This window comes from Pseudomonas sp. DW-iso3 (assembly GCF_058725305.1).
On the sequence record NZ_JBZXDZ010000006.1, the window covers coordinates 461,075 to 517,726 of the forward strand.

51 protein-coding genes (2 of these 51 only partly in view) are annotated in these 56,652 nt (G+C 60.9%); 25 read left to right on the forward strand and 26 right to left on the reverse strand.

What is annotated here, in order from left to right:
- The 6 genes from AC4PS7_RS19970 to AC4PS7_RS19995 all read left to right on the forward strand — a co-directional run.
- A protein-coding gene (locus AC4PS7_RS19970; protein ID WP_010213596.1) for a YgiQ family radical SAM protein crosses the window boundary here: on the forward strand, positions 1 to 2,174 show its 3' portion. Its footprint begins 130 nt before the window's first position; the window shows 2,174 of its 2,304 coding nt (coding positions 131-2,304); the start codon falls outside the window, past its left edge; it ends in the stop codon at positions 2,172 to 2,174.
- Between the two features lie 118 nt (positions 2,175 to 2,292).
- On the forward strand, positions 2,293 to 3,225 hold the full coding sequence (gene ssp4, locus AC4PS7_RS19975; RefSeq protein WP_021493241.1) for an Ssp4 family T6SS effector: 933 nt from the start codon (positions 2,293 to 2,295) through the stop codon (positions 3,223 to 3,225).
- Entirely contained in the window at positions 3,222 to 3,671 is a 450-nt protein-coding gene (locus AC4PS7_RS19980) for a hypothetical protein (RefSeq protein WP_010213594.1), read from the forward strand. Before ssp4 ends, AC4PS7_RS19980 begins: the two co-directional genes overlap by 4 nt.
- A gap of 187 nt (positions 3,672 to 3,858) precedes the next feature.
- Positions 3,859 to 7,149 carry a transglutaminase family protein gene (locus AC4PS7_RS19985; protein ID WP_492179709.1) on the forward strand — a complete coding sequence of 1,097 codons (3,291 nt, stop codon included), beginning with the start codon at positions 3,859 to 3,861 and terminating at the stop codon, positions 7,147 to 7,149.
- Between the two features lie 157 nt (positions 7,150 to 7,306).
- On the forward strand, positions 7,307 to 9,793 hold the full coding sequence (locus AC4PS7_RS19990; protein WP_010213590.1) for a circularly permuted type 2 ATP-grasp protein: 2,487 nt from the start codon (positions 7,307 to 7,309) through the stop codon (positions 9,791 to 9,793).
- Positions 9,793 to 10,683, forward strand: a complete 891-nt coding sequence (locus AC4PS7_RS19995) for a transglutaminase family protein (protein ID WP_010213588.1) — start codon at positions 9,793 to 9,795, stop codon at positions 10,681 to 10,683. Before AC4PS7_RS19990 ends, AC4PS7_RS19995 begins: the two co-directional genes overlap by 1 nt.
- A 46-nt stretch (positions 10,684 to 10,729) precedes the next feature.
- Here AC4PS7_RS19995 and AC4PS7_RS20000 read toward each other — a convergent pair whose 3' ends face one another.
- Positions 10,730 to 10,912, reverse strand: coding sequence for a hypothetical protein (locus AC4PS7_RS20000; protein ID WP_010213587.1), 183 nt, complete (start codon positions 10,910 to 10,912; stop codon positions 10,730 to 10,732).
- Positions 10,913 to 11,244: 332 nt separating this feature from the next.
- Between AC4PS7_RS20000 and azu the strand changes: the two genes are divergently transcribed.
- Positions 11,245 to 11,691, forward strand: coding sequence for an azurin (gene azu / locus AC4PS7_RS20005; RefSeq protein WP_010213586.1), 447 nt, complete (start codon positions 11,245 to 11,247; stop codon positions 11,689 to 11,691).
- Positions 11,692 to 11,827: 136 nt separating this feature from the next.
- Here the strand turns inward: azu and nadE are convergent, their stop codons facing one another.
- The 3 genes from nadE to AC4PS7_RS20020 form a co-directional block, all read right to left on the reverse strand.
- A complete protein-coding gene (nadE, locus tag AC4PS7_RS20010; protein WP_010213585.1) occupies positions 11,828 to 12,655 on the reverse strand; it encodes an NAD(+) synthase in 828 nt (275 codons plus the stop codon).
- Positions 12,656 to 12,658: 3 nt separating this feature from the next.
- The gene (gene pncB, locus AC4PS7_RS20015; RefSeq protein ID WP_010213584.1) at positions 12,659 to 13,873 is read right to left on the reverse strand and encodes a nicotinate phosphoribosyltransferase; all 1,215 of its coding nucleotides are present in this window, start codon (positions 13,871 to 13,873) and stop codon (positions 12,659 to 12,661) included.
- Positions 13,874 to 14,079: 206 nt separating this feature from the next.
- Entirely contained in the window at positions 14,080 to 14,970 is an 891-nt protein-coding gene (locus AC4PS7_RS20020; RefSeq protein WP_044286560.1) for a LysR family transcriptional regulator, read from the reverse strand.
- Positions 14,971 to 15,124: 154 nt separating this feature from the next.
- Here AC4PS7_RS20020 and amaB point away from each other — a divergent pair, with 154 nt between their 5' ends.
- The 9 genes from amaB to AC4PS7_RS20065 all read left to right on the forward strand — a co-directional run bounded on the left by amaB (position 15,125) and on the right by AC4PS7_RS20065 (position 26,235).
- A complete protein-coding gene (gene amaB / locus AC4PS7_RS20025; RefSeq protein ID WP_010213580.1) occupies positions 15,125 to 16,615 on the forward strand; it encodes an L-piperidine-6-carboxylate dehydrogenase in 1,491 nt (496 codons plus the stop codon).
- A gap of 179 nt (positions 16,616 to 16,794) precedes the next feature.
- On the forward strand, positions 16,795 to 18,078 hold the full coding sequence (gene amaA, locus AC4PS7_RS20030; RefSeq protein WP_010213579.1) for an L-pipecolate oxidase: 1,284 nt from the start codon (positions 16,795 to 16,797) through the stop codon (positions 18,076 to 18,078).
- A 374-nt stretch (positions 18,079 to 18,452) separates the two neighbouring features.
- Entirely contained in the window at positions 18,453 to 19,589 is a 1,137-nt protein-coding gene (locus tag AC4PS7_RS20035) for a branched-chain amino acid ABC transporter substrate-binding protein (RefSeq protein WP_010213577.1), read from the forward strand.
- 227 nt (positions 19,590 to 19,816) lie between these two features.
- Positions 19,817 to 20,731 carry an ABC transporter permease subunit gene (locus AC4PS7_RS20040; protein ID WP_010213575.1) on the forward strand — a complete coding sequence of 305 codons (915 nt, stop codon included), beginning with the start codon at positions 19,817 to 19,819 and terminating at the stop codon, positions 20,729 to 20,731.
- Between the two features lie 2 nt (positions 20,732 to 20,733).
- Positions 20,734 to 22,011, forward strand: a complete 1,278-nt coding sequence (livM, locus tag AC4PS7_RS20045; protein ID WP_010213574.1) for a high-affinity branched-chain amino acid ABC transporter permease LivM — start codon at positions 20,734 to 20,736, stop codon at positions 22,009 to 22,011.
- The gene (locus AC4PS7_RS20050; protein ID WP_010213571.1) at positions 22,008 to 22,883 is read left to right on the forward strand and encodes an ABC transporter ATP-binding protein; all 876 of its coding nucleotides are present in this window, start codon (positions 22,008 to 22,010) and stop codon (positions 22,881 to 22,883) included. The genes livM and AC4PS7_RS20050 overlap by 4 nt, the downstream gene beginning before the upstream one ends.
- Positions 22,880 to 23,596, forward strand: coding sequence for an ABC transporter ATP-binding protein (locus AC4PS7_RS20055; protein ID WP_010213569.1), 717 nt, complete (start codon positions 22,880 to 22,882; stop codon positions 23,594 to 23,596). Before AC4PS7_RS20050 ends, AC4PS7_RS20055 begins: the two co-directional genes overlap by 4 nt.
- A gap of 786 nt (positions 23,597 to 24,382) precedes the next feature.
- Complete coding sequence (locus AC4PS7_RS20060; RefSeq protein WP_010213568.1) at positions 24,383 to 25,150, forward strand: SDR family oxidoreductase; 768 nt, start codon at positions 24,383 to 24,385, stop codon at positions 25,148 to 25,150.
- 179 nt (positions 25,151 to 25,329) lie between these two features.
- Positions 25,330 to 26,235 (forward strand): cation diffusion facilitator family transporter, encoded by a 906-nt coding sequence (locus AC4PS7_RS20065; protein WP_010213567.1) that lies wholly within the window; start codon positions 25,330 to 25,332, stop codon positions 26,233 to 26,235.
- Here AC4PS7_RS20065 and AC4PS7_RS20070 read toward each other — a convergent pair.
- The 5 genes from AC4PS7_RS20070 to ureE form a co-directional block, all read right to left on the reverse strand.
- The gene (locus tag AC4PS7_RS20070; protein WP_010213565.1) at positions 26,207 to 27,325 is read right to left on the reverse strand and encodes an AGE family epimerase/isomerase; all 1,119 of its coding nucleotides are present in this window, start codon (positions 27,323 to 27,325) and stop codon (positions 26,207 to 26,209) included. The two genes, AC4PS7_RS20065 and AC4PS7_RS20070, sit on opposite strands and share 29 nt — an antisense overlap.
- 181 nt (positions 27,326 to 27,506) lie before the next feature.
- Positions 27,507 to 28,079 carry a HupE/UreJ family protein gene (locus AC4PS7_RS20075; RefSeq protein WP_021493235.1) on the reverse strand — a complete coding sequence of 191 codons (573 nt, stop codon included), beginning with the start codon at positions 28,077 to 28,079 and terminating at the stop codon, positions 27,507 to 27,509.
- Between the two features lie 22 nt (positions 28,080 to 28,101).
- Entirely contained in the window at positions 28,102 to 28,716 is a 615-nt protein-coding gene (gene ureG, locus AC4PS7_RS20080; protein ID WP_010213562.1) for an urease accessory protein UreG, read from the reverse strand.
- 13 nt (positions 28,717 to 28,729) lie between these two features.
- Positions 28,730 to 29,404 carry an urease accessory protein UreF gene (locus tag AC4PS7_RS20085; protein ID WP_042570867.1) on the reverse strand — a complete coding sequence of 225 codons (675 nt, stop codon included), beginning with the start codon at positions 29,402 to 29,404 and terminating at the stop codon, positions 28,730 to 28,732.
- Positions 29,401 to 29,901, reverse strand: coding sequence for an urease accessory protein UreE (gene ureE, locus AC4PS7_RS20090; RefSeq protein ID WP_010213559.1), 501 nt, complete (start codon positions 29,899 to 29,901; stop codon positions 29,401 to 29,403). The genes AC4PS7_RS20085 and ureE overlap by 4 nt, the downstream gene beginning before the upstream one ends.
- Before the next feature lie 276 nt (positions 29,902 to 30,177).
- Here ureE and AC4PS7_RS20095 point away from each other — a divergent pair, with 276 nt between their 5' ends.
- Positions 30,178 to 30,675, forward strand: coding sequence for a C40 family peptidase (locus AC4PS7_RS20095; protein ID WP_021493234.1), 498 nt, complete (start codon positions 30,178 to 30,180; stop codon positions 30,673 to 30,675).
- Between the two features lie 5 nt (positions 30,676 to 30,680).
- Here the strand turns inward: AC4PS7_RS20095 and AC4PS7_RS20100 are convergent, their stop codons facing one another.
- Positions 30,681 to 31,313, reverse strand: a complete 633-nt coding sequence (locus tag AC4PS7_RS20100; RefSeq protein ID WP_010213557.1) for a TetR family transcriptional regulator — start codon at positions 31,311 to 31,313, stop codon at positions 30,681 to 30,683.
- A gap of 150 nt (positions 31,314 to 31,463) precedes the next feature.
- Complete coding sequence (locus tag AC4PS7_RS20105) at positions 31,464 to 31,916, reverse strand: hypothetical protein (RefSeq protein WP_010213556.1); 453 nt, start codon at positions 31,914 to 31,916, stop codon at positions 31,464 to 31,466.
- 359 nt (positions 31,917 to 32,275) lie between these two features.
- Between AC4PS7_RS20105 and AC4PS7_RS20110 the strand changes: the two genes are divergently transcribed.
- A complete protein-coding gene (locus AC4PS7_RS20110) occupies positions 32,276 to 34,345 on the forward strand; it encodes an AsmA family protein (protein WP_154974295.1) in 2,070 nt (689 codons plus the stop codon).
- 201 nt (positions 34,346 to 34,546) lie between these two features.
- On the opposite strand, the gene AC4PS7_RS20115 is transcribed toward AC4PS7_RS20110, so the two are convergent.
- Both AC4PS7_RS20115 and AC4PS7_RS20120 read right to left on the reverse strand, forming a co-directional pair.
- A complete protein-coding gene (locus AC4PS7_RS20115; RefSeq protein ID WP_010213553.1) occupies positions 34,547 to 35,077 on the reverse strand; it encodes a ferritin-like domain-containing protein in 531 nt (176 codons plus the stop codon).
- A gap of 98 nt (positions 35,078 to 35,175) precedes the next feature.
- The gene (locus AC4PS7_RS20120) at positions 35,176 to 36,075 is read right to left on the reverse strand and encodes a LysR substrate-binding domain-containing protein (RefSeq protein ID WP_021493232.1); all 900 of its coding nucleotides are present in this window, start codon (positions 36,073 to 36,075) and stop codon (positions 35,176 to 35,178) included.
- Positions 36,076 to 36,211: 136 nt separating this feature from the next.
- On the opposite strand from AC4PS7_RS20120, the gene AC4PS7_RS20125 reads away from it, so the two are divergent.
- Together AC4PS7_RS20125 and AC4PS7_RS20130 are read left to right on the forward strand one after the other, a co-directional pair.
- Positions 36,212 to 36,853 (forward strand): FMN-dependent NADH-azoreductase, encoded by a 642-nt coding sequence (locus tag AC4PS7_RS20125; RefSeq protein WP_021493231.1) that lies wholly within the window; start codon positions 36,212 to 36,214, stop codon positions 36,851 to 36,853.
- Between the two features lie 80 nt (positions 36,854 to 36,933).
- Positions 36,934 to 37,824 carry an esterase/lipase family protein gene (locus AC4PS7_RS20130; protein WP_492179710.1) on the forward strand — a complete coding sequence of 297 codons (891 nt, stop codon included), beginning with the start codon at positions 36,934 to 36,936 and terminating at the stop codon, positions 37,822 to 37,824.
- Here AC4PS7_RS20130 and AC4PS7_RS20135 read toward each other — a convergent pair.
- Positions 37,821 to 38,690 (reverse strand): DMT family transporter, encoded by an 870-nt coding sequence (locus AC4PS7_RS20135; protein ID WP_010213549.1) that lies wholly within the window; start codon positions 38,688 to 38,690, stop codon positions 37,821 to 37,823. The two genes, AC4PS7_RS20130 and AC4PS7_RS20135, sit on opposite strands and share 4 nt — an antisense overlap.
- A 97-nt stretch (positions 38,691 to 38,787) precedes the next feature.
- Here AC4PS7_RS20135 and AC4PS7_RS20140 point away from each other — a divergent pair, with 97 nt between their 5' ends.
- The 3 genes from AC4PS7_RS20140 (at position 38,788) to AC4PS7_RS20150 (ending at position 41,157) form a co-directional block, all read left to right on the forward strand.
- Positions 38,788 to 39,576: an AraC family transcriptional regulator gene (locus AC4PS7_RS20140; RefSeq protein ID WP_010213548.1), complete on the forward strand. Its 789-nt coding sequence runs from the start codon at positions 38,788 to 38,790 to the stop codon at positions 39,574 to 39,576.
- 71 nt (positions 39,577 to 39,647) lie between these two features.
- Entirely contained in the window at positions 39,648 to 39,950 is a 303-nt protein-coding gene (locus tag AC4PS7_RS20145) for a PsiF family protein (RefSeq protein WP_010213547.1), read from the forward strand.
- A gap of 193 nt (positions 39,951 to 40,143) precedes the next feature.
- Positions 40,144 to 41,157: an AI-2E family transporter gene (locus AC4PS7_RS20150; RefSeq protein ID WP_010213545.1), complete on the forward strand. Its 1,014-nt coding sequence runs from the start codon at positions 40,144 to 40,146 to the stop codon at positions 41,155 to 41,157.
- A 135-nt stretch (positions 41,158 to 41,292) separates the two neighbouring features.
- On the opposite strand, the gene AC4PS7_RS20155 is transcribed toward AC4PS7_RS20150, so the two are convergent.
- Complete coding sequence (locus AC4PS7_RS20155) at positions 41,293 to 42,561, reverse strand: Hsp70 family protein (protein WP_010213544.1); 1,269 nt, start codon at positions 42,559 to 42,561, stop codon at positions 41,293 to 41,295.
- Positions 42,562 to 42,799: 238 nt separating this feature from the next.
- On the opposite strand from AC4PS7_RS20155, the gene AC4PS7_RS20160 reads away from it, so the two are divergent.
- Positions 42,800 to 43,738, forward strand: a complete 939-nt coding sequence (locus AC4PS7_RS20160; protein ID WP_137205744.1) for a DnaJ C-terminal domain-containing protein — start codon at positions 42,800 to 42,802, stop codon at positions 43,736 to 43,738.
- Positions 43,739 to 43,811: 73 nt separating this feature from the next.
- On the opposite strand, the gene ureC is transcribed toward AC4PS7_RS20160, so the two are convergent.
- The 11 genes from ureC to urtA form a co-directional block, all read right to left on the reverse strand.
- Positions 43,812 to 45,512 carry an urease subunit alpha gene (ureC, locus tag AC4PS7_RS20165; protein WP_010213540.1) on the reverse strand — a complete coding sequence of 567 codons (1,701 nt, stop codon included), beginning with the start codon at positions 45,510 to 45,512 and terminating at the stop codon, positions 43,812 to 43,814.
- Between the two features lie 113 nt (positions 45,513 to 45,625).
- A complete protein-coding gene (locus AC4PS7_RS20170; protein ID WP_042570874.1) occupies positions 45,626 to 45,931 on the reverse strand; it encodes an urease subunit beta in 306 nt (101 codons plus the stop codon).
- On the reverse strand, positions 45,928 to 46,461 hold the full coding sequence (locus tag AC4PS7_RS20175; protein ID WP_010213537.1) for a GNAT family N-acetyltransferase: 534 nt from the start codon (positions 46,459 to 46,461) through the stop codon (positions 45,928 to 45,930). The genes AC4PS7_RS20170 and AC4PS7_RS20175 overlap by 4 nt, the downstream gene beginning before the upstream one ends.
- Before the next feature lie 5 nt (positions 46,462 to 46,466).
- On the reverse strand, positions 46,467 to 46,979 hold the full coding sequence (locus AC4PS7_RS20180; protein ID WP_031291419.1) for a GNAT family N-acetyltransferase: 513 nt from the start codon (positions 46,977 to 46,979) through the stop codon (positions 46,467 to 46,469).
- A gap of 9 nt (positions 46,980 to 46,988) precedes the next feature.
- Complete coding sequence (locus AC4PS7_RS20185; RefSeq protein WP_010213535.1) at positions 46,989 to 47,291, reverse strand: urease subunit gamma; 303 nt, start codon at positions 47,289 to 47,291, stop codon at positions 46,989 to 46,991.
- 161 nt (positions 47,292 to 47,452) lie between these two features.
- On the reverse strand, positions 47,453 to 48,292 hold the full coding sequence (locus AC4PS7_RS20190; RefSeq protein ID WP_045791352.1) for an urease accessory protein UreD: 840 nt from the start codon (positions 48,290 to 48,292) through the stop codon (positions 47,453 to 47,455).
- Between the two features lie 31 nt (positions 48,293 to 48,323).
- The gene (urtE, locus tag AC4PS7_RS20195) at positions 48,324 to 49,022 is read right to left on the reverse strand and encodes an urea ABC transporter ATP-binding subunit UrtE (RefSeq protein WP_010213533.1); all 699 of its coding nucleotides are present in this window, start codon (positions 49,020 to 49,022) and stop codon (positions 48,324 to 48,326) included.
- A gap of 12 nt (positions 49,023 to 49,034) precedes the next feature.
- Positions 49,035 to 49,868, reverse strand: coding sequence for an urea ABC transporter ATP-binding protein UrtD (urtD, locus tag AC4PS7_RS20200; protein WP_029529256.1), 834 nt, complete (start codon positions 49,866 to 49,868; stop codon positions 49,035 to 49,037).
- Positions 49,865 to 50,932 (reverse strand): urea ABC transporter permease subunit UrtC, encoded by a 1,068-nt coding sequence (urtC, locus tag AC4PS7_RS20205; RefSeq protein ID WP_010213530.1) that lies wholly within the window; start codon positions 50,930 to 50,932, stop codon positions 49,865 to 49,867. Before urtC ends, urtD begins: the two co-directional genes overlap by 4 nt.
- A complete protein-coding gene (urtB, locus tag AC4PS7_RS20210) occupies positions 50,932 to 52,434 on the reverse strand; it encodes an urea ABC transporter permease subunit UrtB (RefSeq protein ID WP_042570876.1) in 1,503 nt (500 codons plus the stop codon). Before urtB ends, urtC begins: the two co-directional genes overlap by 1 nt.
- Before the next feature lie 166 nt (positions 52,435 to 52,600).
- A complete protein-coding gene (gene urtA, locus AC4PS7_RS20215; RefSeq protein ID WP_010213527.1) occupies positions 52,601 to 53,866 on the reverse strand; it encodes an urea ABC transporter substrate-binding protein in 1,266 nt (421 codons plus the stop codon).
- Positions 53,867 to 54,187: 321 nt separating this feature from the next.
- On the opposite strand from urtA, the gene AC4PS7_RS20220 reads away from it, so the two are divergent.
- On the forward strand, positions 54,188 to 56,652 hold the 5' portion of the coding sequence (locus tag AC4PS7_RS20220; RefSeq protein ID WP_492179712.1) for a DUF4329 domain-containing protein. Its footprint extends 3,430 nt past the window's final position; only the first 2,465 of its 5,895 coding nucleotides appear in the window; the start codon lies at positions 54,188 to 54,190; its stop codon lies beyond the right edge, outside the window.

Sequence of the window (56,652 nt, forward strand, 5' to 3'; positions counted from 1 at the left end):
TCACCGGTGATGCCTACGTTGACCATCCGTCGTTCGGCATGGCGATCATTGGCCGGTTGCTGGAGTCCCAGGGCTTCCGCGTCGGGATCATTGCCCAGCCGAACTGGCAGTCCAAAGACGACTTCATGAAGCTCGGCGAGCCGAACCTGTTCTTCGGCGTCGCGGCCGGCAACATGGACTCGATGATCAACCGCTACACCGCCGACAAGAAAATCCGCTCCGACGACGCCTACACCCCTGGCGGCATGGCCGGCAAACGCCCGGACCGCGCCAGCCTGGTGTACAGCCAGCGTTGCAAGGAAGCCTACAAGAACGTGCCGATCGTACTCGGCGGCATCGAAGCCTCCCTGCGCCGCATCGCTCACTACGACTACTGGCAGGACCGTGTGCGCAACTCGATCCTGATCGATGCCACCGCCGATATCCTGCTGTACGGCAACGCCGAGCGTGCGATTGTCGAAGTTGCCCAGCGCCTGTCGTGGGGTCACAAGATCGAAGACATCACCGACGTGCGTGGCACCGCGTTCATTCGTCGTGATACGCCGGTGGGTTGGTACGAAGTCGACTCCACGCGGATCGACCGTCCGGGCAAGATCGACAAGATCATCAACCCGTACGTCAACACCCAGGACACCCAGGCCTGCGCCATCGAGCAGGAAAAGGGGCCGCAGGATGATCCGGAAGAAGCCAAGGTCGTACAGATCCTGGCCAGCCCGCGCATGACCCGCGACAAGACCGTGATCCGCCTGCCATCGGTGGAAAAAGTGCGCAATGACGCGGTGCTCTACGCCCACGCCAACCGCGTGTTGCACCTGGAAACCAACCCAGGCAACGCGCGCGCCCTGGTGCAGAAGCACGGTGAAGTGGACGTGTGGTTCAACCCGCCGCCCATCCCGATGACTACCGAAGAAATGGACTACGTGTTCGGCATGCCTTACGCACGTGTTCCGCACCCGGCGTATGGCAAGGAAAAGATCCCGGCCTACGACATGATTCGTTTCTCGGTGAACATCATGCGTGGCTGCTTTGGCGGCTGCACCTTCTGCTCCATTACCGAGCACGAAGGTCGCATCATCCAGAACCGTTCCGAAGAGTCGATCATCCGCGAGATCGAAGAGATCCGCGACAAGGTCCCAGGCTTCACCGGCGTGATCTCCGACCTCGGTGGCCCGACCGCGAACATGTACCGCATCGCCTGCAAGAGCCCGGAAATCGAATCCGCGTGCCGCAAGCCGTCGTGTGTGTTCCCGGGTATCTGCCCGAACCTGAACACCGATCACTCGTCGTTGATCCAGCTCTACCGCAGCGCTCGTGCATTGCCGGGTGTGAAGAAGATCCTGATCGCCTCCGGCCTGCGCTATGACTTGGCTGTTGAGTCGCCGGAATATGTGAAAGAGCTGGTTACCCACCACGTGGGTGGCTACCTCAAGATCGCCCCGGAACACACCGAGGAAGGTCCGCTCAACCAGATGATGAAGCCGGGCATTGGCAGCTATGACAAGTTCAAGCGCATGTTCGAGAAGTACACCAAGGAAGCGGGCAAGGAGCAGTACCTGATTCCTTACTTCATCGCCGCCCACCCCGGCACCACCGATGAGGACATGATGAACCTCGCCCTGTGGCTCAAGGGCAACGGCTTCCGTGCGGATCAGGTGCAGGCGTTCTATCCGTCGCCAATGGCCACTGCCACCGCGATGTACCACTCAGGCAAGAACCCGTTGCGCAAGGTCACCTACAAGAGTGACGCGGTGACCATCGTCAAGAGCGAGGAACAGCGCCGCTTGCACAAGGCCTTCCTGCGTTACCACGATCCGAAAGGCTGGCCGATGCTGCGTGAAGCGTTGACCCGCATGGGCCGCGCCGACCTGATCGGGCCGGGCAAGGACCAACTGATCCCGCTGCACCAGCCGGCTACCGACAGCTACCAGAGCGCGCGTCGCAAGAACTCGACGCCAGCCGGCAGCCATAAGGTCGCCAAGGAAACCACCACCAAGATCCTCACCCAGCACACCGGGCTGCCGCCACGTGGTAGCGACGGCAGCAACCCGTGGGACAAGCGTGAGCAAGCCAAGGCCGCGGCCCAGGCGCGCAACAAGCAGGCCGCCAAGGAGCGCGCCGATGCGGCCAAGGGCAAGGGCGGCAAGCCTGCGCGCAAGCCGGTCGTGCCGCGTTGATCGCAGCCTGAACATGCAAAACGCCAGCCTTGTGCTGGCGTTTTGCTTTCTAGCCGGTGGGTAGGCCGTTTGTTAAGGTGGCGCGCACGGCCACCACCCCTTTCAAGGAAGAACACTTATGAGCAACCCCCTGCTCAATATCGGCATGGATTCCAACCGCTCCCAATTCATGGCGCGCCAGCGCATCGAAAGCCAGATCAACCTGCCGCGCCTGTTCGCGGCCATCGACGCCGACCCCGGCATTGTCGGCGCGGGTGTCGTGTATATCGATGCCGATTTCAACGTGATCACCCTGCGCGAGTTCAAGCCTATCTGCAGCATCAGGCCCAAGCGCATTATTTTGCGCGAGGCGCAGAAGTACATTTCGCCTGCGCAGTTTGTGGAACAAGTGAAGACCGATCCTCGGGAAGGACGCCTTCAAAAAGAGGCGTTTGATATGGGCCTTTCCTGTGGTGCGGCGGTAATCGGTTGGATTGTGGTGTTCAGCGGCAGTGTCGCCGTACCGTTCACGGCCGGTGCCAGTGCATTCGTGGTTGGCATTGGTATCACGGCGGCGCTGGCCAGCAGCGCGCAATGTGGATTTGGTGTGGCGCGTACGTATAACGAAGTGCTTGATCCTGATGCCAATGACCGTATGGACGACGCTGAATGGTACGGCGCCGTTTCACCTATCCTCGATGCGGCCTCTTTGGTGGGCATTGGCACGGGTGCGTTGACTACCGTCAGGCTGCTCAAGGCCAACAAGGCCGCAGCATTGGGCAAGAGTTGGTACGAACTGCTCAAGGGCCTGAGCCGCCAGGAACGCAAGAAGTTGACCAGGGAACTGCTTAGCCTCAGGGACCCAAGCCTGACGCCCAAGCTACTCAAATTGCAGCAGCGCGCCGGCAAGATGACAAAGAGCTACAGTTCCACGGAGATCCGTCATGCCACCCTGACCCAACTCAAGGATGCCCTGGGCGGGCTCTTGGGTATCTGGGGCAGCCATAGAACGGGCCACGTAGGCACTGCCGAGACCATCGCCATTGGCCTGTACGAGGACTTGACGGAATGAACGGCTTCCCCGAGATGGGCAGTTTCCTCGCGCGCTATTTCCCCGTATTCATGGGGACGATTTTCATGGCGATCTTCTCCGGCTCCGCTGCGGTTTCCATGGCTGGCGTGACCTATTTGCGCGGCCTTGATCCCGCGCTCAAGGCCAACTATTCAATAGGCGCAATATTGGTACTGGTGGCGGTGCTGGTCTTTGGCAACGTCATGATCGCCCGCGGCTATCCCTGGGCTACGCGGCTGGTGGCGGCTTATTTGGGCGTTTGTCTGTTGTTCGTACTGCCAATGATGCAATACGATCTCAACATGCTGGTCTATGGCTCGGCTGTACTCTTTCCGCTGTTGGGGTTACTGCTGCTCAACAGCAAACGCCACCGCGAAATGCGCAAAAAACTGTTCGAGATACGCCACCTGCGCCAAGCTGCAATCGCAAGGCGCAAAACCCGTTGATTGAGTAGATTCACCACCCATCCTCATACTGGCGCCACAAATGTGTGCGGCTCTTGCACCGTGGCCCGTACGTTGGCGCCGTTTTGGTGCTGTACTGCACCGGGTCTTACGATAAAGCGCAATGACCGCCGCTCTGGCATAAGTCTTGCGCGCTTTGTTCCCATGCCCTGGCTCGCAGGAGGCCGCCGTGTCGATTCATGTCGCGTTGCACCACGTTACGCATTACCGCTACGACCGCGCGGTCGAACTCGGCCCGCAGATTGTGCGTTTGCGCCCGGCGGCCCATAGCCGCACGCGGATTTTGTCCTACGCGCTGAAAGTGCTGCCCGAGCAGCATTTCATCAACTGGCAGCAAGACCCCCAGGGCAATTACCTGGCGCGGTTGGTGTTTCCGGAAAAGACCGACGAGCTACGCATCGAAGTCGACCTGGTCGCCGAGATGGCGGTATTCAACCCGTTCGACTTTTTCCTCGAACCCTACGCCGAAAACATCCCCTTCAGCTACGCCGCCGATGAGCAGCGCGAACTGGCGCCGTACCTGGAAACCTTGCCGCTGACGCCGAGGTTTGCCGCCTACCTGGCCGGAATAGACCGCACGCCGCTGCCTGCCGTGGACTTTCTGGTGGGCCTCAATCAACGCCTGGCGGCCGATATCGGCTACCTGATCCGCATGGAGCCGGGTGTGCAAACCCCGGAGTTCACCCTGGAGAACGCCTCCGGCTCCTGTCGCGATTCGGCCTGGCTGCTGGTGCAGTTGTTGCGCAACCTCGGCTTGGCCGCACGATTTGTGTCCGGCTACTTGATCCAATTGACCGCCGACGTCAAAGCGCTCGATGGCCCGTCCGGTACCGAGGTGGACTTCACCGACCTGCATGCCTGGTGCGAAGTGTATCTGCCCGGCGCCGGCTGGATCGGCCTGGACGCCACCTCCGGGCTGTTTGCTGGTGAGGGCCACATACCATTGGCCTGTAGTCCCGATCCATCTTCGGCGGCACCGATCAGTGGGTTGGTGGAACCGTGTGAGTGCGAATTCACTCACGAGATGTCGGTAGAGCGGATTTGGGAAGCGCCGCGCGTCACCAAGCCCTACACCGAAGAGCAATGGCTGGCGATCCAGGCCTTGGGCCGTCAGATCGATGGCGACCTGCTCAAAAACGATGTACGCCTGACCATGGGCGGCGAACCGACTTTCGTTTCCATCGACGATCCCGACGGCGCCGAATGGAACACTGCCGCCCTTGGCCCGGACAAGCGCCGGTTATCCGCCGAGCTGTTCCAGCGCATGCGCAAGCACTATGCGCCCAAGGGTTTGGTGCACTTCGGCCAGGGCAAGTGGTACCCCGGCGAGCAATTGCCGCGTTGGTCGCTCAACTGCTACTGGCGCCGTGACGGTGTGCCGATCTGGCACAACAGCGCGCTGATTGCCGATGAACAAGAGGATTATGGCGCGGACGGTGCGCTGGCCGGGCGGTTCCTGGCCAGTGTCGCCGAGCGTCTGAAGCTGCCGGCGCGTTTCGTGTTTCCAGCCTTCGAAGACAATTTCTACTACCTGTGGCGCGAGGGTGCGCTGCCGCAAAACGTCAGCGCCCAGGACCCGCGCCTGAGTGACGACCTGGAGCGCGAGCGCCTGCGCAAGGTGTTCAACCAGGGCCTGGATAAAGTCATCGGCCAGGTGCTGCCGCTGGCGCGCACGGCGGCCAATGACCGCTGGCAAAGTGGGCGCTGGTATCTGCGCGATAACCACTGCCGACTGGTGCCGGGGGATTCGCCGCTGGGATATCGCCTGCCATTGGCCTCGCAGCCTTGGGTGACGGCGGCAGAGTACCCGTTTGTGCATCCGACTGATCCTAATCAGGATCAGCCGGAGCTGCCATCCAGTGCGCAGCTGCAACGCCACGGTGAGCCCGCGCCGAGTGATGAGCGCGTGCCCAAGGTGGACGAGTCCGCGGACTGGCTGACTCGCACCGCCCTGTGCGCCGAAGCACGGGAAGGGCGCCTCTATCTGTTCATGCCGCCCCTGGAGCGCGTTGAAGACTATCTGGAACTGGTGGCAGCCATCGAAGCCTCTGCCGAGGAACTGCATTGTCCGGTATTGCTCGAAGGCTACGAGCCGCCAGCCGATACGCGCCTGAGCAACTTCCGCATCACGCCGGACCCGGGCGTGATTGAGGTCAACGTGCAGCCCTCCGCCACCTGGGACGAATTGGTGGAACGCACCGAATTCCTCTACGAAGAGGCGCGGCAAACGCGATTGACCACCGAAAAATTCATGATCGACGGGCGCCATACGGGCACCGGCGGCGGTAACCACTTTGTGCTGGGCGGCGCGACGCCCAAGGATTCACCGTTCCTGCGCCGACCCGATTTGCTGCGTAGCCTGATCAGCTACTGGCATAACCATCCTTCGTTGTCCTACCTGTTTTCCGGTCTGTTCATCGGCCCGACCTCCCAGGCACCACGGGTGGATGAGGCGCGCAACGACGCGTTGTACGAGCTGGAAATCGCCTTTGCGCAAATGCCTTCGCCCGGCGAGGAATGCCCGCCCTGGTTGGTGGATCGCCTGCTGCGAAACCTACTGATCGACGTGACCGGCAACACCCACCGCGCCGAGTTCTGCATCGACAAACTCTACTCACCGGACGGCGCCACGGGCCGCCTAGGCTTGCTGGAATTGCGCGCGTTTGAAATGCCGCCCCATGCACGCATGAGCCTGACTCAGCAATTGCTGCTGCGCGCCTTGGTGGCGCGCTTCTGGCGCGAACCCTACGCGCCGCCGAAGCTGGCACGCTGGGGCACTGAGTTGCACGACCGTTTCCTGCTGCCGCATTTCATTGAGCAAGACTTTGCCGACGTAATCGTCGAACTCAACGCCGCCGGTTACCCGCTGCGCGCTGAGTGGTTTGCCGCGCACCTGGCGTTCCGTTTCCCCAAAGTCGGTGACTACGCCGTCAGCGGGATCGAGCTGGAGCTGCGCCAGGCCCTGGAGCCCTGGCACGTACTGGGCGAGGAGGGCGCGGTGGGCGGTACGGTGCGGTATGTGGACTCCTCTCTGGAGCGCCTGCAAGTCAAGTTGACCGGGCTGCCACCGCAGCGCTACCTGCTGACCTGCAACGGCATCCCGGTGCCGCTGCAAGCCACCGGGCGTGTCGGTGAGTTCGTCGCTGGCGTGCGTTACCGCGCCTGGCAACCGGCCAACTGCCTGCAGCCGACCATCGCGGTGCACGCGCCGCTGGTGTTCGATCTGCTGGATACCTGGATGCAGCGTTCGCTGGGCGGCTGCCAGTATCACGTCGCCCATCCGGGCGGGCGCAATTACGCCAGCTTGCCGGTGAATGCCAACGAGGCAGAGAGCCGGCGCATGGCACGGTTTTTCCGGTTGGGGCACACACCAGGCAAGCTTCCGGTGCCGACGGTTGTGGTGAACGATGAGTTGCCCATGACCCTGGATCTCCGGCGTTTCCCCAATAACAACGACTAAATGCAGTTAAAATGTGGGAGCGGGCTTGCTCGCGAATGTGGTCCATCAGCCGATACATGTATTGACTGGCCCACCGCATTCGCGAGCAAGCCCGCTCCCACATTAGATTGCCGTAATTTGAGTTAATCTGAGCCCCCTTGCCACTGCCGAGCGTTCCATGTCCGACTTGCTCGACCGTTACCCGCTGACCGCGGGCACTTATCACGAACTGCTGGACGACAGCGGTTCGGTGCGTGCCCATTGGCGGCGCCTGCTGGACCACCTGCAACGCAGCACACCCGCGCAACTGGCCCAACGCCAGGCGCTGTTGACCCGGCAGATCCAGGAAAACGGCGTGACCTACAACGTCTACGCCGATCCCAAGGGCGCGGATCGCCCGTGGGAGCTGGATTTGCTGCCCCATGTGTTGGCCGCTGATGAGTGGCAGCACCTGTCGGCCGGTATTGCCCAGCGTGCGCGCCTGCTCAATGCCGTGTTGGCGGACCTGTACGGCCCGCAGCGCCTGATCAAGGAAGGTTTGCTGCCGGCGGAGCTGGTATTCGGGCATAACAATTTCCTGTGGCCGTGCCAGGGCATCCAGCCACCGGACGGCGCTTTCCTGCACCTGTACGCCGTGGACCTGGCGCGCACACCGGATGGCCGCTGGTGGGTCACTGCCGATCGTACCCAGGCGCCGTCGGGTGCCGGTTATGCGCTGGAAAACCGCACCATCGTGTCCCGGGCCTTTCCGGATCTTTACCGTGACCTGCAGGTGCAGCACCTCACCGGTTTCTTCCGCACCTTGCAGGAAACCCTTGCCCGCCAGGCGCCTGGTGATGACCAGCCGCCGCTGATCGTGCTGCTTACGCCCGGCCGGTTCAACGAAAGTTACTTCGAACACCTCTACCTCGCGCGCCAGCTTGGCTACCCGTTGGTGGAGGGCGGCGACCTTACCGTGCGCGACAGCACGGTGTTCCTGAAAACCCTCAGCGGCCTGCGCCGGGTGCACGCGATCATGCGTCGTCTGGACGATGACTTCTGCGACCCGCTGGAGCTGCGCACCGATTCGGCCCTCGGCGTACCTGGATTGCTGGATGCCGTGCGCCAAGGCAACGTGCTGGTGGCCAATGCCCTGGGCAGCGGCGTGCTGGAATCCCCCGGCTTGCTGGGCTTCTTGCCGAAGATCAACGAGTTCCTGTTTGGTGAAGCGCTGATCCTGCCGTCCATCGCCACCTGGTGGTGCGGTGAAGCGCCGGTGCTGGCCGAAGCGCTGGAAAAAATGCCGGAGCTGTTGATCAAGCCCGCATTCCCGTCCCAGAGTTTCGCGCCGGTGTTCGGCCGTGACCTCAATGACGAACAGCGCCAGGCCCTGGCCGAACGTATGCGTGCGCGGCCTTACGCCTATGTCGCCCAAGAGTTGGCGCAACTGTCCCAAGCGCCGGTGTGGCACACCGTGGACGACCACCTGCAACACCGCGCCATCGGCATGCGTGTGTACGCCGTGGCCAGTGCCGAGGGTTACCGCGTGCTGCCTGGCGGCCTGACGCGAGTGGCGGCCGAAGCCGACGCCGAAGTGGTGTCGATGCAGCGCGGCGGCGCCAGCAAGGACACCTGGGTGCTCGGCGAACGCGCCGCCGGTGGCGAACACTGGCGTGCACAGCGCGCGATTGGCGCCCATGACCTGGTGCGCCGCGATCCTTATCTACCTTCCCGCGTGGTGGAAAACCTGTTCTGGTTCGGCCGTTACTGCGAACGCTGTGACGACAGCGCGCGCTGGCTGCGTATCGTGCTGGCGCGTTATGTGGATGGCGACGACCCGCTGGCCTTGCAGGCGGCCGTTGAGCTGGGCGAAAGCCTGCGGCTGCTGCCGGAGGAGGGCGAATTGCCCGAACGCCTGCTGGCGGCGCTGCTCGGTGATGACTGGCCGTCGAGCCTGCGTGCCAACTTGCAACGCTTGCAGTGGGCGGCATCGCAGGTGCGCGGCAAGCTGTCCAGGGAAAACTGGCAGGCCTTGGTCGAGCTGCAACGTGAAGCCCTGGAGCTGGAAAGCGAGTCACCGGATTTTGGCGAGTTGCTGGATTTCCTCAACCGCCTGGTAATGTCCCTGGCGGCGCTGTCCGGGTTTGCCCTGGACGATATGACCCGTGACGAAGGCTGGCGCTTTTTGATGATGGGCCGGCGCATCGAGCGCCTGCAATTTCTTAGCAGTAGCCTGGCAGCCTTTCTGCGTGGCGTGGCGGTATTTGATCAGGCTGGGTTGGAGTGGTTGCTGGAGTTGGGCAACAGCAGCATCACCTACCGCTCCCGCTACCTGGCGGTGCCGCAGTTGATCCCGGTACTCGACTTGCTGCTGCTCGACGAGCAGAACCCCCACGCGGTGTTGTTCCAGCTCAAGCTGGTGAGTCGCACCCTGCGACGCCTCAACGATGACTTTGGTGTGCCGCGGGAAACCGGCCTGGGCCCATTGGTGGAGCGCTTGGCGCGATTCGACCTGGGCTGCCTGGAGAACCCGCTGTTTGGTGAATCCAGCGTGCGTGCGGCGCTGGACGGCCTGGCCGACCTGCTGCAAGCGGTGGCCGATGAGAGTGGGCAAGTGTCGGACCGCCTGGCCTTGCGTCACTTTGCCCACGTGGATGATGTCAGCCAGCAAACGGTGTCGGTGTGATGAGTGCGCGCTACCAGATTTTCCACGATACCCATTACCACTATGACAGCCCGGTGTCCCTGGCCCAGCAGCTGGCGCACCTGTGGCCACGACCGTGCGCCTGGCAGCGCTGCAGCTCGCAGCAACTGGATATCAGCCCGGAACCGACCTCGCGCCGCGACGAGCTGGACGTGTTCGGTAACCCTATCACTCGGCTGGCATTCGAGCGGCCCCATGATGAATTGCTGGTGAACGCCGGGCTGACCGTGGAAGTACTGGCGCGGCCGGCGCTGGATTTCCAGCAATCACCCGCCTGGGACCAGACCCGCGACAGCCTGACCTACAGCAGCCAGGCTATGTCCGATGAGCTGATTGAAGCCTGTCGCTACCGCTTCGAATCGCCCTACGTGCACTTGAAGAAAACCTTCGTCGAATTCTCCGAGAGCTGTTTCCCCGCTGGTAAACCGTTGCTGCTGGGCGTACAGGCGCTGATGGAAAAGATCTTCAGCGAATTCACCTTCGATGCCGAAGCCACCCAAGTCGCCACGCCGCTTGTCGAAGTGTTGGAGCGCCGCCGTGGCGTGTGCCAGGACTTCGCCCACTTGATGCTTGCCTGCCTGCGCTCGCGAGGCCTGGCGGCGCGCTATATCAGCGGTTATCTGCTCACCCAGCCACCGCCCGGCCAGCCACGGCTGATCGGCGCCGATGCATCCCACGCGTGGGTCTCGGTGTATTGCCCGGTATCAGGCTGGGTGGATTTTGATCCGACGAACAATGTGCAGCCGGCACTGGAGCACATCACCCTGGCCTGGGGCCGGGATTTTTCTGATGTGTCGCCGTTGCGAGGGGTAATTCTGGGGGGAGGGAGCCACGACCCGGAGGTGCGGGTGACGGTGATGCCGCTGGAATAACGCTTGATTGTGTCGAGCCGGGCGGGCCGGCTCAGCACAAAGGAATTTATTCAGCCGGATCTTTTGGTGTTTCGGTCTCTTCGCTCGTTTCTTTACCATCAACATCGGCGTTCAGCCCATTGGCCTCTTCTTCTGCAGCGGCTTTCTTGCGTTGCAGTTTTTCCTCTTTCTTCTGCTCCTTGGCCAAGTCTCTCTGACGTTTGGCGAAGGAGTAATTAGGTTTGGCCATGGGCGATCCTCTAAGGTCGAAGGTGAGGGTGGCGGCGCGCAGCTGCCTTGGGACGACATGGTAGCAGCTTCAGGGTGCGCTTGGCCTTCACTTACCGCAGGCGTAGGCGGCCAATAGGCCGTTGAACAGTTGGTCGAGGCGCATGGCTCGGACTCCGATGGGTGATGAGCCGATCATAGGCGGGTAACAGTACTTTGGCTGGTAGATTGTGTTGATAAGTCTGATAGCCTAAAGTTGTATACAATCTGTTGATTCAGATCATAAGAATTCCTGCCTGCTTCAGGCACCCTTGTCGCAATTCGCGTTTTCTAAACCCTGCCTTGGAGATTCACATGTTTGCCAAACTCGTTGCTGTTTCCCTGCTGACTCTGGCGAGCGGCCAGTTGCTTGCTGCAGAGTGCAAGGTCACTGTCGACTCCACCGACCAAATGTCCTTTAACACCAAAGCCATTGAAATCGACAAGAGCTGCAAGACATTCACCGTTGAGCTGACTCACTCCGGCAACCTGCCGAAAAACGTCATGGGCCACAACTGGGTGCTGACCAGCGCGGCCAACATGCAGCCGGTTGCAACCGACGGCATGGCCGCCGGCATCGACAAGGATTACCTGAAACCCGGTGACGACCGCATCATCGCCCACACCAAGATCATTGGTGCCGGTGAGAAAGACTCGGTGACCTTCGACGTGTCGAAGCTGGCCGCCGGGACTGACTACGCGTTCTTCTGCTCGTTCCCAGGCCACATCTCGATGATGAAAGGCACTGTGACCGTCAAGTAAGACCGCGTTATCGTTCTTCGCGAGCAAGCCCGCTCCCACATTCGACCGCGTTCCCATGTTGGAAATCGGTCAAGTGTGGGAGCGGGCTTGCTCGCGAAAGCGGTCTGAAAATCAGTACAAACCTATCGGGTTCACTTCACGGCGCAAACGGCATGACCCGCTTGTGCTCGGTCTTGCGGTACGTGTCGCAGATAATCCTGAACGCTTCCTCACGCACCGGCTCGCCGTGCAGGAATGCATCGATCTCGGCATAGGTCACGCCATGTGACGCTTCGTCCGGCTTGCCGGGTGACAGGTCTTCCAGGTCGGCTGTCGGGACTTTCTCCACCAACGATTCCGGCGCACCAAAGTGCCGCGCAATCGCACGCACCTGGTTTTTCACCAGCCCGCTCAACGGCGCCAGGTCGCACGCGCCGTCACCGAACTTGGTGAAAAAGCCCATCACCGCTTCCGCTGCATGGTCGGTGCCGATCACCAGGCCACCGGCCGCGCCGGCGATGGTGTACTGCGCCACCATGCGCATGCGCGCCTTGGTGTTGCCCAGCACGAAATCCCGGGACACCGCCGCCTTGCCTTCAAACGCGGCCACTTCATTGGCCAGGGCCTTGACCGCCGGACCGATGTTCACGGTGTGGCGCTCGTCCGGCTCGATGAAGTCCACCGAGGCCGTGGCATCGATTTCGTCAAACTGTGTTTCGTAGGGCAGGCGCACCGCGATAAAGCGGTAAGCCTCATCACCGGTATGTTCCCGCAGCTCTTTCATCGCACGTTGAGCCAAGAGGCCTGCGGTCAGGGAATCGACGCCACCGCTGATGCCCAGCACCAACGTCTTGAGCCCGGAATTTCGCAGGCAGTCCTGGATAAAGGTCACGCGGCGGGCAACCTCGGCCTCAAGGGCGGCCTGGTCGTTGAACGGCGCTTGGACCTTGAGCTGTTCAGCAATCTCACGCTGTACGGCTTGCATGATTCACTCCTTGCTAGAGATGGCAGGTACTTTGAAAACATGACGCAAATAGGCGACGAAATTCGGGTCGGTGCAATGTGTCTTGCCCGCTTCATCGGAGATCTTCGCGACGGGCTGGCCATTGCAGGCGGTCATTTTAAGCACGATGCTCATCGGTTCCACACCTGGAATGTCGCACGTCAGGTTGGTGCCGATGCCAAAGCTCACGTTAATGCGACCACGCAGCGCCCGGAATATCTCCAGCGCTTTTGGCAGTGAAAGGCTGTCGGAGAATACCAACGTCTTGCTCATCGGCTCGATGCCGAGCTTGTGGTAATGGGCGATGGCTTTTTCCGCCCATTGCACGGGGTCGCCGGAGTCATGGCGCAGGCCGTCAAACAGCTTGGCGAAGTACAGGTCGAAGTCGCCCAGGAACGCATCGGTGGTGATGCAGTCGGTCAGGGCGATGCCCAGCAGGCCACGGTATTCGCGGACCCAGCAGTCGAGCGCGGCGATCTGGCTGTCGATCAGGCGGGGGCCCAGTTGCTGGTGGGCCATGATCCATTCGTGGGCCATGGTGCCCAGTGGCTTCATGTCCAGTTCGCGGGCCAGGTGCACGTTGCTGGTGCCGACGAAACGGCCGGGGAAGTCGTGCTTGAGTACGCTGACCACTTCTTCCTGCACGCGGTACGAGAAGCGCCGACGCGTGCCGAAGTCTGCCACTTGCAGCTCCGACAACTCGTCACTGCTGGCATTGGCGGTCAGCCAGTCGAATTTGCGGTACAGCTGTTCGCGAGCCTGTTCGAGGACCACGGTCTGGTAGCGGTAGCGGTTACGCACTTCGCTGACGATGGCCAGCATCGGCACTTCAAACAGGATCACATGCAGCCATGGGCCGCGCAGACGAATGAATAATTCGCCGTTTTCGATACCGGTCTGCACGTAACGCAGGTTGAAACGAAACAGCCCGAGGAAGCGCAGGAAGTCCGGCTTCATGAAGCTGATGCGCTCCAGGAAACCCAATTGGTCGGGGCTCAGGCTCAACTCGGCGAGGCGTTCGATCTGGTAGCGGATCTCTGCCAGATAGGGACGCAGGTCTTCGCTGTTACGGCAACGAAACTCCCATTCAACTTCCACGTTGGGGTAGTTGTGCAGCACCGCCTGCATCATGGTCAGCTTGTAGAAGTCGGTGTCGAGCAAGTTCTGCACGATGCGATCGGCAAACACACTCTCGCTCATAACGGGAATCTCCAGACGGGTCGGCGATGGTCGCCGGCCTTTACGCACAATTAAGGAAGGGGGCTAGTGGCGCATAGACCTGTGGGGTTTTGCCAGTGATTTTTTCGGTGAAGCCACTGGCGCCATCGCAGGCAAGCCAGCTCCCACATTTGAAACGCATGCCAAACTGGGGAGCTGGCTTGCCTGCGATGGCGATTTTCCAGGCGCTAAAGCACCTGCTCCATCATCCACTTCACGAACTCGCGAACCTTGGGCACCTCCGCCGAATGCTCCGGGTAGGCCAGGTAATACGCGTCCTCACTCGGCATCGCATGCTGCCAGGGGATCACCAGCTTGCCGTCGGCCAGTTCCTCTTCCACCAGGAATCGCGGCAACAGCGCCACGCCACAGCCGACCTGCGCTGCACGGATGCACATATAAAAGGTGTCGAAACGCGGCCCGTGATAGCTGTGCTCGGTCTGGTAGCCCTGGCTGGCGAACCAGTCATGCCAGCCTTGGGGGCGCGAGGCGTTTTGCAGCAGCACCAGGTTGCTCAGCTGTGTGGGGTCGGTGAACGGCTGTGCGGGCAAGCTCTCCGGCGCGCACACCGGTACAAGTTCTTCGCTGAACAGCTTCTGGCTCTCGGTGCCGGGGCGTGAACCCTGGCCGAAGTAGAAGGCCATGTCGGCCTTGCCTTGCAGCAGTTCGTCCGGCTCCTGCTCGTTGCACAGGTCGAGGTGGATCTGCGGATGGCGCAGCCGCCAGCCCTTGAGGCGCGGCACCAGCCAGCGTGCGCCGAAGGTGTAGGGCGTGGACACCCGCAGCACTTCGGTTTCGCCGCCGTAGGAGCGCAGGTAATGGGTAGACATCTCCACCTGGGTGAGGATCTTGCGCACTTCCACCAGGTACAGGTCGCCGGCCGGGGTCATCTGCAAGCGACGGCGCACGCGACGGAACAGCAGATGCTGCAGCAACTCTTCCAATTGCGCCACCTGCTTGCTCACCGCGCTCTGCGTGAGGTTCAGTTCCTCGGCGGCGCGGGTGAAGCTCAGGTGGCGGGTGGCGGCTTCGAAGCACTGCAGGGCGGTGATCGAGGGCAAATGTCTTTTGTTCAGCACGGCACGCCTCTTTTTATTTTTTGCATGAATAAACGGAATGATATCTCGCCTAATCGTCGTTTGTTAGCAAGTCTTGGGCCAGCTACAAATAAGGTCTGGATCGTCGTGCGGGCCGCGGCGCAATTTTTCTGTTTTTAGTGTGAAGGAGTGACCCATGGTTGCCGCATTGCTTGATCGTCTCGGGGTAAACCCGGCGCTGTACCAGTCGGGCAAGCAGCCCGTGCATTCGCCGATCGATGGCAGCCGTATCGGCAGCGTGCACTGGGAAGGTGCCGCCGAGGTGGAGCAACAGGTCAGTCGCGCGGAGCATGCATTCGAGGCCTGGCGCAAAGTGCCGGCCCCGCGTCGTGGCGAGTTGGTGCGCCAGTTCGGTGACGTGTTGCGCGAATACAAGGCCGACCTGGGCGAATTGGTGTCGTGGGAAGCCGGCAAGATCACCCAGGAAGGCCTGGGTGAAGTCCAGGAAATGATCGATATCTGCGACTTCGCCGTTGGCCTGTCGCGTCAGTTGTACGGCTTGACCATCGCCTCCGAACGCCCAGGCCACCATATGCGTGAAACCTGGCATCCGCTGGGCGTGGTTGGTGTGATCAGTGCGTTCAACTTCCCGGTCGCGGTGTGGGCGTGGAACACCACCCTGGCGCTGGTATGCGGCAACGCCGTGATCTGGAAACCCTCGGAAAAGACCCCGCTCACGGCTTTGGCCTGCCAGGCGTTGTTCGAGCGCGTGCTGAAGAAATTCGACGGCGCCCCTGAGTACTTGAGCCAAGTGATTATCGGTGGCCGCGATGCCGGGGCCGCACTGGTGGACGACCCACGCGTCGCCCTGATCAGCGCCACCGGCAGCACGCGCATGGGCCGTGAAGTGGCGCCGAAAGTCGCCGCACGCTTTGCCCGCAGCATTCTGGAGCTGGGTGGCAACAACGCGATGATTCTCGGCCCAAGCGCCGACCTGGACATGGCCGTGCGCGCCATTCTGTTCAGCGCCGTCGGCACCGCAGGTCAACGCTGCACCACCCTGCGTCGGCTGATCGCCCATGAGTCGGTGAAGGCCGAAATCGTCACCCGTCTCAAGGCCGCCTATTCCAAGGTGCGCATCGGCCACCCGCTGGAGGGCAACCTGATCGGCCCGCTGATCGACAAGCACGGCTTCGACAACATGCAGGACGCCCTGGAGCAAGCCTTGAGCGAAGGCGGCAAGGTGTTCGGCGGCAAGCGCCAGTTGGAAGACCAATTCCCCAATGCCTATTACGTGTCGCCGGCCATTGTGGAAATGCCCGAGCAAAGTGACGTGGTGTGTACCGAGACCTTCGCCCCGATCCTCTATGTGATCGGCTACAGCGACTTCAACGAAGCCCTGCGCCTGAACAACGCCGTGCCTCAAGGCCTGTCGTCGTGCATCTTCACCACCGATGTGCGGGAGGCTGAGCAGTTCATGTCAGCTGTGGGCAGCGACTGCGGTATCGCCAACGTCAACATCGGCCCGAGCGGCGCGGAAATCGGCGGTGCGTTTGGCGGTGAGAAAGAGACCGGTGGCGGGCGTGAGTCGGGTTCGGATGCGTGGCGCGGGTACATGCGTCGCCAGACCAACACCGTGAACTACTCGCTGGAATTGCCGCTGGCCCAGGGCATTACCTTCGACTAAACCACTGACGAAACGCGGTTGAAAATGTGGGAGTGGGCTTGCTCGCGAATGCAGGGTGTCAGTCAATAGATTTACAGCTGATCCACCGCATCCGCGATGCAAGCCCGCTCCCACATTTGATTGGATTAACCAGGCGACACTGAATTTAGTTGTTTGTTAGGTCTCATCGGAGTCTGGCAATGGCACTGCGCGAAACATGTTTGTGGGAACACCTCACCCCCAGCCGGCCGGACCGTGCCGCGCTCAAGGGCGAGGTCAAGGTGGATGTGTGCGTGATCGGCGCCGGAATAACCGGTTTGTCGGCGGCCACGCATTTGCTGGAGCAAGGTAAAAGCGTCGCTGTGCTGGAGGCCCATCGCACCGGCCATGGTGGTTCGGGGCGCAATGTGGGACTGGTCAACGCCGGTATGTGGATCCCGCCGGACGAAATCGAAGCCGGTTTCGGCGAAGCGGTGGGCAGCCAGCTCAATCGCATGCTGGGTGCGGCGCCGTCCCTGGTGTTCAGCCTGATCGACAAATACAACATCGATTGCCAATTACGCCGCGAAGGCACCTTGCACATGGCGCACAACGCCCGTGGCGAGGCGGATTTGCGCAGCCGTGAAGAACAATGGAAGCGCCGTGGCGCGCCGGTGGAGTTACTCACCGGCCAGGCCTGCGAGCAGGCCACCGGTACCAAAAGGATCGCCGCCGCCTTGCTGGATCGGCGTGCCGGTACCCTGAACCCGATGGCCTACACCAGTGGTTTGGCCAACGCGGCGGTCGGTCTGGGCGGGCAGTTGTTCGACCATTCTCCTGTCACCCAGCTGGAACGCCAGGGCGCGCACTGGTCGGTGCAAACCGCGCAGGGTTCAGTGCAGGCTGCACAGGTGGTGATTGCCTCCAACGCCTACACCGAAGGCGAGTGGACCGAACTGCGGCGCAATTTTTTCCCCGGTTATTACTACCAGGTCGCGTCGGCCCCGCTGACGGACGACGCGGCCAGCCAAATCCTGCCGGGTGGTCAAGGTTCCTGGGACACGCGCCAGGTCTTGAGCAGCATCCGCCGCGATGCCGACGGTCGTCTGTTGCTCGGCAGCCTGGGCAATGGCAGCCAGAAACCGACGTGGTTCCTCAAGGCGTGGGCCGATCGGGTGCAGCAGCACTACTTCCCCTACCTCAAATCGGTGCAGTGGGAGTACACCTGGACTGGCTGCATCGCCTTCACCCCGGACCACTTGATGCGCCTGTTCGAGCCGGCGCCCGGCCTTGTGGCCGTTACGGGATATAACGGCCGCGGCGTGACCACCGGCAGCGTGGTCGGCAAGGCGTTTGCCGACTATTTATGTCACCAGAATCCCCAGGCGCTGCCGATTCCCTTCGCGCCGATGCAACCCCTGGCGGGGGTGGGCTTGCGTAGCTGTCTGTATGAGGCTGGATTTTCGCTGTATCACGCGGGCCAATGCCTGAGGATCGTGATCTGATCAGCGAAATACCGCTCAGAAGCCTGCATTTTCTTAGCAGGCTACTAATCTGTATTGGTGCAAGTCGTAGCAATCACGCACTGTAAATGTGCAGTTCCGTTACGCCGTTTGTTACAGCGATAGGAACTGTCGTTTATAGGTCTGGTTGCAGGTGCGACCTGTCGCGGTTGTACTGTTTGGATCCATTGGTTGCACCTTTAGGTGCTAGAGGGTTGCACGTCCTGGCGAATGGAGCCGAAACACCTGCAATAACAATGACACCGTGTCTTTTTGAAGAATAAAAACGTAATGGCACGCGCCTTGCTCTGGGCTTTCAGTGAAAGGTTTGAATGCAAGTTGTCGTGCCAAAAATCAAAAATATCGGAGCACCACTCATGTCCCAGACGTTTTACAAGAAAGGTTTTCTGGCCCTCGCCGTTGCAGCGGCGCTGGGTGTTTCTACGTTTGTTCAAGCTGATGTGAAGATCGGCGTCGCGGGGCCGATGACCGGTGCCAACGCCGCTTTCGGTGAGCAGTACATGAAGGGTGCCCAGGCGGCAGCCGATGTGATCAACAAGGCCGGCGGCATCAACGGCGAGAAAATCGTGCTGGTGGCCGGTGACGATGCTTGCGAACCCAAGCAGGCCGTCGCTGTTGCCAACCGCCTGGCCGACCAGGACAAAGTGATCGGCGTGGTCGGGCACTTCTGCTCCTCCAACACCATCCCGGCCTCCGAGGTGTATGACGAAGCCGGCATCATCGCCATCACCCCAGGCTCCACCAACCCACAAGTGACCGAGCGCGGCCTGGGTGCCATGTTCCGTATGTGCGGGCGTGACGACCAGCAGGGCATCGTTGCCGGCGACTACATCGTCGACGTGCTCAAGGGCAAGAAAGTCGCCGTCATCAACGACAAGGACACCTACGGCAAAGGCCTGGCCGATGCCACCGCAGCCCAGTTGACCAAGCGCGGCGTCAAGCCGGTGCTGGAAGAAGGCCTGACCCGTGGCGAGAAAGACTTCAGCGCCTTGGTCACCAAGATCCGCTCCACCGGTGCAGACGTTGTGTACTTCGGCGGCCTGCACCCGGAAGCCGGTCCACTGGTTCGCCAGATCCGTGAAGCCGGTTTGAAAGACGTCAAGTTCATGTCCGATGACGGCGTAGTGACCGACGAACTGGTTGCCACTGCTGGCGGCGCGCAATACGTCGACGGCGTTTACATGACCTTTGGCGCCGACCCGCGCCTGCTGCCAGACAGCAAGGCGGTGGTGGAAGAGTTCCGTAAAAACGGCACCGAGCCGGAAGGCTACACCCTGTACGCCTACGCGTCGGTCCAGGCCCTGGCCGCCGGCTTCAACGGTGCCAAGTCCAACAAGGGCGAAGATGCCGCCAAGTGGCTCAAGGCTCACCCGGTAAAAACCGTCATGGGCGAAAAAGCCTGGGATTCCAAGGGCGACCTGAAAATCTCCGACTACGTGGTTTACCAGTGGGATAAAGACGGCAAATACCACCAGCTGGAAAAGCAGAAGTAAGACTAATCACCCAAAGACCCTGTGGGAGCAGGGTTTGTGTGGGCGCTGGCTTGCCTTCGATTGCATCACCTCTGTAGCGCTGAAGTACCGAGGCGTGTGCATCGCAAGCCAGCTCCCACCCAAGCCCGCTCCCGGAGGGGAGTGGTGTCGTGATGAATATCTGTTTTTTCCTCCAGAAGCGCCGCACACCCTCCGGTGTGCAGGTGCTCACCGCGTGAGATTGCGTTATGGATGGTATTTTCCTGCAGCAACTGGTCAACGGCCTGACCCTCGGGTCGGTCTATGGCCTGATCGCCATCGGCTACACAATGGTCTATGGCATCATTGGCATGATCAACTTCGCCCACGGCGAGGTTTATATGATTTCCGCTTACCTCGCGGCGATCAGTCTGGCACTGCTGGCTTACTTCGGCATCGAATCCTTCCCGCTGCTCATTCTCGGCACCTTGATCTTCACCGTGGTCGTCACCGGCGTTTACGGTTGGGTCATCGAGCGTGTTGCCTACAAACCGCTGCGCAACTCCACCCGACTGGCACCGCTGATCAGCGCCATCGGTATCTCGCTGATCCTGCAGAACTACGCGCAGATCGCCCAGGGCGCCAAGCAACAGGGTATTCCTACCCTGCTGGCCGGGGCCTGGCGTGTCGACATCGGCAGCGGGTTCGTCCAGCTCACTTATACCAAGGTGTTCATCCTTGTGGCGGCGTTTGCCGGCATGGCGTTGCTCACTTATGTCATCAAATACACCAAGCTCGGCCGCATGTGCCGCGCTACCCAGCAAGACCGCAAGATGGCATCGATCCTCGGCATCAACACCGACCGGGTGATCTCCTATGTGTTCGTCATCGGCGCCGCCATGGCTGCATTGGCCGGCGTGCTGATCACCCTCAACTACGGCACCTTCGACTTCTATGCCGGCTTCATCATCGGCATCAAGGCGTTCACCGCGGCGGTACTCGGCGGCATTGGCTCCCTGCCTGGGGCGATGTTGGGCGGGATCATCCTCGGTATCTCCGAGTCGTTGTTTTCGGGGTTGATCAACTCTGACTACAAAGACGTGTTCAGTTTCTCCCTGCTGGTGGTGATTCTGATTTTCCGTCCCCAGGGCCTGCTTGGTCGCCCACTTGTGGCGAAGGTGTAAACATGTCTGCTGCCAAACCCATCGATATCAAGAAAAGTGTGGTCGATACAGTCCTCGCCGGGCTGATTTCACTGGTCGTGTTCGGTCCGATCGTCGGCGTGGTCCTCGACGGCTACAGCTTCAACCTGGAACCGGCCCGCGTGGCCCTGCTGGTGGCCATCGTGATGGTCGGCCGCTTTGCCATGAGCCTGTTCCTGCAAACCCCCAAGGGCGTGAAGATCCTGCAGGGCTTCGAGAGCACCGGCTCCGGCGTGCACGTACTGGCGCCGGACTACAAGTCGCGGCTGCGCTGGATCATCCCGGCACTGATCGTGATTGCCATCGTGTTCCCGATCTTCGCCAACAAGTACCTGCTCACGGTGGTGATCCTCGGGCTGATCTATGTGTTGCTTGGCCTGGGCCTCAATATTGTGGTCGGCCTGGCGGGCCTGCTCGACCTGGGTTACGTGGCGTTCTACGCCATCGGTGCCTACGGCCTGGCATTGGGTTATCAATACCTCGGCCTGGGCTTCTGGACGGTGCTGCCACTGGCGGCCATCGCGGCGGCGTTAGCGGGATGCATACTCGGGTTCCCGGTGTTGCGAATGCACGGTGACTACCTGGCCATCGTGACCCTGGGCTTTGGTGAAATCATCCGCCTGGTGCTCAACAACTGGCTGTCGTTTACCGGTGGGCCCAACGGCATGCCGGTGCCATCGCCGACCTTCCTCGGCCTGGAGTTCGGCAAGCGTGCGAAGGATGGCGGGATACCTTTCCATGAGTTCTTCGGCATCGACTACAACCCCAACATCAAATTCCTGTTCATCTACATCGTGCTTTTCCTGGTGGTGCTGGCCGTGCTGTACATCAAGCATCGCCTGACCCGCATGCCGGTCGGCCGCGCCTGGGAAGCCTTGCGCGAAGATGAAATCGCCTGCCGTTCCATGGGCCTGAACCACGTATTGGTCAAGCTTTCGGCGTTCACCATCGGTGCCTCCACCGCCGGTCTGGCCGGGGTGTTTTTTGCCAGCTACCAGGGCTTCGTCAACCCGTCGTCGTTCACCTTCTTCGAGTCGGCGCTGATCCTCGCCATCGTGGTACTGGGCGGCATGGGCTCGACGGTCGGCGTGGTGATCGCGGCGTTTGTATTGACCGTCGCACCGGAACTGCTGCGCAGCTTCTCCGAATACCGCGTGCTGCTGTTTGGCGTGTTGATGGTGGTGATGATGATCTGGCGACCGCGCGGCTTGATTCGGATCAGCCGTACCGGTGTGACCCCACGTAAAGGAGTGGCGCCATGAGCAAGGAAGTCGTGCTCTCCGTGGAACATTTGATGATGCACTTCGGTGGCATCAAGGCCTTGAGCGATGTGAGTCTCAAGGTCGAACGCAACTCGATCTTCGCCCTGATCGGCCCCAACGGCGCCGGCAAGACCACGGTGTTCAACTGCCTCACCGGCTTCTACAAAGCCAGCGGCGGCAAGATCGAACTGAACATTCGCGGCAAGCGGACCAACGTGATCCAGTTGCTCGGTGAACGTTTCCAGCCCACCGACTTTGTGTCGCCCAAACGCTTCTTCAGCCGGGTGTTCTACAAGATGTTCGGCGGCACCCACTGGGTGAACCGCGCCGGGTTGGCGCGGACGTTCCAGAACATTCGCCTGTTCAAGGAAATGTCAGTGGTGGAAAACCTGCTGGTGGCCCAGCACATGTGGGTCAACCGCAACATGCTCGCGGGTATCCTCAACACCAAGGGCTACCGCAAGGCCGAAAGCGATGCCCTCGATCACGCCTTCTACTGGCTGGAAGTGGTGGACCTGGTGGACTGCGCCAACCGCCTGGCCGGTGAGCTCTCCTACGGCCAGCAGCGCCGCCTGGAGATCGCCCGCGCCATGTGCACCCGGCCGCAGATCATCTGCCTGGACGAACCTGCTGCGGGCCTCAACCCTCAGGAAACCGAAGCCCTCAGCGCGATGATTCGCCTGCTGCGCGACGAACACGACCTGACGGTGGTGCTGATCGAACACGACATGGGCATGGTGATGAGCATTTCCGACCACATCGTGGTACTGGACCACGGCAACGTGATCGCCGAGGGCGGGCCGGACGCGATCCGCAACGACCCGAAAGTGATTGCCGCCTATCTGGGCGCCGACGAAGAGGAGCTGGTATGAGTGCACCTATCCTCGAAATGAAGGACCTGGACGTGTACTACGGCCCGATCCAGGCCCTGAAAAAAGTCTCGCTGCATATCAACGAAGGCGAAACCGTCAGCCTGATCGGCTCCAACGGCGCGGGCAAATCCACGCTGCTGATGTCGATCTTCGGCCAGCCACGGGCCGAGTCGGGCCAGATTCTCTACAACGGTGTCGACATTACCCACAAATCGTCGCACTACATCGCTTCCAACGGTATTGCGCAGTCACCGGAAGGGCGGCGGGTATTCCCCGACATGACCGTCGAGGAAAACCTGTTGATGGGCACCATCCCCATTGGCGACAAGTTTGCCCAGGAAGACATGCAACGCATGTTCGAGCTGTTCCCACGGCTCAAGGAACGACGTAATCAACGCGCCATGACCATGTCCGGCGGCGAGCAGCAAATGCTCGCCATCGCCCGCGCGCTGATGAGCCGGCCCAAGCTGTTGCTGCTCGACGAACCGAGCCTGGGCCTGGCGCCGATTGTGGTGAAGCAGATCTTTTCCACCCTGCGTGAGCTGGCATCCACCGGGATGACCATCTTCCTGGTGGAGCAGAACGCCAACCACGCGCTGCGCCTGTCGGACCGCGCGTATGTGATGGTTAACGGCGAGATTCGCCTGACAGGCACCGGTAAGGAATTGCTGGTGAATGAGGAAGTGCGCAACGCCTACCTCGGCGGGCACTAATCTAAAGGTTGGCGCAGCCCCCCTGTGGGAGCGGGCTTGCTCGCGAATGCAGTGGATCAGTCAGTACACCTGAAACTGACCCACCGCACTCGCGAGCAAGCCCGCTCCCACATTTGTTTTGTGGCATTCACAACGTCTCCGCCAAATTGTGGAAAACAAATCCAGGCTCCCTCCAAAGCGCGACATATAGCCGCCGCAAATCTCTGTTTTGTCACAGTTTTGACTTGTCCCCATCCGCTGTGGAACCGGCTGTGGGTAACGTGGGAGTAGCTGGCTGAAAGCCAATAACCGCGTGGCTTGTAGCGCGACGGTTGTTTTTTGATCAGCAGGTTTTTGGCAACCGGTAGAGGTCTTTGTCAACCTGTTTATAGACACAGGTATATGACCGAAATATGTCTCGCCAGCCTGTGGATAAGTCTGTGACTAAACTCTGGAAAGACGGCCGCAGAGGCCGGAATGACTGGCCTGGAGCCATCGTTCTGTTTTTTCGAGGGGCGACGGGCCTACATACGCCCCGGCCAAGGTCAAGCAAAAAACTTTCTAAAACCGCCTGTAGCCCTTATGAATAGAGGCCTGAAGCATTGTGTAGTTGCCCCCAAAGACTGTGGGCGCAGTTGTGGATAACCTGCGTGCATATGGCTACAAGCCACGGTCTGTATGGCTTTGCGTGACGTGGTTAAAAAGTGATCAGTCCAGTGTCAAGTTGTGTGCTTAGCGGTTGCCGCAATCGCGGCGTAAGGGCATTCTGCTGGCTGATTTTTTCCCGATGCCCGCAAGGAGAACACCATGTCCGACACGCTGTTTATTACTGGCGCAACCTCAGGTTTCGGCGAAGCCTGCGCCCGTCGTTTTGCCGAAGCCGGCTGGAAACTGGTGCTCACCGGCCGTCGTGCCGAGCGTTTGAATGCGCTGGTCGAAGAGCTGTCCAAGCAAACCGAAGTGCACGGCCTGGTGGTGGACGTACGGGATCGCAAAGGCATGGAAGACGCGATCGCCAACCTGCCGCCGTCGTTCGCCACGCTGCGCGGGCTGATCAACAACGCCGGCCTGGCCGTAGGCACCGACCCTGCGCCCAAGTGCAACCTCGATGATTGGGAAACCATGGTCGACACCAACATCAAGGGCCTGCTGACCACCACCAACCTGCTGCTGCCTCGCTTGATCGCTCACGGTCGCGGCGCGGGCATCATCAACCTGGGCTCGATTGCTGGCAATTACCCGTATCCGGGCAGCCACGTGTACGGTGGCTCCAAGGCGTTCGTTAAGCAGTTCTCACTGAACCTGCGCTGTGACCTGCAAGGTACTGGCGTGCGGGTAACCAATATCGAACCGGGCTTGTGCGAGAGCGAGTTCTCGCTGGTGCGTTTTGGCGGTGACCAGGCGCGGTATGACGCGACTTATGCGGGGGCCGAGCCGATCCAGCCGCAGGATATTGCAGACACGATCTTCTGGGTCATGAATACGCCAGCGCATGTGAACATCAACCGGTTGGAGTTGATGCCGGTGAGCCAGACCTGGGCTGGCTTTGCGATCGAGCGTGGGGCCAAGGCTTAAGACCGCGTCGCCCGCATCGCCGGCAAGCCAACTCCACATTTGAGCGTATTCACACAGTCAAAGGTGGGAGCTGGCTTGCCGGCGATGGCGCCAAATCGGCCAAAACACGACATAAGGTACACTCCACCCGGTAAAACCCCTCCGCACCGTGCGGATTTAAGGTTTTGACGGGAGGAAATGTGAGTAACCGAGGTGAGCAGGCACTGCTCAAACAATCGACCATCCTGATGTTCGCAGTCGCGATCGCCGGGATTGTCACGGGTGTGGTATCCGGCGCCCAATCCATTCTGTTCGACGGGTTTTTCTCGCTGATCGCCACCGCCATCAAGGTGTTGATGTTGATCACGGCCAAGCTGATCGCGAAGAAAAGCAACGAACGTTTCCAGTTCGGCTATTGGCATCTGGAGCCCATGGTGCTGCTGATCGAAGGCAGTTTCCTGTTGCTGATCGCCATTTATGCGTTCCTCAACGGCGTGTTCGGCATTATCAATGGCGGCCGCGAGATCGAGTTGGGGCTGGTGATCATCTACGCGGCGGTGTTTACCGTCGTCGAGTTCGCCTACTTCTTCTACGTGCGTTATCGCAATCGCCAGCTGAAATCATCGCTGATCCAGTTCGACAACATCAGCTGGCTGGTGGACGCGATGCTGTCGGTGGGCTTGCTCATCAGTTTCCTCGCGGCACTGTTGCTCAAGTCCCAAGGCTATGGCGAGTGGGCGGTGTATGTCGACCCATTGATCCTGATCCTGCTGGCCTTGAGCATGCTGGCGCCGGCGTTCAAGATCCTGCGCCCGGCCTTGCGCGAGGTACTGGGGATCGCTCCGGACCAGTTGGACGACAAGGTGCGCGAAGTGATGGATGCGGCCCAGGCCAGGCATGGTTTTGACGACTATGTGTCCTACGTGCAAAAGCACGGACGGGCACGGTTTATCGAGATACATGTGGTGTTGCCGGCGGATTACCCGGTGGATAACGTTGCGACCCTGGACGGGCTGCGCGAAGAGATATCCACAGGGCTCGGCACGCCGGATACGGCGCGCTGGCTGACGATCAGCTTTACCGGAGATCGCAAGTGGATTGCATAAGGCCCTGGTAACAGGTCGCCAAGTGATACGGCGTGGTCGACGGCATGTCTCGTCGGCTCACGACGCCCTTGGCATCCAGGCATTCATTCCAGCCTTTTGCATGCAGGAAGTGCTGTTGCAACGCCAGCAATTGGCGTTGCAGCAGCGCTTCGCTGTCCGGCCGCAAGGTCAGTGCCCGCAGGTACTCGGCCTGGGCCCAGATACGCTGGGTGCCGTCGCGGACCGTGCCGTCCAGCGCCAACATGCCGCTGACCGCACCGCTGACGTTATCCACACCCTTGAGTTCCGCGTAGGCGAAAGCCCGGGTCAGGGACGCATGCAGCGGCGTACCCCGGAGCACTTCCGAAGACTCCAGCAAAAAGAACCATTCGAACTGGTGTCCCGGCTCGAACCAGTTATCCACAGCGCCCAGCGGTTTTTCCATCATCACGCCGTGTTGACGGTCGATGAAACGCTGCTGCATGGCCGTCGCCAGCCCCAGCAGGGCGGCTTGCACCTCGGCGTCTGCTCGTACCGCGAGGGTGGCAAGGAACGCTTCGGCCAAGTGCATCAGCGGGTTTTGCAGCGGGCCGGACTTGAGCGATGACCAGTTGCGCTCCAATACGGCCTCGTACAGGCCGTCGCCTGTGGAAAACCGTTTGGCAACGACTTCCAGAGCGGCATTGAGCACCGATTCCACCAACGGCTCACGCACCTTGGCCCAGTAATGGGCGCAGGCAAAGATGATGAAGGCGTGGGTGTAGAGGTCTTTGCGCTTGTCCAGCGGCTGGCCGGACGGGTCGATGCTGTAGAACCAGCCGCCGTGCTCGGCGTCGTGGAAGTGCCGTTGCAGGGACCGGAACAGTGCCGCTGCACGCTCTTGCGCGAAGGCAGCGCCGGGCTCGTCGATCAGGCTGGCAAACAGGTACAACTGCCGGGCGCAGGCCATGGCGCGGTAGCGTTGCGGGGGCAGAGGGCGATGATCGGCGTCGAGCGCCTCATAGGGCAATGCCAGTTCGGCATTCCAGCCCGGACCTTGCCAGAGCGGCACGATCAGGCTGTGGAAGTGCGAAAGCACGGTGTTCAAGGAGGGTTGGGAAGCGCTGGGCATTGGCTGGCGTCGTCACGGCAGGGGTGTAGGCGCGCATGGTATCAGGCTTGGGTTCGGTGGTGTCTGGTCTACCGCTATCGGGGGCAAGCCCCCTCCCACATCTGGACCGTATTTCAAGGATGTACTCGGTCAACTGTGGGAGCGGGCTTGCTCGCGAAGGAGCCTTCAGCAGCGCTGCAAATCAGCCAGCGAGCAACCAAACCCCAGTCGCCGCCGAAGCTGCCCCGGCAATCCGCACCAACGGCGCCGCTGCCGCCGGCAGAAAGCGCACCACCGCATAACCGGCCGCGTGCAGCACCGCGGTTGCACCGACAAACCCGGCTGCATACGCCCAAGGGCTGGACATGTCCGGCAGCTCCAAACCATGCGCCACACCGTGGAACAGTGCGAACAACGCCGTCGCCCCCACAGCCATGAACAGCGGCGGCCGCACCGCCAGTGCCACCGCCAGGCCCAGGGCCAGCACCGACGCAGCAATCCCGCTTTCCAATGCCGGCAACGCCAGGCCTTCAAAACCCAGTACGCCGCCTATCAACATGGTGCCGACGAACGTGCAGGGCAGGGCCCAACGGGCGGCGCCTTTTTGTTGGGCGGCCCACAAACCGACGGCGACCATCGCCAGCAAGTGGTCGATGCCACTCAGGGGGTGGCTGATACCGGCCACCAGGCCGTTGTCGCCATGGCCAGGGTGAGCGAAGGCCAGGGCTGGGGCCAGCAGCAGGGCGGCGGCGGTGAAGAGTTTCTTGAGGCTCATGGACAGGTTCCTTAAGGGTTGATCAGGCGGCGGTCAGCAGGCCTTGGCGTTCGATGAAGGCGACGATGTCCTCCAGGCCGACCCCGGTTTTCTGGTTGCTGAACACAAAGGGTTTGCCGTTGCGCATGCGGGTGGTGTCGCTGTTCATCAGCTCCAGCGACGCGCCGACCAAGGGCGCCAGGTCGATCTTGTTGATCACCAGCAGGTCGGATTTGCAGATGCCAGGTCCGCCCTTGCGCGGCAGCTTGTCGCCGGCGGACACGTCGATCACGTAGATGGTCAGGTCCGACAGCTCCGGGCTGAAGGTGGCCGAGAGGTTGTCGCCGCCGGACTCCACCAGGATCAGGTCGAGTCCAGGGAAGCGGCGGTTGAGCTGGTCGACGGCTTCCAGGTTGATCGAGGCGTCTTCACGGATCGCCGTGTGCGGGCAGCCGCCAGTTTCCACGCCGATGATGCGCTCCGGCGCGAGGGCCTGGTTGCGCACCAGGAAGTCCGCATCTTCGCGGGTGTAGATGTCGTTGGTGACCACCGCCAAGTTGTAGCGATCACGCAGCGCGAGGCACAGGGCCAGGGTCAGGGCTGTCTTGCCGGAGCCCACCGGGCCGCCGATACCGACACGCAAAGGTTGGGTGTTCATATGTGCTTTTCTCCTAGGAACGGAATAGGCGGCTGTACTGGCGCTCGTGGGCCATGCATGCCAGGGACAGGCCGAACGCGGCGCTGCCGAAATGGTGGGGGTCGATGCGACTGGCGTCCTGCTGGGCTTGTTGCAGCAACGGCAGCAATTCGCTGGTCAGGCGCTGGGCGGCTTGCTGGCCGAGGGGCAAGGTTTTCATTAGCACGGCCAATTGGTTTTCCAGCCAGCTCCACAGCCAGGCGGCGAGGGCATCGGCGGGGCTGATGTGCCAGGCGCGTGCGGCCAGGGCCCAGCCCAACGCCAAATGCGGTTCGGGGCACGCTTGAAGGACGGCGCGGGCGGCTTCATCCAGTTCCGGCAGGCCGTTGAGCAGTTGTTGCAGGGAGTAGCCCATCTGCCGGCTCTCTTGATACAGCTCGCGGGTCTCACGGCTGGCGCGATGTGCCTCGCACAGCTGGGTCAGACGCGGCCAGTCAGCATCGACCGCCGCTTGGCAGTGGGCGAGTAACACCGGGGCTTCAAAGCGCGCCAGGTTGAGCAGCAACTGATCGCTGATCCAGCGTCGCGCACTGGCAGCATCGCTGACGCGACCGTTCTCCACCGCCATTTCCAGGCCCTGGGAATAGCTGTAGCCGCCAATCGGCAATTGCGGACTGGCCAGACGCAACAGCGCCCAGGCTGGGTTCATAGACGCACGCCGAACTGGTGCAGCTTGGGCGGGTAGTTGAAATCTTCATCGCCATGGCGCGAGTGGTGGTGTCCGCCGCCGTAGGCGCCATGTTCCGGCTGGAACGGCGCCTCGATGGTTGCCGTCTGCGCGCCCAGTTGTTCGAGCATGGCCTTGAGCACATAGTCATCGAGCAGGCGCAACCAGCCATCGCCGACCTGCAATGCCACATGGCGGTTACCCAGGTGATACGCCGCACGCGTCAGTTCAAATGCGCTGCTGCAGGTGACGTGCAGCAGGTGTTCAGGCCGGGCGCACACGCGTACGACTCGTCCGTCCTCGGCCTGTAGGAATTCGCCATCGTGCAGCGGTGGCTGGCCGCGCTCCAGGAAAAGGCCGACGTCTTCACCGTCGGCACTGAAACAGCGCAGGCGGCTTTTGCTGCGGGCTTCGAAGTTCAGCAGCAACTCGGCGGCCCAGAGGGCTTGGGGGGCGATTCGGCGGTGGATCACCAGCATCAGGAAGCTTCCAGCTATGAGCGATGAAGCAGCTAGAGCAAGGGGCTTGCCAACCTCGATGGGGAGTAGGAATTGCCTGTAGGCAAGCGCGGCATGCCACTAAACAGGGCGAGGAAAAATGCTCGACGTGCGCCAAAGTGGTGCGCAATGTTGCGTGTTGCACGCGTGATGGGCATTTTCGGATTTTCCCTACACGTTATGGGGAATCGGCGTTCATCACCTTACCTGCGAGATCATTAGGCTGTGCGCCGTGTTTAATTCACTGCGACGTTCATCATGTTCAAATCATTTTGTTGCCTGGTTATTGTCAGCCTATCTCTCGCGCTTTCATCGGCTTCCGCGAATTTGAAGTCCCATCCGTCCTTCAGCACTTCGCTGAAGCAAGCGTCTATCGAGGATGTGGTCGACCGCGCCCACGAACTGCTGGGTACGCCTTACAAGTGGGGTGGCACCTCGGCGGACCAGGGTTTTGATTGCAGCAGCCTGCTGGTCTATCTGTTCAAGACCGAAGCCAATATCCAGTTACCGCGCACCACTGCGGCCATGCAGCGGTCAACAGCAGCCACTATCAGGCGCAATGCGCTCAAGGCGGGTGATGCGGTGTTTTTCAAAGGAAATGGGGGCGGACAAGTCAGCCATGTGGGCCTTTATATAGGCGAGGGCAAATTTATCCATTCACCCCGCGCAGGCAAGCACATCCGCATCGACTCATTGAGCAACAGCTACTGGAACAAGAATTACACCACCGCCAAGCGTTTCCACACGGCAGGGTGATGGCTTTACTCGGTGCTGCCCAAACCCTGCCAGTGCTTCAAGCCGATAAAGATAAAGCGCAATTGCTGGGTGATTTTTGCCTGGGGCGTGAGGTGTTCAGGCAGCGCCTGGGCCGGTGGGTCGATGATGTCGGGAAGGGTGGCGAACACACTTTTGACGATCAGGTCGGCCATCACATGCAGACCTTCGGCATCCAGGTGCTGCAGTTTTGGCATGAGCGTCAGGTCGGCCGCCAGGTCGCGGGTGATGTCTTCACGCAATGCACCGATCGCCTGGCGCACCGCCAGGCAGCCGCCGTATTGCTCGCGGGCCAGGAACAGGAATTGCGAACGGTTGGCCGAGACCACGTCGAGAAAGATCCGCACGGAGGCATCGATAATGCCGCCCATCACGAATTCGTTGTGGCGCACCAGACGGATCGTGGCGCGGAAGGTCTGGCCGACTTCACTCACTAGCACGAGTCCCAATTGGTCCATGTCGGCAAAATGCCGATAGAAACCGGTGGGCACGATACCAGCCGTTTTTGCCACTTCGCGCAGGCTCAGGCTGCCAAACCCACGGCCACACTCCATCAGATGGCGGGCTGCGTCCATCAGGGCGAGGCGGGTCTGTTGCTTCTGTTCGGCGCGGGGCAGCATGGGCGGGCGGGCTTTGTCGGCGAGTACAGCGACGCACTCTAGCAAAACAGTTCTGTTGGCGTCGAACTTGGCGGGGAAGGGCGTGACGCGATCTACAGGAAAGCAAAAGCCCGATCGACAGATCGGGCTTTTTTCTCGGCCACCACGGGGTTAGCTCTGTGCTTGATGCAGTTCTTGCAGACGGTCAGCACCGCCTTCAGCAACGCCTTCGGTGTAGGCGCGTTTGTTGGCTTGTTCTGCACCGCCTTCGACCAGACCTTTCTGTTCCAGGCGATCACGGCCACCTTCGGCAACAGCATTGCGCTCCAGCAGGCGATCAGCACCACCTTCAACCAGGCCTTTTTCTTCCAGGCGGTTGCGGCCGTTTTCGGTCAGGCCTTCGGTGTAAGCGCGTTTGTTGGCGTGTTCCGAACCATTTTCAGCGACAGCGCCTTTGGCGTAGTCACGGTTCTCGTCTTCTTGCGAACCGCTGCGAGCGACGGTCTGGCTGAAATGAATGGCGTCAGCTTTGACTTGGGGTGTGGCCTGTTCGGCGGCTGGCAGGGCGAAGGCACTGGAAGCCAGGATAGATAACAGGGCGGTAGCGAGTAGTTGGCGTTTCATGATGGGTTGCTCCTTGGGAGGGCGATAAAGTGGGTACAGGGCTAATGCTACTCTCGATAAGTCGATATAAAAGTTCATAAACACAATGGTAATAATCAACAGAATTGATTGTTCTAGGCGGAGGCTCTAGAACGGGCCTCTCAAGCACGCGGTTTTGCACCGGGGTGGGTATTTTCGACACGTTCGTGGGTAACAATGGTGCGCCGTCGTAGGCCGAATCTGTCGAGTTGGTCAGAAATTGAGGTTTTTCCAGGCAAATCGGGGATTGGGTTAAACCCCCAGGCGGTTTGCCAGTCGGAGTTCTATAAACTGTCTTAAAAGGCTGTCACCCAGCCAGTCGTATTCAGGAGTCCTGTGCAATGACGCGCACTCGTAAAATTGTCGCTTGGAGCTGCGCCAGCTTCGCTCTGTTAATCGCTGTGGCGGTGTTGGTCCTGGTGTTCTTTGACTGGAACCGCATCAAGCCGCCCCTCAATGCCAAGGTTTCTGAAGAACTGCATCGGCCATTTGCCATCAACGGCAACCTGGCGGTGGTGTGGGCGCGTGAACCCGATGAAGGCGGCTGGCGCGCCTGGGTGCCATGGCCTCATGTGATTGCCGAAGACCTGACCTTGGGCAACCCGGACTGGTCGAAGAACCCGCAGATGGTCACCCTCAAGAAGGTGGAACTGCGCATTTCTCCCCTGGCGTTGCTGGTGCAGCGTGTGGTGATCCCGCGTATCGATCTCACCGAGCCGAGCGCGCAATTGCAGCGCCTGAGCGATGGCCGCGCCAACTGGACCTTCAAGTTCGACCCCAAGGACCCAAACGCCGCGCCTTCCAACTGGGTGGTGGACATCGGTGCCATCGGCTTCGATAAGGGCCACGTGACCCTCGACGACCAGACTCTCAAGACTCAATTGGATGTGATCATCGACCCGCTGGGCAAACCCATTCCCTTCGGCGAAATCGTCGGCGACGCTGATGCCAAGAAGGCCTTGGAAAAAGGCTCCGCCCCGCAGGACTATGCGTTCGGCCTCAAGGTCAAAGGTCAGTACCACGGCCAGAAGCTCGACGGCAGCGGCAAGATCGGTGGCCTGCTGGCCCTGCAGGACGCGGCCAAGCCGTTCCCGCTGCAAGCCCAGGTCAACATTGGCGACACCCGCATCGCCCTGGCCGGCACGCTGACCGACCCGATGAACCTCGGCGCGCTCGACCTGCGCCTGAAACTCGCCGGTTCCAGTCTGGGCAATCTCTACCCACTGACCGGCGTGACCCTGCCAGATTCGCCAGCCTATTCCACCGACGGTCATCTCATCGCCAAGCTGCACGAGCCCAACGGCGCTTCGTTCCGCTATGAAAATTTCAACGGCAAGATCGGCAACAGCGACATCCACGGCAACCTCGCCTACGTCGCCAGCCAGCCACGGCCCAAGCTCAGTGGCGCCTTGGTGTCCAACCAACTGCTGATGACCGACCTCGCACCGCTGATCGGCGCCGACTCCAACGCCAAACAAAAAGCCCGTGGCGGTGACAGCAAACAGCCGGCGACCAAAGTGTTGCCGGTGGAAGAGTTCCGCACCGAGCGCTGGCGTGTCATGGATGCCGATGTGGAGTTCACCGGCAAGCGCATCGTGCACAGTGCCGATTTGCCCTTCACCGACCTCTACACCCACCTGGTGCTCAATGATGGCGAGCTGAGCCTCGAACCCCTGCGTTTCGGCGTCGCCGGCGGCAAGCTGGATGCGCAGATTCGCCTCAACGGCCGTATCACGCCAATGGAAGGTCGCGCCAAACTCACTGCGCGCAACTTCAAGCTCAAGCAGCTGTTCCCGACCTTCGAACCGATGAAAACCAGCTTCGGTGAACTCAACGGCGATGCCGACATTTCCGGGCGTGGCAACTCCGTGGCGGCACTCCTGGGCACCTCAAACGGTGACCTGAAGATGCTGATCAACGACGGCGCCATTAGCCGTGGCCTGATGGAAATCGCCGGGCTCAACGTGGGCAACTACGTGGTGGGCCGCCTGTTTGGCGACAAGGAAGTGAAGATCAACTGCGCGGCGGCGGACTTCGGTATCAAGACAGGCCTGGCGACCACGCGTTTGTTTGTGTTCGATACCGAGAACGCCATCATTTACATCGAGGGCACGGCGAACATGGCCACGGAACAGTTGGACCTGACCATCAATCCGGAATCCAAAGGCTTCCGCCTGTTCTCCCTGCGCTCACCGCTGTACGTCAACGGGCCGTTCATCAAGCCCAATGCGGGTGTGAAAGCCATTCCGCTGGCATTGCGGGGCGCGGGCATGGTTGCGCTGGGTGTGGTTGCCGGCCCGGCGGCCGGGTTGCTGGCATTGGTCGCGCCGAGCGGTGGTGAGCCGAATGAGTGCGCGCCGTTGCTGCAGCAGATGAAGGAAGGCAAGGCGCCGAAAACAGTAAAAGGCTAGCCTCCGGTAGGGATGAAAATCGCGTCTGATATGCAGGAGCCTGAAGGGAAATATCCATTAGCCCTGTTGACGGTAACTCGTCTACTGTCAACGCTAACAGGTAGATGCCCGTTTCTATCGCAGTGATTGCGTATAAAAAAGCCCCAAGTAGGAGCGGTCGCTCCCCTTGGGGCTTTTTTGGCGGCGCCTATCGAGGGTGGCCTACAGGCTTTCGAGAATATCCGCCATGTCGTCGGCGTGCTCTTCTTCCTGAGCCAGGATTTCTTCAAACAGACGGCGCGTGGTTGGGTCCTTATCACCGATGTACTGGATGATTTCGCGGTAGCTGTCGACGGCAATCCGCTCGGCGACCAGGTCTTCGTAGACCATTTCCTTGAGGTCCTTGCCGGCCACGTATTGCGCGTGGGAGTTTTTCGACAGCAGGTCCGGGTTGAACTCCGGCTCGCCGCCCAACTGCACGATACGCTCGGCGAGTTTGTCGGCGTGTTCGGCTTCCTGGGTGGCGTGCTCAAGGAACTCCTGCGCGGCCACTGCAGCCTTGATGCCACTGGCCATGAAGTAGTGGCGCTTGTAGCGCAGTACGCAGACCAGCTCGGTGGCCAGCGAGGCGTTCAGCAGGCGAATGATTTCTTCGCGGTCGGCATCGTAGCCTTCGGTCACGGCACCGTTCTCGACGTTCTGGCGGGCGCGGCTGCGCAGGGTCGCAACGTCAGTCAAGTTTGCTTCGGTCATCTCAATCTCCTGGTACTAATCCGGTTTTGCGCCACGCTCTGCCGGCGTGATCGCTCCAAGTTGTGAGTCCCGCGCAACACAAAAAGTTTTATCGGATTTTACAAGGCGTGACCGGACAGCCTGACTTCCTCCTGCATCCACTGGAAGAATGCTCGCACTGGCGGATGGCGCTCGCGGCCCGGTACGCACAACGCGCTGTAACCCGCCCCGTCCACGCTGATCCGGGGCCGGTAAGGCACCAGTAACCCCGAAGCCAGACTTTCCGATACCAGAATGTTGCTGGCCAGGACCAGGCCCTGACCGGCGATGGCTGCTTGCAGCGCGTAGTGCTCTTCGTCGTATTCGCGCAATATCGGCGCGTCCCGCAACCAGCGTTCCCCAGCCTTCTCGCACCAGGCTTGCCAGCCCAGCGCGTAGAGCTTGGAGTTGTGCCAGCGCACGCTGATCAGTGTGGGAGCTTGCGTTTGGGCCAGCACCACCTGCTCGGGGGAGCCGTATACCGCAAAAGATTCATCGAACAAGCACAAACCATAGAGGTTGGGGTAGTCATCGAGGCTATAGCGGATCACCAGATCGACGCTGGCATCTTGCTGCAAGTCGACGACTTCACACTGCGTATCCAGGCGCAGGTTGATACCAGGGTGTGCGGCGTAAAACCGTCCCAACCGTGGCACCAGCCATAAGGCGGCGAAGGCTGGCGTGGTGGATACGGTGAGGTGCCCGGTGCTGCGTTGCGGGCGCAGGGTGTCGAGGCTTTGCGCCACGTCCAGCAGGGCACCGTGCACGCTGTGGAACAGCCGTTCGCCACACTCCGTCAGGCGCACCTGGCGTGGCAGACGTTCGAACAGCGGCACCCCCAGCCAGGTTTCCAGGCTGCGGATCTGGTGGGAGACCGCCGTGGGTGTGACCGACAGTTCCTGGGCGGCAGCCTTGAAACTGAGCAGGCGCGACGCCGATTCAAAGGTGCGCAGCGCGGTGAGGGGTAGCGAGGCAAACATTTCAGCTCCATGGATGAAATGGATTCATCCGGATCAACTATTGCTCATTTGTCGGAAGTACCCAGCGACTCTAGATTTGCGCTTAAGAACGACGGCTATCCAGACCGTCTGAGTCTAACTCGCGAAGGTCATACAGATGAAAAAAATGCTAGTTATCCACGCCAGCCCCCGTGGCGAACGTTCCCACTCGCGGCGCCTGGCCGAATCCTTTCTCGACGTGTGGCAGGCCGCCAACCCTGGCGCGCAGGTCACGCGGCGCGAAGTGGGTCGAGCGTCGATTCCTCACGTCAGCGAAGCGTTCGTCGCGGCGAATTTCTACCCCGAACCGCAATCCATGCCCAAGGTGATGAAGGCCGACCTGCAACTGAGCGATGAACTGGTCGCAGAGTTGATTGACCACGAAATCCTGGTGATTTCCATGCCCCTGTACAACTTCGGCGTGCCCAGTGGCCTCAAGGCCTGGATTGATCAGATCGTGCGCATGGGCCTGACCTTTGATATCACTCAAGACAGCCAGGGCATCGCGCAGTATCAGCCTTTGCTCCAGGGCAAACGTGCACTCATCATCACCAGCCGGGGCGGCAATGGCTTTGGTCCGGGTGGCGAGTTTGAATGGATGAACCATGCCGACCCGCACCTGCGCACGGTACTGGGCTATATCGGTATCGAGGATGTGCGGGTGATTGCTGCCGAAGGTGAAGAGTCGGACAAGAGCGTATTCCAGCGTGCCTATGCCGACGCCGAGCGCCAGTTGCATGACCTGGCTGGGCACTTCTAAAAAGCCCGGATGTCATGGGGTGGTCACGTCGGTTGATCTAGGATGGACCTATTACTTCCATCGCCCTGGACGCCTGCTCCATGCCGCAATCCCTTGCCACGCGTTACCCCTTGGTGCTGGTCCCCGGCATGCTCGGGTTCGTGCGCCTCGTTTGGTTTCCCTATTGGTACGGCATCGTCCCGGCGCTACAGGCGGGTGGCGCACAGGTGTTTCCTGTGCAGGTGGCGCCGCTGGACTCCAGTGAAGTACGTGGCGAGCAATTGCTGGTGCAGATCGAGCGCATCCGCCGTGAAACGGGGGCCGACAAGGTCAACCTGATCGGTCACAGCCAGGGCGCGCTCACCGCGCGGTATGCGGCGGCCAAGCGCCCGGAGTGGGTGGCGTCGGTCACGTCGGTGGCCGGGCCCAACCATGGCTCCGAGCTGGCGGACCACATTCATCTCAATTACCCAGTGGACGGCGTGAAGGGGCGGATCATGAGCGCGCTGTTTCACCTGGTCGCCTGGGTGATGGGCGTGTTGGAGACCGGCTATCGCGGGCCACGCTTCAAGGCGGACTTGCAGGCCTCCCATCATTCGCTGACGAGTGCGGGCGTGGCGCTGTTCAATCAGCACTATCCACAGGGGTTGCCACAGACATGGGGTGGGCAGGGGGCAGAAGAGGTCAACGGCGTGCGTTATTACTCGTGGTCCGGCACTTTACAGCCGGGCATTACTGACCGTGGTCGCAACCTGTTCGATGGCACCCACCGCAGTTGCCGCCTGTTCGCCCGCAGCTTTGTGCGTGAAAAGGGCCAGTGCGACGGCATGGTCGGACGCTACAGCTCGCACCTGGGATGGGTGATCGGCGATGACTACGCCCTGGACCACTTCGATATCGTCAACCAGTCCCTGGGCCTGGTGGGCAAGGGCGCCGAGCCTATCCGACTGTTTCTCGAGCATGTCCGGCGCTTGAAGGATGCCGGGGTCTAGCGCACCGGGGTGGTCCAGCGTTCCGACAGAATGACCCCACCCAAGGTCAGCAAACCGCCCACCAAGTGATACAGCGCCAACTCTTCCTTCAACACTACGGCGGCGATCAATGCAGTGATCAACGGCAGCAAGTTGAAAAACAGCGTGGTGCGGCTCGGGCCCAAGGTCTTCACCGAATGCATCCACGCCAGTGGCGCCAACATCGAGGCCAGCAGGCACGCATACAGCACCAACGGAATGTTCGCCCAGCCAAGGCCCGCTTTCGCGGAGAACAGGAACAGCGGGAACAGCACCACCACCGCCACCAGCACCTGCAGATACAGCAACACCAACGGCGGCAGGCGCAGCTGCCATTTTTTCAGCAGGGTGCTGTAGACCGCGTAGGCCAGTGTCGCGACCAGCATCATGCCGTCACCCAGGTTGACCCCGTGTTGCAGCAATGCGTCGAGGCTGCCGGCGGAGACCACCACCACGACGCCGGCAAATGACAGCACGGCACCGGTCAGCGCGCCGTAGGTCAGGCGCTGGCCCAGGCTGATGATCGCCGCCGTCAGCGCCATCAACGGCATCAACGACAGGATGATCCCCATGTTGGTCGCCGTGGTCAGCGACGCGGCGTAGTACGCCAGGCTCTGGTACACCGCCATGCCCAGCACGCCGAGGATGAATACCTTGCCCAGGTTCGGGCGGATCAGCGCCCAGTTGGCGATCACCGGCTTGATCATGAACGGTGTAAACAGCAGCGCCGCCAGCAACCAGCGGTAAAAGCCGATTTCTGCAGGGAACAGCGCGCCCACGGCCAGCTTGTTGACGACGGTGTTGCCAGCCCAGATGAAAATGGCCAGCAAGGGATAAGCGTATTGCATCGAAATGAACCAAGTGTGTTGATGAGGCAGGATTATCCATTGTCTGGATCGAAGCCTATACTGCGATCCAGACAAACCACCTCTGTATCCAGACAATATGGCCAAGCACAACGTACGCCTTCCGGATTTTCCCCGGCTGCCGAGCCCGGTGTACTTTCGCTATTCGGATTTCGCGCCCGACACCGAGTGCACCCCGCACCAGCACTTCTGGGGTTCGCTGGACTATTCGGCCAGCGGCGTGATGCGCATGGAAGTGGCCGGTAACCGCTTCATGTCGCCGCCGCAATACGCGGTGTGGGTGCCACCCCACACCGAACACAGCTCCTACAATGCCGAGGCGATCGTCTATCACTCGGTGGGGCTGGCGCCGGAACTCTGTGAGCGGCTGCCGCAACAGCCTTGCACCCTGGCCATCAGCGATATCCTCAAGGCCATCCTCAGCGATTTCGCCCAGCGTGACGTGAACATGCCGCAGACCGACGCCGACATTCGCCTGGCCCAGGTGCTGGTGGACCAGCTCAAGCAGGCGCCGATCCACGATTGCTTCCTGCCTTACGCCCGTCACCCCGGCCTGCTGGGCGTACTGGAAGGCCTGCAGGCCGACCCTGCCGACAATCGCCCCCTGGCTCACTGGGCAGAGCAAGTCCACGTGAGCGAACGCACCCTGGCTCGCCTGTTTGTGCGGGAGCTGGGCATGAGCTTCGGCGAGTGGCGCCAGCGCCTGCGCTACCTGGCGGCCATTGAAGCCCTCGACAGTCAGCGCAGCGTGCAACATGTCGCATTTGATCTGGGCTACAGCAGCGCTTCGGCCTTTATCGCCATGTTCCAGCGCCAGGCGGGCTGCACCCCAGAGCAATACCGGCGGACGCATATCCGTAGTCGGTGAAGATGTAACAGGCTTTGACTACACTACCCGGTAGGCCGTGCCCTCCTGCACGGCAACAGGGAGAAAACTCCATGAAGATGCTGCGAATTCCGTTGTTGATGATGGGCCTGCTGCTGTGTTCCCAAGGTTTTGCCGCCACCGCCCAGCAAAATAAAATGACCACCTGCAATGCCGAAGCGACCACCAAGACGCTCAAGGGGGACGAGCGCAAGGCCTTCATGAAGACCTGCCTGTCCGCCCCGGCGGCCAATGACGCCAAGACCCTGACGCCGCAGCAGCAGAAGATGAAGGATTGCAATGCGTCGGCGAAAACCAAGGCGCTGACTGGCGATGCGCGCAAAACCTTCATGAGCACCTGCCTCAAAGGCAGTTGAGTAGGCGAATCCCCTGTGGGAGCGGGCTTGCTCGCGAAAGCTGTTTTTCGTTCAACACCTCAGTGACTGAACCCCCGCTTTCGCGAGCAAGCCCGTTGCCACGCTGACAAGTTTGCAACACCAAGACCTCTCGCTTGATTCCTTCAAGGCTGGCAGACTGCCCATCCTTTAACGCCGTTCGTTTTGAGGCTGTATGCCAACGTTTTCTCAGCGTCACGTGATATTGCTGGCCAGCTACATCATCATTTTCGGCGGACTGCTGCTGGTGCTGCCGCTCAAATTGTTGCCCAGCCTGCTGGCCGGTCTGTTGGTGTTCGAGCTGGTCAACATGCTGACCCCCCAACTGCAACGGCTGATCGAAGGCCGGCGCGCGCGCTGGCTGGCGGTGGCGCTGCTCGGCACCTTGATCGTCAGTGTACTGACCCTGATCTTCGCCGGTGCCATCAGCTTCCTGCTCCACGAAGCGGAAAACCCCGGGGCTTCCCTGGACAAATTCATGGGCGTGGTCGACCGCGCGCGCGGCCAGTTGCCGCCGTTCATCGATGCCTACCTGCCCGCCAGCGCCGCCGAGTTCCGCGTGGCCATCGGCGACTGGATGAGCAAGCACCTGAGTGAACTGCAACTGGTCGGCAAAGACGCCGCCCACATGTTTGTCACCCTGCTGATCGGCATGGTGCTCGGCGCCATCATTGCCCTGCAGCGCGTGCCCGACTTGACCAAGCGCAAACCCCTGGCCGCCGTGCTGTTCGATCGTCTGCACTTGTTGGTCCAGGCCTTTCGCAACATTGTCTTCGCGCAAATCAAGATCGCCGCGCTCAACACCGCCTTCACCGCCGTGTTCCTCGCCGTGGTGCTGCCGCTGTGCGGGATTCACCTGCCGCTGACCAAAACCCTGATCGTCCTCACGTTCCTGCTCGGCTTGCTGCCCGTCATCGGCAACCTGATGTCCAACACGCTGATCACCATCGTGGCGCTGTCGCTGTCGATCTGGGTGGCGGTGGCGGCACTCGGGTATCTGATCGTGATCCACAAGGTCGAGTACTTCCTCAATGCGCGCATTGTGGGTGGACAGATCAGTGCCAAGTCGTGGGAGTTGTTGCTGGCGATGCTGGTGTTTGAGGCTGCGTTTGGGCTACCCGGGGTGGTGGCGGGGCCGATTTATTACGCGTATCTCAAGAGTGAGTTGAAGCTTGGGGGAATGGTTTAGAGATTGATGTTGCTTGGGCCGGCCCCTTCGCGAGCAAGCCCGCTCCCACCTTTGAACGTGTTCCAACGTTGGAACTCAGCCAAAGGTGGGAGCGGGCTTGCTCGCGAAGGGCGCACCGCCGTTCAAAGCTAACGCTCAGCAGCCGTAGCGCTTACTGGCCTCAATCGCCAACCCGCTGCCGATACTGCCAAAGATATTCCCTTCCACATGCCGCGCATTCGGCAACATCGCCGAGATGCTGTGGCGCAGCGCCGGGATTCCGCTGGAACCGCCAGTAAAGAACACGGTGTCCACCTGGGCCACGCTCACCGACGCATCGTTGAGCAATTGCGTGACGCTGTTGCGCACGCGTTCCAGCAAGCCATCGATGGCCGACTCGAACAGCGCCCGGCTCAGTTCCACGCTCAGGCCCGGTTCAACCCGATCCAGCAGCACATGGCGACTGTCTTCGTGGGTGAGTTGGATCTTGGTTTCTTCCACTTCCATGGCCAACCAGTGGCCGGCGCGCTGCTCGATCAACTTGAACAGACGGTCGATGCCGCCGGTGTCTTCGATGTCATAACGCATGCTGCCCAGCGCCAGCTGGGATTTCTGCGAGTACACCGAGTTGATGGTGTGCCAGGTGGCCAGGTTCATGTGATGGCTGGTGGGCATGTAGGCGCCGCTCTTCATGCGGCTGCCGTAGCCGAACAGCGGCATCATGCCGTTCAACGAGAGCTGCTTGTCGAAGTCGGTCCCGCCGATATGCACGCCGCCGGTGGCGAGGATGTCGCTCTGGCGGTTGTCGTTGTGGCGACGGTCCGGGGACAGGCGTACCAGGGAAAAGTCGGAGGTACCCCCGCCGATGTCGACAATCAGTACCAACTCTTCTTTCTGGATGGTGGACTCGTAGTCGAACGCCGCCGCGATCGGCTCGTACTGGAACGAGATGTCCTTGAAACCGATCTTGCGCGCCACGTCGACCAGGGTGTTTTCGGCTTCCTGGTCGGCCATCGGGTCGTCGTCGACGAAAAACACCGGGCGGCCCAGCACCACTTCTTCGAACTCGCGGCCGGCATTGGCTTCGGCGCGGCTCTTGAGCTGGCCGATAAACAGCGCCAGCAGGTCGGTGAACGGCATCGCTGTGCCGAGCACGCTGGTGTCGTGCTTGATCAGCTTGGAACCGAGCAGGCTCTTGAGCGAGCGCATCAGCCGGCCTTCGTAGTTTTCCAGGTACTCATGCAGCGCCAGGCGACCGTACACCGGGCGGCGCTCCTCGAAGTTGAAGAACACCACCGACGGCAGAGTGATCTTGTCGTCCTCCAGCGCGATGAGCGTCTCCTCGCCGGGGCGGATCCAGCCGACGGTGGAGTTGGACGTGCCAAAGTCGATACCGCAGGCACGGGCTGGGGATGGGTTTTTCATGTCTATCGGGTTCCGGTTGAAAAACGGCCGCGCAGTGTATGCCAGTCGAAGGCGGATGCGTAGGCCGACTATCCGCTAAATCGCGCTTGAAAGTTGGGTATTTGCCCCAACATCTGTTGCATACGGCAAGTGCCGATAACACTTTGACGCATACCCAGGCCACAAGACTCAACAAGTGCAATGCAGCGCACGTTGTGCCCCGGACTGTGCGATCTCGATTAAGGATGGTGAACCGCCGATGGATTTCAAAGACTACTACAAGATATTGGGCGTAGAGCCGACGGCCGACGACAAGGAAATCAAGGCGGCCTATCGCAAGCTCGCGCGCAAATATCACCCCGACGTGAGCAAGGAAAAAGACGCCGAAGCCAAGTTCAAGGATGCGTCCGAAGCCTATGAAGCGCTCAAAAGCGCCGACAAGCGCGCCGAATACGACGAGCTGCGCAAATACGGCCAGCATGGCCAGCCGTTCCAGGGACCACCGGGCTGGCAGAGCCGTGGGGGCTTTGGCGGCGGCGGTGGCGGTGAGGATTTCTCGGACTTTTTCAGTTCGATCTTCGGCTCCCGTGGCGATGCCTTCGGTGGCAGCCAACGCCGCCCTGCCGGGCGTAAAGGCCAGGACGTAGAGATGCAGCTGTCGGTGTTCCTTGAGGAGACGCTGTCAACCGAGTCCAAGCAGATCAGCTTCCAGGTGCCGCAATACGACGCCTCGGGCCGGCATGTGAGCAACACCACCAAGAGCTTGAACGTGAAGATCCCCGCCGGTGTCGTCAACGGTGAGCGTATCCGCCTCAAAGGCCAGGGCGCACCAGGTGTTGGCGGTGGGGCCAACGGTGACCTGTACCTGATCGTCAAGTTTGCGCCGCATCCCAAGTTTGAAGTGGATGGCGAAAACCTGATCATCAACCTGCCGCTGGCGCCGTGGGAATTGGCGCTGGGCGCGGAAGTGGCCGTGCCGACCCTGACCGGCAAGATCAACCTCAAGGTGCCAGCCGGCAGCCAGAACGGCCAGCGCATGCGCGCCAAGGGCCATGGCTTGTTGAACAAGGCCGGGCAGCGTGGCTTCCTGTACGTGCAGCTCAAGGCCGTGATGCCACCGGCAGGCAATGACGAGGTGAAAGCCTTGTGGCAGGAGCTGGCGCAGAAAGCTGCTTTTAATCCGCGCGAGCAGTTCTAAGGCGAAAGCGAACACTGTCCTTGTGGCGAGGGAGCAAGCGCCCTCGCCACAAGTCGTGGCCTGTTGGTTCGAGTCAGAACAGGAAATACCGCTGCGCCATCGGCAACACATCCGCCGGCTCACACCACAGCAGCACCCCATCGGCCTTGACCTGGTAGGTCTGCGGGTCCACCTCGATATCCGGCAGGTAATCGTTGTGGATCAGGTCGGTTTTCTGCACGTCGCGACACCCTTTGACCACCGCGATCTGTTTCTTCAACCCCAGGGCTTCGGGCAAACCGGCATCCTGCGCAGCCTGGCTGATAAAGGTCAGGCTGGTGGCATGCAACGAGCCGCCGAAGCTGGCGAACATCGGGCGGTAGTGCACCGGCTGCGGCGTGGGGATCGAAGCGTTGGCGTCGCCCATCAGGCTTGAGGCAATCGCGCCGCCCTTGAGGATCAGGGTCGGCTTGATGCCAAAGAACGCCGGGCGCCACAGTACCAGGTCGGCCCACTTGCCCACTTCGATCGAACCGACGATATGGCTCACACCGTGGGTAATCGCCGGGTTGATGGTGTACTTGGCGATGTAGCGCTTGGCGCGGAAGTTGTCGTTGCCGGGACCATCGCCAGGCAAGGCGCCGCGCTGTTTTTTCATCTTGTCGGCGGTCTGCCAGGTACGTGTGATCACCTCACCGACCCGGCCCATGGCTTGGCTGTCGGAGCTGATCATGGAGAACGCGCCGAGGTCGTGCAGGATGTCTTCGGCGGCAATGGTCTCGCGGCGAATGCGGCTTTCTGCGAAGGCCACGTCTTCGGCAATGCTCGGGTCCAGGTGGTGGCAGACCATCAGCATGTCGAGGTGTTCGTCGATGGTGTTGCGAGTGAAGGGCCGCGTTGGGTTGGTGGAACTCGGCAGCACGTTCGGGAAGCCGCAGGCCTTGATGATGTCCGGTGCGTGACCGCCACCTGCACCTTCGGTGTGATACGTGTGGATGGTACGGCCCTTGAGCGCGGCCAGGGTGGTCTCGACGAAACCGGACTCGTTGAGGGTGTCGCTGTGGATCGCTACCTGCACATCGTATTGATCGGCAACGCTCAGGCAATTGTCGATGCTCGCCGGGGTGGTGCCCCAGTCTTCATGCAGTTTCAAACCGATGGCGCCGGCCTTCACCTGTTCGATCAGAGGCTCCGGCAAGCTGGCGTTGCCCTTGCCGGTGAAGCCGATGTTCATCGGGAACGAGTCACTGGCCTGGAGCATGCGCGCCAGGTGCCACGGGCCGGAGGTGCAGGTGGTGGCGTTGGTGCCCGTCGCCGGGCCGGTACCGCCGCCGATCATGGTGGTGACGCCGCTGGTCAGCGCCTCTTCAATCTGCTGCGGGCAGATGAAGTGCACGTGGCTGTCGATCCCGCCGGCGGTGAGGATCATGCCTTCGCCGGCAATCACTTCGGTGCTGGCGCCGATGGACATGGTCACGCCAGGCTGGATGTCCGGGTTGCCGGCCTTGCCGATGGCGTGGATACGGCCGTTCTTCAGGCCCACGTCGGCTTTGACGATGCCCCAGTGGTCGATGATCAGCGCGTTGGTGATCAGCGTGTCGACCACCTCATGGGCGAGCAATTGGCTTTGGCCCTGGCCATCGCGGATGACCTTGCCGCCGCCGAATTTGACTTCTTCGCCGTAGACCGTGAAGTCTTTTTCGACTTCGACGAAAAGCTCTGTGTCGGCCAGGCGGACCTTGTCACCGACGGTGGGGCCGTACATGTCGGCATAGGCTTGGCGGCTGATTTTCATGTGTGTGCCCTGAGAAATGTGTGTTGAATGTGAATCCGCTTTCGCGAGCAAGCTCGCTCCCACATGTTGAAATGCCTACTAAATATGGGAGCGGGCTTGCTCACGAAGAGGGCCTAAAGGTCACCCATGACTCGACCTGCAAACCCGAACACCCGGCGACCGCCGCTCAAATCCACCAACTCAACCTCACGGCTTTGCCCCGGCTCAAACCGCACCGCCGTGCCCGCCGGAATATTCAGGCGCATGCCACGGCTTGAGGCACGATCAAACGTCAGTGCGTCATTGGTCTCGAAAAAATGATAATGCGAGCCCACCTGGATCGGCCGATCGCCGCTGTTGGCCACGCTGAGGGTGACCGTACGGCGGCCCACGTTGAGTTCGATGTCACCAGGCTGGATCTGATATTCGCCAGGAATCATGCAGGTTGCCCCAGGGTCTTGAAGTAGATGGCGGTCGGGCTGTAGCGCCCGTCCGGGCTTTGGCAGTAGTCGGGCAGTTCACCGACCTTGATATAGCGCAGCGACTGGTAGAAGGCTTCGGCGGGTGAGCCGGCTTCGGTGTCCAGGTACAGCAAGCCGCGCTTGTGCTGGCGGGCGGCGAGTTCCAGGGTGTTCATCAGTTGCTGGCCGAGGCCATGGCGTCGCGCGCTGCTGTGTACCAGCAGCTTTTGCACTTCGGCGCGGTTGAGTCCGTTGGCTTTTTGGCACAGCGCCAATTGCACACTGGCGATCACGTGTTCGTCGCGCACCACCACCCAGAGCAACAGGCCGGCGTCTTCGATGCTGGCCTGCACGCCGCGCAAATACTCGCGGGCCTGGGCCTCGTCGAAGTCGGCCATGAAGCCGACGGAAGCGCCGTGCCTGACCGCGTCCAGCAACAACTCGATCAAGCCCAGACGATAGTGGGCAAAACTTTCCGCATTGACTCGACGCACTTGCGCGCTATTCATTGGTGTCACTCCTTGGGCGGTTCGGCGCCCGGATTCAACGCCAGTTGCATAAAGGTCAGGTCCAGCCAGCGGCCGAACTTGATACCCACTTGGGGCATCTGCCCGGTGGTGATGAATCCCTGGCGCTCATGCAGTCGGATCGAGGCCTGGTTGCCGCTCTCGATGGCGGCGACCATCACGTGTTTGCCGCAAGCGCGTGCACGCTCGATCAACGCCTCCATCAGTAACGGGCCCAGGCCCTTGCCGCGTTGGTCGCTGCGCACGTACACCGAGTGCTCGACGCTGTAGCGAAAACCTTCGAACGGCCGCCAATCGCCAAACGAGGCGTAACCAGTGACTTCACCATTTTCTACCGATACCAGGATCGGATAGCCCTGGGCGTGTCGCGCACTGAACCACGCCTGGCGGTTGCCCAGGTCCGCCGGTTGTTCGTTCCAGATCGCGGTCGTGTTCAGCACTGCGTCGTTGTAGATATCGCGGATCGCCGGCAAATCATTTTGGGTTGCGTCACGAATCATCATCAGGCCTCACGCAATCGGCTGGTGGACGGTGACCAGCTTGGTGCCGTCGGGGAAAGTGGCTTCCACCTGGATATCCGGGATCATTTCGGGGATGCCTTCCATCACTTGTTCGCGGCTGAGCAGCGTAGTGCCAAAGTGCATCAGGTCGGCCACGGTGCGGCCGTCGCGGGCACCTTCCATCAGGGCGGCGGAGATGTAGGCGATGGTTTCCGGGTAGTTGAGCTTCACGCCGCGTGCGAGGCGACGCTCGGCCACCAAGCCTGCGGTGAAGATCAGCAGTTTGTCTTTTTCCCGTGGGGTCAGGTCCATGGTTCAAGGTCCTTCATAAATTGCATGCTTAAAAACACCAGAGATCAATGTTGAATGGGTTTATGTGGGAGCCGGCTTGCTCGTGAATGCAGTGCGTCAGTCAATGCATCTGTTTCTGATCCGCCGCTTTCGCGAGCAAGCCCGCTCCCACATTTTGATCTTCATGTGCTCCAGATTCGGGGTGGAACAGCTGCGCGTTCAAGTACGGCTGGGCGTAGCAGTTTCCATAGATCAATCAACCAACCTCGCGCCAGCAGCGCTTCGCTGGCCAGGCAACGGGCGACCAGCAAGCCTGGCAGTTGGGTCAGGTCGCCGCGCACCGCGTGGGGCAGGGCGCGGCAAGTGTCGAGTAACTCAGGTTCGATATCAGCCGTCAGCAGCAACGTGGCAAACACCGGTTGCCCGTCCAGGCCGATGGGAGAGTCGAGCAAACCGTCGGCACCCACAATGCGCTGGCGTTCATGCCAGAGCAATTGGCCGTCGCGGCGGATATCCAAGTGGGATTGAAAGTGGCCCTGGTCAAAGCGCTCGCCACTGGCGGGGCGGCCGAGGGCGACCACGTCCCAGTAGAACAGGCGTGCATCGCCGTGCAGCTCGATGCGCGTGGTGAGTTCGGCCTGGGCGGCACTGAATACGATGGTTTCCTGGGGCAGCCATTCCAGCGTAGCGCCGGCTTCCACGGTAAGGTCCAACTGCTGAAACGCAGGACCCTTGGCGCGATACCACTTGGCGGCGCCGGGGCTGGTCAGTTGCGCCCAGGCACCTGCGCCGACATGGGCGCTGATGTCCAGGCGATCACCGCCGGCAATGCCGCCGGGCGGGTGAACAATGATGTGCTGGCACACCTCGGGGCCTTCGGCATACAGGTGCTTTTGCACGCGCAAGGGGCCGAGGTGGCGACGCATCACTGGCCGCGTGGTGTCGCCGAAACGCGCATAGCCGAGCTCCAGCTCGGCATGCCAGCTGGGGGTGAACAGCGCAGGAGTAACGGGCAGGTTCATGGCAGAGTGCTTATCGTTAGGAGGCTACAGATTAGATGGTTACCAAGCCGCGTACACCTTCGCTTTCCATATTTTCACCTCGGCCTTGCTGCACGATCTCACCACGGGACATCACCAGGTAGTGGTCGGCCAACTCGGCGGCAAAGTCGTAGAACTGCTCCACTAGCAGGATCGCCATATCACCGCGCTCCGCGAGCTTCTTGATCACCGCGCCGATCTCCTTGATCACCGACGGCTGGATGCCCTCCGTGGGCTCATCGAGGATCAGCAGGCGTGGGCGGCTGGCCAGCGCCCGACCGATCGCGAGCTGTTGCTGCTGCCCGCCGGACAGATCGCCGCCACGGCGGTGCTTCATTTGCAGCAAAACCGGGAACAGCTCGTAGATGAACGCGGGCACTTCCTTGGCTTCCGAACCGGGGAAGCGCGAGAGCCCCATCAGCAGGTTTTCTTCCACCGTCAGCCGCCCGAAAATCTCCCGGCCCTGTGGCACGTAGGCGATCCCTGCCTGCACACGTTGGTGCGGCTTGAACCCGGTGATGGCCTTGCCTTCCCAGTTCACCGCGCCTTCCTTGGAGGGCAGCAAGCCCATCAGGCATTTGAGCAGGGTGGTCTTGCCCACGCCGTTACGGCCGAGCAGGCAGGTGACCTCGCCGACCTTCACGTCAAAAGACAGCCCGCGCAGGATGTGGCTACCGCCGTAGTACTGGTGCAACTTGTCGACTTGCAGCATGTTCGGTTCTCCTTAGCGGCCGAGGTAAACCTCGATCACCCGCTCATTGTCCTGCACCTGTTCCAGTGACCCTTCGGCCAGTACGCTGCCTTGGTGCAACACGGTCACATGATCGGCAATCGAGCCGACAAACCCCATGTCGTGTTCCACCACCATCAGCGAGTGCTTGCCCGCCAGGCGCTTGAACAGTTCGGCGGTGAATTCGGTTTCCGCGTCGGTCATGCCCGCCACCGGTTCGTCCAGCAGCAACAGTTGTGGGTCCTGCATCAGCAACATGCCGATTTCCAGGAACTGCTTCTGGCCGTGGGACAGCAACCCCGCTTGGCGCTGTGCCGAAGCGGTCAGGCGGATGGTGTCGAGGACTTCATCGATACGGTCTTTCTGCTCGCCACTTAAGCGTGCACGCAGGCTGGCCCACACCGACTTGTCGGTCTTCTGCGCCAGTTCCAGGTTTTCGAACACGCTGAGGGCTTCGAACACCGTGGGCTTCTGGAACTTACGGCCGATGCCGGCCTGGGCGATCTGCACTTCGCTCAGGCTGGTCAGGTCCAGGTTTTCACCAAACCAGGCGGTGCCGTGGCTGGGCCGGGTCTTGCCGGTAATCACGTCCATCAGCGTGGTCTTGCCCGCGCCGTTGGGGCCGATGATGCAACGCAGCTCACCGACGCCGATGTAAAGGTTCAGGTTGTTGAGCGCCTTGAAGCCATCGAAGCTGACGCTGATGTCTTCCAGGCTCAGGATGGTGCCGTGGCGGGTGTCGAGGCCCTTGCCGGCGGCCTGGCCGAGGCCGATGGCATCGCGGCCGGCGCCTGCATCGAAAATAGGTTCAAGCATGACGTTCCTCATTTCTTCAGCAGGCCGATGACGCCCTTGGGCAGGTACAGGGTGACGATGATGAACAGCGCCCCAAGGAAGAACAGCCAGTATTCCGGAAAAGCCACGGTGAACCAGCTCTTCATGCCATTGACTACTCCGGCGCCGAGCAGCGGGCCGATCAGCGTGCCACGCCCGCCCAAGGCCACCCACACCGCGGCTTCAATCGAGTTGGTCGGCGACATTTCGCTGGGGTTGATGATGCCAACTTGCGGCACATACAGCGCCCCGGCCAAACCACACAGCACCGCGCTCAACACCCACACGAACAGCTTGAAGCCACGCGGATCGTAGCCGCAGAACATCAGGCGATTTTCCGCATCACGCAAGGCGGTCAATACCCGGCCGAACTTGCTGCGTGCCAAGCGCCAGCCGATGAACAGGCTCGCGACCAGCAGCGCCACTGTGGCGACAAACAGCACCGCTCGGGTGCCTGGTTCAGTAATACCGAAGCCGAGGATGCTGCGGAAATTGGTGAAGCCGTTGTTGCCGCCAAAGCCGGTCTCGTTGCGGAAAAACAGCAGCATTCCGGCAAAGGTCAGGGCCTGGGTCATGATCGAAAAATACACGCCCTTGATCCGCGAACGGAAGGCGAAGAAACCAAACACCAGCGCCAGTAAGCCTGGTGCCAACACCACCAGGCACATGGCCCAGACGAAGTGCTGCGTTCCGACCCAGTACCAGGGCAGCTCGGTCCATGACAAGAAGGTCATGAACGCCGGCAACTCGTCACCGGACGCCTGGCGCATCAGGTACATGCCCATGGCATAACCGCCCAGGGCAAAGAACAGGCCGTGGCCGAGGGACAGCATGCCTGCATAACCCCACACCAAGTCCAACGCAAGGGCGACGATTGCATAGCAGAGGATCTTGCCCACCAGCGTCAGGGTGTAGGCCGAGATATGAAAGGCGTTGTCCGGTGGCAACAACGACAACAGCGGCAGCGCCAGCAGCACGATCAGGATCAGCGCGCCGAGGGCAATCGTCACCTTGGGGCCGGCCTTTTGCGCGGCCGTAAGCATCAATGGCTGGTTCATCAGTCGATCACCCGTCCTTTCAGTGCGAAGAGTCCTTGCGGGCGTTTCTGGATAAACAGAATGATCAGCGCGAGGATCAGAATCTTGCCGAGCACGGCGCCGATCTGCGGTTCGAGAATCTTGTTGGCGATGCCTAAACCGAACGCCGCCATCACGCTGCCGGCCAACTGGCCGACCCCGCCGAGCACCACCACCAGGAACGAGTCGATGATGTAGCTCTGGCCCAGGTCCGGGCCGACGTTGCCGATCTGGCTCAGTGCCACGCCGCCCAGCCCGGCGATGCCGGAGCCCAGGCCAAAGGCGAGCATATCCACGCGTCCTGTAGGCACGCCGCAGCACGCGGCCATGTTGCGGTTCTGCGTGACGGCGCGCACGTTGAGGCCCAGGCGCGTCTTGTTCAACAGCAACCAGGTCAGCACCACCACGCACAGCGCGAAGGCAATAATCACGATGCGGTTGTACGGCAGCACCAGGTTGGGCAGCACTTGAATGCCGCCGGACAACCATTCGGGGTTGGACACCTCGACGTTCTGCGCACCGAACACCAGGCGTACCAACTGGATCAACATCAGGCTGATGCCCCAGGTGGCCAGCAGGGTTTCCAACGGCCGGCCGTACAGGTGACGGATCACCGTGCGCTCCAACGCCATGCCGATAGCGGCGGTAACAAAAAACGCCACCGGCAGCGCGATCAGCGGGTAGAACTCGATGGCCTGCGGCATGTAGCGCTGCATGAGCAACTGCACCATATAGGTGGAGTAGGCACCGAGCATCAGCATCTCGCCGTGGGCCATGTTGATCACGCCGAGCAGGCCGAAGGTGATTGCCAGGCCCAGGGCCGCCAACAACAGAATCGAGCCCAGGGACATGCCGCTGAAGGCCTGGCCCAGGATTTCACCGACCAGCAATTTGCGTTTGACCTGGGCCAGGCTGGTTTCCGCGGCGGTGTGCACGGCGGCATCGGTTTCAACGCCGGGGGCGAGCAAGGCTTCAAGCCGCGTGCGCGCCAGCGGGTCGCCGGTGCTGCCGAGCAACCGCACAGCGGCCAGGCGCACCACTGGGTCGGTGTCCACCAGTTGCAGGTTGGCCAGGGCCAGGCTGAGGGCGGTGTGGACACCTTCGTCGGTTTCGGCGGCGACACGCTGGTCGAGGAATTTCAGTTGCGCAGGTTGTGCGCTTTTTTGCAGGGTCTGTGCGGCAGCCAGGCGCACCTTGGGGTCGGCGGCGAGCAGTTGCTGGCTGGCGTGTACGTTGTCGATCAGGCCGCGCAGACGGTTGTTCAGGCGTACGGTTTTGGTTTCACCGTTGACGATGAGTTGTCCTTGTTGCAGAGCGTCCACCAGCTCGATGCGTGCCGGGTCAGGTTGGGCGGCCCAGTCCTGGAGGAGCTTGGCTTGTTGCGTCGGATTGGCGTTGATGAAGTCTTCGGCGTCGCTGGCGTGCGCGCCTAAGGGCAGCAACAGCAGGGCGGCGAGGATGTATCGGTAGAGGGCAGTGAGCATAAAAAAATGTCCTGATCATGCGCGGACGGTGTGGGCACTGGCTCTGTGTGGAAGCTGGCTTGCCTGCGATAGCATCGCTGCGGTGTGTCAGGTACACCGAGTTGTTTGCATCGCAGGCAAGCCAGCGCCCACATTGACCGCGCCCGACATCTGGGTTCGGTGGGGCTCAGTTGCTCTTCACGGCGTAATCCGGCTTCTTGTCATTGCCAGGGATGTACGGGCTCCAAGGCTGCGCCCGGATCGGCTCCTGGGTCTGCCACACGACAGAGAACTGCCCGTCGGCCTGGATCTCGCCGATCATCACCGGCTTGTGCAGGTGGTGGTTGGTCTTGTCCATGGTCAGGGTGAAACCGGACGGTGCGGCGAAAGTCTGGCCGGCCAGCGCTTCGCGCACTTTGTCGACGTCAGTTGACTTGGCTTTTTCCGCCGCCTGCGCCCACATATGGATGCCTACATAGGTGGCTTCCATCGGGTCGTTGGTCACGGCCTTGTCCGCGCCCGGCAGGTTGTGTTTCTTGGCGTAGGCTTTCCAGTCTGCGACGAATTTTGTGTTCACCGGATTCTCCACCGACTGGAAGTAGTTCCAGGCCGCGAGGTTGCCCACCAGCGGCTTGGTGTCGATGCCGCGCAGCTCTTCTTCACCCACCGAGAACGCCACCACCGGAACGTCGGTGGCCTTCAAACCCTGGTTGGCCAGTTCTTTGTAGAACGGCACGTTGGAGTCGCCGTTCACGGTGGAGATCACCGCGGTCTTGCCGCCAGCCGAGAACTTCTTGATGTTGGCGACGATGGTCTGGTAGTCGGCATGCCCGAACGGGGTGTAGACCTCTTCGATATCTTTATCCGCCACGCCTTTGGCGTGCAGGAACGCGCGCAGGATCTTGTTGGTGGTGCGCGGGTACACATAGTCGGTGCCAAGCAGGAAGAAGCGCTTGGCGCTGCCGCCTTCTTCACTCATCAGGTATTCCACCGCGGGGATCGCCTGCTGGTTCGGCGCTGCACCGGTATAGAACACGTTTGGCGACATCTCTTCGCCTTCATATTGCACCGGGTAGAACAGCAGGCCGTTGAGTTCTTCGAATACTGGCAATACCGATTTACGCGACACCGAGGTCCAGCAGCCGAACACCACGGCGACCTTGTCTTGGGTCAGCAATTGTCGGCCTTTCTCTGCGAACAGCGGCCAGTTTGACGCGGGGTCGACCACCACTGCTTCGAGCATCTTGCCGTTCACCCCGCCCTTGGCGTTGATCTCGTCGATGGTCATCAACGCCATGTCTTTGAGCGAGGTTTCGGAGATCGCCATGGTGCCGGACAACGAGTGCAAGATGCCGACCTTGATAGTCTCGGCGGCCTGCGCGGTCCAGGTCATGCCCATGGCGGCAATCGATGCGGTGAGTGTGAAAGCCTTGATCAAGCTGCGACGCTTCATGGTGCGATCTCCGTGACCGGTATTTTTTTATGGGTGGCAGGTGAGGGACGTTGCAGAGCTGATTGCAAGGGGTGTGCCGAAGTCTCAAAGCCTTGGAGGGACGGGGATGGATAGGCGTCGGAAACGGCGCCTTGCACCAATGTGATGCTTGATTGCGGGGCGGGGCACGGCGGTGTGCTTTTGTGGTGCCTGTTTTTTAGCGGTGCTTCAACAATATGTAGCACCCCTGAGGAGCGTCCCCCTTTGAAGATGATGAATCTTCAGTGTTCGGCCTTCACTGGCAGTGACTGATTCATCAAATTCTGATTAGCAGGTGCACTCATGGATGAACATTCAAACCGCGACAAGCGTGCCGCCATCCCTCCAGGTCACACCAAGCTCCCCCCACTGACGCCGGCGTTTATCAGCGCCGATGATGCCGCGCGTTATGTACATGAGCGCATCGGTACTACGCGGGATATCGAGTACGGCAGTGTGATCATGCAGCGCCTTTCGGATCAGTTGTACGTGGCGACTGAGCCGGCTCTGGGGCAGGCAAAGAATTTCGATCTCAACCTGATACTTGAGCGTGAAAGAGGCAGCACTTTCCAGTTTGTAGAGCCTCAGGGCTATAAACTCGTCGGGGCGCTGCATTCGCACCCCGATGATTTTGCCGGAACCCAACGGGCGAACCCAACGTGGTCGCCACAGCAGGTAAAGGCCTTCATGGGTTTTTTTTCTACGGACGACATCATCGTCAATTATCGCGTCGGGGTTCAGCTGCCGCTCGCTTATTTGTCGGGTCCCAACGGAGAATTGCTCAGGTACCAAACCCGTTTCTCCAACGCCGAAGACCAGCGCGTGGGCTGGCTTCGCGGAGAGGGCGGATGGACCTCTGTGTACGACGCTGAAGGCACAGAGGAGGGCGCTTACAAAGCGTTGGCTACGGTGGGTTCGATACGCTTTGTGTTATCCAACGCTGCATGGGGTGGATCGGTGGGCGATGTTCCTGGTGATTGGGAACCTTACAAGCCGTTCAAGGCGCCCCCCATGCAACTCAACTGCGGGCCAGTGTTTCCCTCCAGGGACCAAGTACTCAACCACGCTGCCACTCGTATCAAGCGCCAGCCTGAGAACAGGCTGCACGTGTTGATTCTGCAAGGTGCTGTTCAGGGGCGATACGTCACCTGTGAACCGCAACTCGCCGAACTCAGCGGCTGGCCGAGTGGGGGCCTGCTTTCGCGGCTGCCTCCTGGCTTTCATGTGGAGGGTGTCTATTTCCATGCTCAGCCCTCGCCCTCGCAATATCCCACCGTGGAATCGTGGCTGTATCAGAACTTCATCAGCCCGCTTGAGCTGGCGACTCACATCGCGCAGTTTCGCCGCTACAGCCCACAACCCAGGGCGGGAACAACGCTGTACATGCGTATGCGCGATCAAGCGCTGCTGCGCTACCGCTTTTCTGGCTCGGCGCTCGAATCCCAGCTGTTTGCCCAGGCGCCGGGCGGTCCGGTAACCGACAACGGTCAACAGGCCGCGCTGATGGCTGGCACGCTGACCCCCCATGACTTTGTGTTGCAGGTCGCGGCGGCGGGGCAACTGTCAGTCATCGACACCAGCCGCCTCTGGGATCAGGTCGGGGAAGTGGGGCCGCAATGGCGTCCCTTCAGCAAGATCCCGCAACCGACGCTGAGCTCCCCTTTTATCACGGCCGACGATGCGGCTCGATGGGCGCACGAGTGGATCAATCTTCTGGAGGCTGACAAAGAGTACGGCGGCGCGATTCTAAAAAAAGACAGTCGCTACTTTGCTACGACGCCGATAGCTGGCGAGCAACTCACCTTCGATCATCGGATCATGCTGGCTACCGATGCCGACGACAACTTCATCGCGCCCGGCGGTTACACCTGCGAGGCGCTCTACCATTCCCATCCGGCGCACGTCGAACAGGTAAAACTGAGCAATCCGGGGATCAGCGATGATCATGCCTGGATGATGATCAGTTTTTTTTCGCCCGCAGACCTGAGTTTTATCATCGAACATCGAGGTTCGGTGCCCGCTCATTACCTGTGCGGCCCCGAGGGCTCGGTACTCAAGTACGTGAGCAGTGGCTCGGCGACTGAGGTCCTGCTGAGAAAGCGCATTCTTGGCGAGGCACCATTCCCGGCGTCCGAGCATCGGGAGTCATTGATCTGGATGGCTGCCGAGGCTGGCGACCTGCGGGTGGTGCTATCCAACGCTCGCTGGGGCGGCGTATGCGGGCGGGTAAAACAAGGTTGGAAAGTCAACGCGGCCGTGACGCAAGTGACAGAGGAGCAGCCGTTTTTTACACAGGTATTTGAACGCGTTGAGTTGGCGATACTGGCCGCGCTTGCTTTGCCAGCCTCCAAGCAAGCATTCGGCTTTGTGCTCAAACACATCCAAAGCGACAGTTATGTTGCGACCTATCCCGAGCCACCGGGCCCGTTACGATTTGCTCCAGCAGGGCTATTTCCTGAACGATCACCGGGCAAGCTGAGGCTGCCCTCCAACTTTCGGCTGGAGGCGATCTACTGCCGCTCAACATCCGCTACAGCCGACGCTCCTGCCCATGAAAGCTGGTTGCGGCCTTTGTTCTTCTCTCCGGCACAAATAACCGACGCCATTACTCAAGCGCGGGCGACGCTTGAGCTGCAAGACAAGGCCCGTGGCCTGGCGCTCTACCTGTTGTCTGAGGACGATGCGGTGTTGCGGTTTAAATTGCCCGACGCGCAGACGGTCACCGAGCTGGTCAACGAAACCGTCCCCGGCGTTCTGGATGACAACGG

What these genes read in the sequence shown, in the direction of transcription:
- ssp4 (WP_021493241.1), top strand. Translation starts at nt 2,293, where the DNA reads ATGAGCAACCCCCTGCTCAATATCGGCATGGATTCCAACCGCTCCCAA.
- AC4PS7_RS19980 (WP_010213594.1), top strand. Translation starts at nt 3,222, where the DNA reads ATGAACGGCTTCCCCGAGATGGGCAGTTTCCTCGCGCGCTATTTCCCC.
- AC4PS7_RS19990 (WP_010213590.1), top strand. Translation starts at nt 7,307, where the DNA reads ATGTCCGACTTGCTCGACCGTTACCCGCTGACCGCGGGCACTTATCAC.
- AC4PS7_RS19995 (WP_010213588.1), top strand. Translation starts at nt 9,793, where the DNA reads ATGAGTGCGCGCTACCAGATTTTCCACGATACCCATTACCACTATGAC.
- AC4PS7_RS20000 (WP_010213587.1), bottom strand. Translation starts at nt 10,912, where the DNA reads ATGGCCAAACCTAATTACTCCTTCGCCAAACGTCAGAGAGACTTGGCC.
- azu (WP_010213586.1), top strand. Translation starts at nt 11,245, where the DNA reads ATGTTTGCCAAACTCGTTGCTGTTTCCCTGCTGACTCTGGCGAGCGGC.
- nadE (WP_010213585.1), bottom strand. Translation starts at nt 12,655, where the DNA reads ATGCAAGCCGTACAGCGTGAGATTGCTGAACAGCTCAAGGTCCAAGCG.
- pncB (WP_010213584.1), bottom strand. Translation starts at nt 13,873, where the DNA reads ATGAGCGAGAGTGTGTTTGCCGATCGCATCGTGCAGAACTTGCTCGAC.
- amaB (WP_010213580.1), top strand. Translation starts at nt 15,125, where the DNA reads ATGGTTGCCGCATTGCTTGATCGTCTCGGGGTAAACCCGGCGCTGTAC.
- amaA (WP_010213579.1), top strand. Translation starts at nt 16,795, where the DNA reads ATGGCACTGCGCGAAACATGTTTGTGGGAACACCTCACCCCCAGCCGG.
- AC4PS7_RS20035 (WP_010213577.1), top strand. Translation starts at nt 18,453, where the DNA reads ATGTCCCAGACGTTTTACAAGAAAGGTTTTCTGGCCCTCGCCGTTGCA.
- AC4PS7_RS20040 (WP_010213575.1), top strand. Translation starts at nt 19,817, where the DNA reads ATGGATGGTATTTTCCTGCAGCAACTGGTCAACGGCCTGACCCTCGGG.
- livM (WP_010213574.1), top strand. Translation starts at nt 20,734, where the DNA reads ATGTCTGCTGCCAAACCCATCGATATCAAGAAAAGTGTGGTCGATACA.
- AC4PS7_RS20050 (WP_010213571.1), top strand. Translation starts at nt 22,008, where the DNA reads ATGAGCAAGGAAGTCGTGCTCTCCGTGGAACATTTGATGATGCACTTC.
- AC4PS7_RS20055 (WP_010213569.1), top strand. Translation starts at nt 22,880, where the DNA reads ATGAGTGCACCTATCCTCGAAATGAAGGACCTGGACGTGTACTACGGC.
- AC4PS7_RS20060 (WP_010213568.1), top strand. Translation starts at nt 24,383, where the DNA reads ATGTCCGACACGCTGTTTATTACTGGCGCAACCTCAGGTTTCGGCGAA.
- AC4PS7_RS20070 (WP_010213565.1), bottom strand. Translation starts at nt 27,325, where the DNA reads ATGCCCAGCGCTTCCCAACCCTCCTTGAACACCGTGCTTTCGCACTTC.
- AC4PS7_RS20075 (WP_021493235.1), bottom strand. Translation starts at nt 28,079, where the DNA reads ATGAGCCTCAAGAAACTCTTCACCGCCGCCGCCCTGCTGCTGGCCCCA.
- ureG (WP_010213562.1), bottom strand. Translation starts at nt 28,716, where the DNA reads ATGAACACCCAACCTTTGCGTGTCGGTATCGGCGGCCCGGTGGGCTCC.
- AC4PS7_RS20085 (WP_042570867.1), bottom strand. Translation starts at nt 29,404, where the DNA reads ATGAACCCAGCCTGGGCGCTGTTGCGTCTGGCCAGTCCGCAATTGCCG.
- ureE (WP_010213559.1), bottom strand. Translation starts at nt 29,901, where the DNA reads ATGCTGGTGATCCACCGCCGAATCGCCCCCCAAGCCCTCTGGGCCGCC.
- AC4PS7_RS20095 (WP_021493234.1), top strand. Translation starts at nt 30,178, where the DNA reads ATGTTCAAATCATTTTGTTGCCTGGTTATTGTCAGCCTATCTCTCGCG.
- AC4PS7_RS20100 (WP_010213557.1), bottom strand. Translation starts at nt 31,313, where the DNA reads ATGCTGCCCCGCGCCGAACAGAAGCAACAGACCCGCCTCGCCCTGATG.
- AC4PS7_RS20105 (WP_010213556.1), bottom strand. Translation starts at nt 31,916, where the DNA reads ATGAAACGCCAACTACTCGCTACCGCCCTGTTATCTATCCTGGCTTCC.
- AC4PS7_RS20110 (WP_154974295.1), top strand. Translation starts at nt 32,276, where the DNA reads ATGACGCGCACTCGTAAAATTGTCGCTTGGAGCTGCGCCAGCTTCGCT.
- AC4PS7_RS20115 (WP_010213553.1), bottom strand. Translation starts at nt 35,077, where the DNA reads ATGACCGAAGCAAACTTGACTGACGTTGCGACCCTGCGCAGCCGCGCC.
- AC4PS7_RS20120 (WP_021493232.1), bottom strand. Translation starts at nt 36,075, where the DNA reads ATGTTTGCCTCGCTACCCCTCACCGCGCTGCGCACCTTTGAATCGGCG.
- AC4PS7_RS20125 (WP_021493231.1), top strand. Translation starts at nt 36,212, where the DNA reads ATGAAAAAAATGCTAGTTATCCACGCCAGCCCCCGTGGCGAACGTTCC.
- AC4PS7_RS20130 (WP_492179710.1), top strand. Translation starts at nt 36,934, where the DNA reads ATGCCGCAATCCCTTGCCACGCGTTACCCCTTGGTGCTGGTCCCCGGC.
- AC4PS7_RS20135 (WP_010213549.1), bottom strand. Translation starts at nt 38,690, where the DNA reads ATGCAATACGCTTATCCCTTGCTGGCCATTTTCATCTGGGCTGGCAAC.
- AC4PS7_RS20140 (WP_010213548.1), top strand. Translation starts at nt 38,788, where the DNA reads ATGGCCAAGCACAACGTACGCCTTCCGGATTTTCCCCGGCTGCCGAGC.
- AC4PS7_RS20145 (WP_010213547.1), top strand. Translation starts at nt 39,648, where the DNA reads ATGAAGATGCTGCGAATTCCGTTGTTGATGATGGGCCTGCTGCTGTGT.
- AC4PS7_RS20150 (WP_010213545.1), top strand. Translation starts at nt 40,144, where the DNA reads ATGCCAACGTTTTCTCAGCGTCACGTGATATTGCTGGCCAGCTACATC.
- AC4PS7_RS20155 (WP_010213544.1), bottom strand. Translation starts at nt 42,561, where the DNA reads ATGAAAAACCCATCCCCAGCCCGTGCCTGCGGTATCGACTTTGGCACG.
- AC4PS7_RS20160 (WP_137205744.1), top strand. Translation starts at nt 42,800, where the DNA reads ATGGATTTCAAAGACTACTACAAGATATTGGGCGTAGAGCCGACGGCC.
- ureC (WP_010213540.1), bottom strand. Translation starts at nt 45,512, where the DNA reads ATGAAAATCAGCCGCCAAGCCTATGCCGACATGTACGGCCCCACCGTC.
- AC4PS7_RS20170 (WP_042570874.1), bottom strand. Translation starts at nt 45,931, where the DNA reads ATGATTCCTGGCGAATATCAGATCCAGCCTGGTGACATCGAACTCAAC.
- AC4PS7_RS20175 (WP_010213537.1), bottom strand. Translation starts at nt 46,461, where the DNA reads ATGAATAGCGCGCAAGTGCGTCGAGTCAATGCGGAAAGTTTTGCCCAC.
- AC4PS7_RS20180 (WP_031291419.1), bottom strand. Translation starts at nt 46,979, where the DNA reads ATGATTCGTGACGCAACCCAAAATGATTTGCCGGCGATCCGCGATATC.
- AC4PS7_RS20185 (WP_010213535.1), bottom strand. Translation starts at nt 47,291, where the DNA reads ATGGACCTGACCCCACGGGAAAAAGACAAACTGCTGATCTTCACCGCA.
- AC4PS7_RS20190 (WP_045791352.1), bottom strand. Translation starts at nt 48,292, where the DNA reads ATGAACCTGCCCGTTACTCCTGCGCTGTTCACCCCCAGCTGGCATGCC.
- urtE (WP_010213533.1), bottom strand. Translation starts at nt 49,022, where the DNA reads ATGCTGCAAGTCGACAAGTTGCACCAGTACTACGGCGGTAGCCACATC.
- urtD (WP_029529256.1), bottom strand. Translation starts at nt 49,868, where the DNA reads ATGAGGAACGTCATGCTTGAACCTATTTTCGATGCAGGCGCCGGCCGC.
- urtC (WP_010213530.1), bottom strand. Translation starts at nt 50,932, where the DNA reads ATGAACCAGCCATTGATGCTTACGGCCGCGCAAAAGGCCGGCCCCAAG.
- urtB (WP_042570876.1), bottom strand. Translation starts at nt 52,434, where the DNA reads ATGCTCACTGCCCTCTACCGATACATCCTCGCCGCCCTGCTGTTGCTG.
- urtA (WP_010213527.1), bottom strand. Translation starts at nt 53,866, where the DNA reads ATGAAGCGTCGCAGCTTGATCAAGGCTTTCACACTCACCGCATCGATT.